Below are 57671 nucleotides of genomic sequence, written 5' to 3'. Positions count from 1 at the left end.
CCAGTTTGGGATGGCGCGTCCTTCTCAGTTCCGCCCATAATTCGTAGGGGCACATGAGGTTGAGGTGGATGTATTTCTGCTGCATGATCAATTCCATCTTATCCTCTACGTTCCCTCTGCTGTTGAACCGGGTGGCAATTGAATCGGAATAGGTACCAATATCAGTTGCGGAAGGTTTGGCAGGATGCATAAATGCGTTGCCGACAGCATAGGGGCTATTTTGGTTGAGTTTGTACCAGAAATCCGTGGAGTGGCTGATCGCGTCTTTGATATGCGCAGCGGCCGTTTTTCCGGTTGCGCCGAGATTTTTGAGGGCCACTTCCGCCAACAGCAGATCCGTTTCGGCCATCGACATCATATACACCGGATATTTCTCGTTACGGGCAAATGTTGCAAGGCTATACATGGAGCGGGCGTTCTGGTTAAGGTGCTCATTAAGGTCACCATAAGGGCCGCCGACATAATACCTTTCCCCGGCGACATAGCCAGCTTTCTGGCCATCGGCGTTCATATTTACGCCACGATAGTCCAGTACGGCCGGATTGGAAGTAAAATTGCTGAACTTGGTAGGCATTGCCAGAACGGGCAGGCGCGGGTCATCGATACCAGCCTCGTAACTGGGACTGTTCCGGTTCATTCTCCGCATGATAATGTCGGGGATGAATGTAGCGGGCCAGCCTTCGCCGATACCACGGATCCATTCACCACCGCCATTGGCCATCAGCGCATAAGGCATGGCCCATACCTGGTCGACAGCGGGTAAGTTATTTTTGGACAGCACATCCTGGATATGCGTTTTGGCAAACGCTTCTTCCACACCAGAAATCCTTACCGCAAATTTCAGCCTGATGGCATTGATATATTGCACCCATGCGTTTATATCGCCACGGAACGCAATATCCTGGGTATTGAATACTGCTTTAGCGGAAGTAGACATTTTGTCGTATTCCCCCGGAAGATCGTTGGATATTTTCTTCAGCTCATCCAGCACGCTTTTGTAGATTTCCTTCGGGTCGTCGTACTTGGGAAAAAACAGCCTGTCCTTTCCCTTAAATGCCTCCGAATAGGGAATGCCATTGTAAAAGTCAACCGCCAGCAGTGCTGCATAATCCTTCATCACGGTTGTGAGGGAGTAGTAGATCTTGTTATCATCCAGCTCGGGGCCAGATACCGCTGCGATATTGTCTTTGATAACGGCCCAGGCGTTCACGCTGCCGTAAAAGGCGCCCAACCTGTTCTGCCAAAGCTGGTTTTCAGAACCGAAAGCCGTGGTACCAGTCAGGTCGTCAAACGTAGAGAACCAGGAGTACCGGTCGGTAATATAGCGCTGACATACCTGAGAGTATCCCGCAACGCCCATTGAACCGGTGCCAGCCAGTTCCCACCACCATTCGCCATAGTCCTGTACATACAGCTTCCAGGAATAGAGGGTTTTGGTAAACATCCCGGCAAACAGGTTGCCCGTCTTGTCATAATTTTCCGGGTTGGCAAATTCTTTTTCAAGCGACTTCTTGCAAGACGAAAGCGCGATTGAAAACGCAATTATCCCTATTAATAACTTTTTCATGATTTTCCTTTTGAAGCTTTTTAGAAACTAACATTTACACCAAAACTGAAAGACCTGATAGAGGGGTAGAATGAATTCTCAATATATCCCTGTGCGCCCAATGCGCCTTCCGGATCAACGTTGGGCAAGGTCTTATATATATAACCCAGGTTTCTTGCCGAAGCAGTCAACGAAAGTTTCTGCAATTTCATCATATTCGAAACTCTCTTGGGCAGTGCGTACTCGAGGGAAAGCTCGCGCAGTTTGATGTAATCGTTTTTGAACAAGCGGTCCGGAGGCCAGGAAGTGCCCAGGTCATTGATAAACGTTTGGTAGTAAGACGGAGCGCTGATGATGCGATCGTTCTTTTCATAGGTGGTCGAACCACCGGTAGTCACTTCTTTCATGCCTTCGAGCACGATACCGTCGTGGTAAACAATACCGTCCCTTGCGTTACCGGGAGCTGTTTTATTGTGTTCCCATATTACATTGGCGCCGGTAGCATCATCTACGTAATAGGCCAAACCACCGGATGCTTCATCCCTGCCGGCAAGCGAGGCTTTGATCACACCAGTACCCATGAGGTAGTTGTTGGTGTAGGAGAAGATGGTGCCACCGAATTTGTAATCGATACCTACGTGGAAATTGAAGCCTTTAAAGGAGAAGTCGCTATACAAACCGCCAAATACTTTGGGGTTTACGTTTTTACCGGTATTGGTAACCTGGTCGCTCAGTGCATACAAACCATTTTCGCCAACGATTTTGTTGCCATCGGGCGTGCGTTTGTAGTCATATGCGCGGATTTCCCCTATGCGCTCTCCTTCTTTTGCCCAAACCTGGAACCCGGAGTTGCCATCAATATATTTCTGGGTAATGCCGGGATACAGCTTCTTGACTTTGGAGAACTGGTTAGCAGCCGTAAAAGTCAAATCCCAGCGGTATTTCGAAGTGGCCAAAGGTGCTCCTTTGATCAACAGCTCGAGGCCCCAGTTCTTCACGTTACCGGTATTGATTTTTGCCGAAGTGTAGCCAGTTGCCGGTGTAATCGGCTGTTGTACGATCTGGTCGTACACATTGTTGGTGTAAAAAGAGAAGTCGATCTCAACACGGCTTCTATCAAACCATCTTGTATTGAAGCCCATTTCAAACTCACGCTTCCGGAAGGGTTTCAAAGGCTCCAGGAAGAGGGCCGAAGGAGGCGTAACGGAGGTAGGCCCATAACCGTAGGGAAGCTGGCCCACGCTGTATGCGTCATTGGCAAAATACCTGTCGCCCACAGCAGTTGTAGGTCCACCACCTACGTCAGCCCATGCGAAGCGCAGCTTACCGTATTGCAGATGGGGAACTTTGAAATCGTTGGAGAAATTATAGGTGAGCGATACGCCCGGGTAGAAGTAAGAGTAATTGGGCGCCTGCAGCGTGGAGTTCCAGTCATTCCTCGCCTGCACTTCCAGGTAGAATGTTTCTCTCCAGGAAAGCGTTGCAGAGCCTAATGCGCTATACAGTGCATCCGATCCCCTTCTCAGGCCGGTAACTTTTCCCCTGTCGCCGGAAGTAGGCCAGAACCGCGTATCTGCGTTACCAAGCGAAAACCAGTCAGGGAATATCAGGCCCATGTCGCCCGTGGAAGAATACAAATTGTTCTCCGACACTTTCTGATAGGCGCCGCCACCGAAAGCGAAGAAATTGAAATCGCTGCTGAAGTCTTTTTCATATTTCAGCAGGGCCTGGTAATTCTGTACCGTCATATTCCGTTTGGTCCAGCTGTACTTGCCACCAACCCTTACAGGCGCCAGGCGGGTGATTTTATTTTCCGTGATGAAATCCGTGTTGGTATAATCCAATGAAGCCTGCGCAATCATGGATATATGTTTTGTAAACTGCAATGTGGATCTGATAGAGCTTACCAGGTGCAACTTGTTGTCCCGGTCTTTATTATCGTTTTGTTCCCACATGATCCCGGCAACGGCGTTTGGCCAGAATCCGGGGCTGGAACCGCTAAGCCCCCAAGGCTCCAGGTCTCTTCTAAACCCGTCCTCGTCGTGGTAGAACGATTTCATCCAGTTGTAGTCATAGTCCCTGTTCAGGCCCGTTGCCACAAATTGTTGGATATTGGGGCGGCGGTTTTTCGTTTGCACGCTGTACAGGTTATTCACGAATTCGAACGTTGCGAACTCCGACACCTTGAAATTGCCGTTAAAGCTGAAGGTGTTGTTCTTTTGCGTGAACCCGGGAATTACGTCTTCATAGGTATTGCGGGTGTAGGACGCCCTCACGCTCCCTAAAGTACCACCGCCCGAAATGGAAACGTTGGTGCGGTTCGACAGCGCGTTATTAAAGAAGTTGATAAAGTTATTGGGATACGCTTTATAGGTGCCCATGGTGCTATCGTACAGCATCACATTGCTGTTATCGAACCGGGGCCCGAAGCTGAAGCGGCTCAGCGGGAGCTTCCTGGTATTTACTCCGTTGCGCACTACGTATTGCGTATCACGTAAGGAAGCACCCGAACCGAATTCATTCTGAAAATCAATAAAGGTAAAGGGTTTGTCTACCGTAATCTGATGGGAGACCTGAATACCGAGCCCTCTGGTCTGTTTCCCGTTCTTGGTAGTGATCAGCACCACGCCGTTGAGCGCCTGGCTGCCATAAAGCACGGTAGCCTTTGCACCTTTCAGGATTTCGATCGATTCGATATCGTCCGAGTTGATGTCGTTTACGCCGGATCCGTAGTCGAAGGAGTTGAGCGGATCATACCCCCTGCTTTCCATGGAAGTTTTCTCATCGTACAGCGGCACACCGTCTACTACAAACAACGGTCTTGTGTTCGTATTCGATTCCAGACCGGCAGCGCCGCGGATGCGCACGTTTACACCGCCGGTGGGGCCCGACGAAGAAATGTTGATACCCACGCCAGCCGCCTTGCCATACAAGGCCAGGAAAGGGTTGAGGGTAGCCCCGGCTTTCGTCAGGTCTTCCCCTTTAATCGTGGAGATCGCATACCCGACAGCTTTTCTTTCCCTTTTAATGCCGAGGGCGGTTACTACCACATCGTCCAGCCCGACTGCGCTCGTTTCGACTACGACATTCACTTCGTTGCTCTGGCCGAGCGTAATCTCCTGGGTTTTGAAGCCGATAGAGCTAAAAACCAATATGGCATTGGGTTTATCAGTGGTAATGCTGTATCTCCCATTTGCATCGGTAGCACCACCGGTGGAGGTACCTTTAACGAGAATCGTGACCCCAGGCACAGCTTCTCCATTTACATCGGTAACCTTCCCCGAGATTGTTCGTTTTTGCTGAGCCATCGCAATGCCCACCCAAAAACAAAATAACAGGATCATTGAGATCCGCCGTTTTGCATCTTTCATGTTGCAGTTGTTTTAGATTTGAAAGTTTAATAGCGATTTGTCTATGTTTGGTTGATAAATACATCGAAGCCCATCCGGGCCGTTCCCTTTCAAACTGATCCTGATTGTTTCAGCTGATGCGCCATATGTTCACTGTCTGTATTTTGATTGTTGATTATTGCATAGCAGCATTCATTGGGGCCGAAATTGGTCCCCGGTTTGCGTCATGTGTGATGATGCGTACTTGTTCACTGTTGATAATAGATTGATTGATTACTAAAACAAAGAAGTTATCGGCAGGCCCTTTACATGTTCCCCGGAATGCGATAACGCCCAACGATGCCGACCGCTGATACGATCAACACGACTGTCTGTTACTGCGTTAAAATTCATTCTTCGGGATCTCCTTGTTCACTGATTCTGGTTGTATAGGGGATGCCAATATCCGCCTGTTGTCAATTGTTCATCTGTTTCTGAATTAAAGCCCGCTCCCGGGCATGCGCTGTTCACTGATTCTGGTTGTACCGGATGGCCCTCTTCTACATCAAAGCCCATACTGCGGGCGTGCTCCGTTCACTGATCCTGGTTGTATTTGGGAGGCCAACGCTGTCTGTCGTCTAATGTCCATCTGTTTTTTAGTTGCCCCTGCTTCTTCCAAGCCTTTTACGGCATTTCTCCTTTCGTCTGATTCTGGTTGTAATTAAAATTTCAATATCCGTTCACTATCTGTTATTATTCGATTGCATATTGCATTGTTAAAGTGCATTCGTCAGGTAATCCTGTTCGCTTGATGATGTTCGCGCGGGATTACACCAACACGCGGCCCACCTTATTTTTCACCGGTCGTTTGTCAAAATTTTCAATGACCAATGCTGCTGCACCGATCAGCTCTGCGCGCTGATGGAATGCAGACACCGTCAATTCCGACTTGGACGCCAGCCGTGGTATACAATAATTGTTAATTGCCTGCTGAACCGGCGCCAGCCAAAGTTTACCCGCTGAAGCCCCCCGGCCGCTCAGAACGATCAATTCGGGGTTGAGCACATGGATCAGGACGGCAATTCCCTTCCCGATGTTATAGCCGGCTTCCGAAAGCAGTTCTACAGCAAATGTGTCTCCCTGTATGGCTGCATTGATAATTGTATGGCAGGCTTCCTCAATATCTTCAGGCAAGGCTTCCATGGTGGAAACACGCCCTTTTTTCAATCCTTCGACCGCCTTTTCAATAACCACCAACATGGATGCTTCGGTCTCAAGGCAGCCACTTTTGCCGCAGGTGCACAATTTATTATTAACGAAAAGCGGTATATGGCTGAACTCCCCGGCAAACCCCGTGCACCCACGGAATAATACGCCATTCAAAACGAGCCCCAGCCCTATGCCCCAGTTAATATTGATGACCATTACATCATTCCGGCCGCGGGCCGCGCCCAGCCTGAATTCTGCGAGTGCGATCAGACTGGAGTCATTGTCTATGTGGACCGGGATCCCTACCCGCTTTTCCAAAAAATCGACGATGTTGGTCTGGGATTCAAGGAAGGAATAGTTAATCCCTTTGGAAACATCCACAAAACCAGGCATCCCAATGCCCACACCAATTATTTTATCCCGGGCGATCGCTGTATTGTCGATGAATTTGTTCAGCTGATTGGCCAATGCTTCCAGCACGTCCGGATTCTTTAACAACGGCAGACCGATCTTTTCGGTGCAGATAATATCACAATGCTGCATATCTATGACCGCCATACGGGTCACCAACTGGTCCATCGCCACCGAAACCACATACATCTTGCCCGGTTTAAGGGCATATATCTGCGGGCGCCTGCCGCCGGATGAAGGTGCATATCCTTTTTCCTCCACAAGATCCTCATTCACCAGCTCTCCTAACAGGCGGACCGTCAAGGGCATGCTTTTTTCTATCCGCGAACTGATTTCCGTGCCAGACAGGGTATTGCCGAAGCAGAGCTCCTTCAAAATCCTTTGTTTGTACAGGTCAGTTTTGCTTAACATTAACTTAAAGGTAAAAAGAAATGGAATAAATAACAATTGTTTAAAGGAAAATCACAAAAGTTAATACGACTTCCTAAAAATATCACAAAGTCTAACTAGAAAAGAATATGTCGGGAGTACTTCTGTTCTTATAATTATAAAGTATTGTTGCTGAATTGGGTAAAGCGAACGGGGAGCGACAGGCCGGCTGCACAACTGGATAACCTGGATGCCGGGGATTTGCATTACACAATATCATTATGTATCATGACAAACAAAAGGGGCTGACCCAAATTTGATGGTCAGCCCCTCTTATATCAATATTAACTGTGGCTATTTTTTATCCGTCCAAACACGTCCGGTAATGGCCTCCACCGAAGTACCGTATTCGCCGCCGGAAATCATTTCCTGTACAGCTGCATTGTAATTCGGGCGGTTCAGTTGTTGCGGAACAGGGAGTGCCCAGCGGCGCGGGGTTTCGCGGGTAGAACCATCCACCCTGAATTCCTCGCGGTTCAGGATACCGCCTACTTTGGGGTAACCCAGGCGCTTCCAGCTGGCCCATGCTTCCCAGGGTTGCTTGAAGTGGTTCAGGAATTGCTGGATACCGATCTTCTCGAGCAAAACTTCGGTAGTACCCGTAAACGCAACATCGGGCTTTGCGAGGTAAGCATCGATATCGGCGTCGTTAACGGCCGTGAAATCCACGATGTTCGCTTCGCGGCCCATTTGCTCATAAGCACGGATGGACGCCTTCACACCTTTCACATACCATTCCTGCGCGTTTTCTGTAGACATGCCGCGAACCGCCAGCTCGGATATGAGGAAACACATTTCCGCGTAAGTCGCAACCGGCTGAATGTATTTGCCCGGCCCGTCGCCGTCGGAGCTGAGGTCGAACAGGCGGTTTTGATAAGTGGAAAGCGTGTCGTAGTTCACCGTTACGGCACTGCCGTTTTCGGTGATCTGGTAGCTTTTCACACCAAACAATTTGGCGTTGGCCGGAGCCTTGGCCGCATCGGGCGATGCCGGAACGCCTACGTACTGACGGGGATTCCACGTTGCAGACGCCGGGAATGCGCCACCAGCCTTCAGGCGGTTGAATACGGCCTGGGTAAATGCATTCTTCTTGAAGAAAATGCCCAGGCGGGGATCCGCCTGATCATACATGTAATTCACGACAGCCTGACCGCCACGCGTAGCGAAACCCTGCGCATTCCAGTTACCGCCACGGGCAAAATTCTGGCCGCCGGAGATAAATTTCCATTCGTCAGCGATACCGGTGAAGATACCTGCGGGGCTTGCCAGCACTTCCGCAGCGATCTGGCGGGTCTTTTCGGGGTCCCGCTTCATGAGGCGCATCGCGATCTTGAGGCGCAGCACGTTGGCGGCTTTGGCCCATTTCGCAGCGTCGCCGCTATAAAATATATCGGCGGTACCGAAGCTGGCCTGTCCGGCGGCGGGCGTTGCCAGCGCGGCAATCGCTCCCTTCAGCTCTGCGTCGAACTGTGCGTACAACGCTGCCTGGTTATCGTACTTCGGCGTGAAATTCTGCTCGGTACGTGCGCCCATGGCCTCGGAATAGGGAATGCTGCCATTCACGTCGGTCGTGCGCCAGGCGCCCCAAACCTTATGCACGGTCGCAATGGCGGAGATATGGGCATAACGGGCCCTTTCTTCGCCCGACATGGCATTTACCTGGCGTTGGATATCAGCCAGGTTTCTGCCGAAATCCGCGTAGAATGCCGAGTAGAACCCGTTGACGTTAGACACCAGGTTAAATATGGACACGGTGTTGCCGTTCGGGTAACTCACGGTAAACTGCATCCAGGGCATGATGTATGAATAGTTGTCGTAGAACCACTCGAAATCGCGGTCTACCATTGTTTTTTGCGTCAGTGTGATGAGCTGGTCCGGTTTCATGTCCTTGCTGATTTCCGGGTTCGTGTTCATCTCTGCAAAGTCACGGGTGCATGCGGAAGCTACAGTAGCCAGCGCCAGGGCGCCCAATCCAAATTTATGCAATGCTTTCATTTTGAATTTTCATTTTTGAAGTTAGAAACCAACCTGAACAGTGAAGGCCATATTGCGAACGAAAGGTGCGCCTCCATATTCGGAGAAGGCAGACGTTGCGTTGTTTCGGATACCTTCAGGATTGATACCATCGGGCAGATTGTTGAACAGGTAACCGAGGTTCCGGCCCACGAGCATCATGCGAAGCTTGGTCAATTTCAGCTTGCTGGTGATGGAAGAAGGCATGCTGTAGCCAAGCGATACTTCGCGAAGCGCAACATAGGTGGCATCGAACACGGAAGTTTCGCGGATACCGATCCCCCAGTCGCCCAGCATGGAATAATAGTTGTACGGGCTCAGCGGTTTCACCAGGCCTTTGTCGTATGCTTCGCGGAAAGTCATACCGCCGATATCCGATCCGTCGATTTTGCTCTTGGTGCCGGCTTCGAAAATACCGTTGGGGATCATACCGTCGTTACGCTTGCGGTTGTCGTCGTCGGTCCAGGCAAGTCCGCCGCTGGCTGCATCGCGGCCAGCCAGGGTGCTTTTCAGGATACCGGTGCCGGTACCGTACTGGTGGGAAGCGGAGAAGATATCACCGCCGATGCGCGCCTGGATAAGGAATCCGAGGCTCCAGTTCTTGTAGGTAAAAGTGTTGTTCAGGCCGAGGTTGAAATCGGGCGTGATGTTACCGATGGTAGCGAATCCACGTTTAAAGGATGTACCGTCGTTGTTGATGACAGGCATTCCGGTCTTGGGATCCCTCACATACGCATAATCAGACACCAGTTCACCAAAAGACTTGCCCACTTCCGCAATGGCGCGAACGCCCTGGTCTTCGCTCAGCTGATACGTTTTGATGGCAGGGTCCAGCTCGAGGATCCTGTTGATATTGCGGCTGCCGTTGAGGTTGATATCCCAACCAAAATACTTGCCTTCGATCGGGCGGGCGTTGATAGCCACCTCGATACCGCGGTTACGGAAATGACCGGCGTTGATGATTTTACGCCTTACCCCGGATTCGGAAGGAACGTCCAGCTGGATGATCTGATCCTTGATGTCTGCCTGGTACACGGCAACATCCAGTCCCAGTCGATTGTTCAGGAATCGAACATCGGCACCGAATTCGAAGTTACCCGCCATGGAGGGCTTCAGGTTCTGGTTCGGCAGCAGGTCGGGCTGGAAGATGTTGTTGATCGGCAGGTTGGCCTGTCCCGCGCCATTCCAGATAGAACCGGTAACATAGCCGGTGTTATTCAGGAAAGGACCGAGGTCGCCACCCACATAAGCATAGCTCGCACGGAGTTTACCATAGGTAATCCAGGAGGGCATGCTTTGTTTGAAAGTTTCGGTGAATTCCCATGCTGCGCTCACGGAGGGGTACAGGTAGGAGTTGTCGCCGGAACCGTTGGGATAGGTCAGTGCGCTCGACCAGTCGTTACGCGCGGTAACGTCGAGGAAGTAGGCATTTTTGTAAGAAACGCTCGCAGCGGCAAACAGGGAATTGATCTTTTTGCGGCCGTGCACGTAATAATTGGAGCTTACCGTTCCCACGCTGTTTTTCATGTCATACAGGCCGGGGGTGCGGAGACCGTCGCGGGTGCTCATGTCCCACTTGTTGCCGATACCGGAATTCCACATTTCCGCGCCTACGTTTACGTTGGCGGTCCAGTCCGTGTTCCGGATTTTCGGGGAGATCATGGCGATACCGGTGAGGGTGTATTGCGTTTTGTTGCTGCCGGCGGTAGCGAACAAACCGTGAGACCCGCTGAAGTTGGGGCCCCAGCCGAGCTGGCGGCGGTCGTCAGACAGTTGTTCGTTGCTGAAGTTTCCGCGCAGGACGAATTTCATCCAGTCGGTGGCGGTTACGTTGAAAGCGAGGTTACCCATGAACAGGCTTTCCTTGCGTTTCCAGCTGTCTTCGTTGAGCGTCCACCAATAATCCAGGCCGGGATATTCTCCGAGCACAGCACCGAGGTCTCGGCCGCTTTGGGTGGGTACCTTGTAGCGGGAGTGCCAGTAATCCACGTCGTAGTTACGGGGGAAGATGTAGATGAATTTACGACCGATGTTCTCGTTGGTGTAATCGCCGCCCTGGCGGGTGGGATTCAGGGAAGTGGAGGTAGCGTACGATGCGCCGCCTTCAACCGAAAGATATTTCGAGATGATGGCGGAAGATTTCAGGGAGAACACATCCCGCTTGAAACCGTTGTTGGGCATTACGCTGTTGTTATCGAGGTGGGAATAGGAAGCGCGGAAATTCGCGTTTTCGTTCCCGCCTTCCACCGCAACGTTGGTATTGAAATATTTACCGGTTTGGTAAACGCTCTTCCAGTTGTTGGGCTGGGCGTTGAAAGGAACGAATTCACCGTTGGGCAGTTTTACGCGCTGGCCAAGCATTTCCGGGCCGAAGCTGAAGCCGCGCTGCCAGTCGAGCGCCTGTACGCCGCCTGCTTCTTCGCGGAAGTAGGGGTTTACGCCGGCGCCATATTTGTTCTGCAATTCGATGGGCGTTCTGTACACGCTTTCCATTTGGGCGGTCTGGCTCACGTCTACACCAATTCCTTTGCGGGAAGTTCCTTTTTTGGTGGTGATGAGCACGGCGCCGTTGATGGCGCGGGAGCCGTAGAGGGCTGTGGCGGCGGCGCCTTTCAGCACGGTAACGGTCTCGAAATCGTCCGGGTTGAAGTTTTTCAGGACGTTGCCGAAGTTCACGGCATTGTCTGACTCATCGTTCTCGAAGATGGTACCATCGATTACGAAGATCGGCTGGTCTTTGCCGTTGAGAGATTTGGCGCCACGGAGCACGATACGGTTGGCAGCCTGGGGGCCGCCTGCAGCGCCGGAGATGTCTACGCCGGCTACTTTACCCTGGAGGGCGGCAACCGGGTTGATGGCGTTCGTTTTGGCGATTTCGGCGCCTTTGAGCTCGGTAACCGCGTAACCGAGTTTACGCTGTTCGCGTTTGAAGCCCATGGCGGTTACCACAACTTCGTTGAGCGAACGTTGGTCATCTTTCAGGACGATGTTGAAAGAGGATGCGGAGGCGGGTACTTCCTGCTGGGCGTAGCCCAGGAAGGTGAAAACCAGTGTGGCGGAGGGCTCTACGCTGATTTTGAAGGAACCGTCGGCCGTGGTGACGGTACCGTTGGAAGTACCTTTTTCCAGGATGGTGACGCCGGGGAGTGGCGTTCCGGTGGCATCTTTAACCGAGCCGGATACTGCTTTTTTTTGCTGCGCCCAGGCATGCGGGGCGAGGCAGCATAACAGCAACGTGGCAAGCAGAAGAATTCTTCGCATAGCTTCCTTAGATTTTAATTTGTGATACTTGAATGAAAAACATTAAAAAATAGATATCCCTTATCGTCTTGAACGAAGCGATGCGGAGGTCATAACGGGTATGCACATCCGGCATAGCGATCATTCATGGCAATGCAATTCCATCCGGCGTGGAAGGCCGGTCTACATACGGTGAATCGGTGGCTGATAATAAATGGAGGGTGATGGTTTCCGTTAATTGGCTTTATATCCCCTGTTCACTGTTAATGTCTAATAAATCGTTTTAGCGGATCGCTCCAAATAAAACCTGTGCAGCCTTCTTCTCCCCTGCCCGGTTTCCTTATTGATAAAACGTTTTAGCGTTTCGGCAATAAAAAAAACCTGTAGCATCCAGGGGCACTTTTCATTTTCACGCACAGATTTGCATTCGAATTACGAACGGATGCAACTTAGTCAAAGTTGCGTTACCTCCAAAATAAAAAATTAACTTTTTTTTGACGTTGCGTTAAAATTCCCATAATGTTCAGGAAAATTCCAGCAAGTCCGTGAATCTTGCATCACTGACAAGATGCAGCGACCAACTTCGTGTGGACCATGAAGTGTGCACCGGCGTTGCACCGGTAACGTTACGGTCATAAAAAAAGCGCGGCCCTGCAGCCGCGCTTCCCGAATAAGTTTTCATGTATCAGTATTCAGACTACACCCGCCTTCGCGCGCTTGCGGCAGCTTTCCCGCTTCACAAGCGTTGCGGGGAGCACTACCTGGTTGATCTGGTGCTGATGCTGGTTCAGCTCGTTCATCAATACCTGCACCAGGTGCTGCGCGATTTCATGAATAGGTTGCGACACACAGGTAATGCCCGGCGTATGCAGGCGGAAGAGGTCATGATCGTCGAAACTGATAAGGGCCACATCTTCCCCGATTTTCCAGCCGAGGTTTTTGATGGACTCGATCCCGAACACACCGAGATAGTTGGTGGCGAAAAAGATGGCGTCGAGACCAGGAATGCCTTTCATGAACTCCATGATCTGCCCTACCGCTTCTTCCTTGGTGATGGAGAAGGGGATTTTTTTGATCATTTTCCGGGGGAAGTTTGCCCCATGCGCTTTCATGGCGGCCGTAAAGCCGCTCATGCGCTCCTTCATCTGGATTTGTTCGGAAGTGGTGGTCACATAAGCGATCTTGCGGTAACCGAGGTCGAGGAGGTACTCCGCCGCATCATATGCGCCCTGGAAGTTGTTCACCATCACGTAATTGGTGGGGATCTGCGGGAGATAGCGGTCCATCAGCACCATAGGCTTCCGGCTGTTCTTCAGTATCTCGATCTCCTTGTCCAGGTTCGGCGTGGGCGTGATGATATACCCGTCTACCTGCCGGTATTCCAGCACTTCCAGCAGCCCGCGCGCCTTGTTGAGGTTATCCTCCGTACTGCCGTACAAAACCTTATACCCGAACTTATCCGCTTCTTCCTCCACTATTTTAGCAACATTGGCGAAAAAATGGTTGGCGATATCTTCGACGATAAGCCCTATGGTCTTGGTTTTGCCCGTCCGGAGCCCCCTTGCGAGCTGGTTCGGCTTGTATTTAAGTTTAGCAGCCAGTTTCAGGATTTTCTTGCTCACCTGTTCACTGATCCTTTTTTCCCGGCCTTTGCCATTCAGCACGAACGACACCGTTGTAGGCGATACGCCGGCCTGTTTGGCGATATCTTTAATGGAAATCCCCTTCATGATTTGGTTGTTGCGAATGCGCTCAAACGATTTAGCACTGACAAATTACGGAAAATCCATGAAAACAAAAAAGTTCTGCGAAAATCAACTAGACTAGTATTTTTTTAACCTAATTTTCATAATTTGCCAGAATAGAAATTAAAATGGCAAAATACCTTGCCGACTTATTCACAGGACTTAATCATATAAGGAAGCAAACATGAAACCCATTCTCATCAAAGTGGGGGCCTTTGCCGACAATCAGATCACCATCATCGAGCGGTGCGATCCCTATTTCAACACCCCCTTCCACTTCCATCCGGAATGCGAACTGGTTTACGTAACCGAAAGCCAGGGGAAGCGGATCGTAGGCGATAGCATCGAGAGCTTCGACGTGGGCGATATGGTTTTCCTCGGTCCGAATATACCGCACGTATGGTATAACGACGAGGCATACCATCGCAACGACGAATCCCTCAAAGCCCGTTCCGTCGTGATCTATTTTCCCAAAGACATCTTCGGCGACAAATTCTACGGCCTTCCGGAAACCAAAGCGTTGACGGACCTCTTCCACCGTGCCCAGCGCGGCATGAAGATCATCGGTCCCACCCAGGAAAAACTGAAAGACGAGATCCTCGCCCTCCCCCGTAAAGAAGGCCTGGAACGCATCATTTCCCTGCTGGAAATCCTCAAAACGCTGTCCGAAACGAAGGATTGCTACTACCTCGCGTCTACCGGCTATTCGCATGCCTACAATGTGAAAGACAACCACAAGATCGACGAGGTTTTCAAATACGTTATGAACAACTTCTCGAAGGAAATTTCCCTGCAGGACGTTGCCAGCATCACCAACCTTTCTCCCCAGTCGTTCTGCCGCTTCTTCAAGAACCGGACAAAAAAATCGTTCGTGCAGTTCCTCAACGAGGTGCGCATCGGGCATGCCTGTAAAAGGCTCACGGAGGAAGACTGGTCTATCGCCGAAATCGCCTACAGCTGCGGATTCAAGAATCTGTCCAACTTCAACCGCTTTTTCAAGGAAATCGTCGGAAAAACACCAAAGGAATACAAGAACGAGCTTCGCCTGAAAGAAGCGCTCTAGGCGCCATATTCACTTAACACGCTATCCTTCCCTTACCTCCCTGCACACCGCCCCTCCGGGCGCGGGCACCCTTTTTTTGCCCCTGAAACCCGCCAACTAAACGTTTAAGCCCATAATAAAGCCGGCCCAAAAGGGCCGGCCGGTCATTCTTAGATGAGCTATGTCTATTATTGCTATGGCTTGTCCCACCAGAGGCGGGTGCCGCCGTTATCGGGGCCACCTAGTAAATTGATTGCTTTCTGCACGCCCTTCGGGTTCGTTTCATATTCCGTGCTCACGAAATTCACGCGGCGGATGAAGGTTCCGTTGGGGATCTTCCCTCCGCTGTTGTTGATTTTCACGGGGAAGAGCTTCGGGTAACCGGTGCGGCGGAATTCCGCCCAGGCCTCCTGCCCTTCCGGGAACCCGGCGATCCATTTCTGGGTGATGATCCGCTCGCGCTTGCGCTCCTTGGTGGCGCCGTCTTCCCAGGCCACGGTAATGGTACTGAGCAGGGGATCGCCGTTGGGAATGCTGTTGGCAGCGTTCTTCGGGTCTACGTAAGGCGCGGGCTTGTTGGTGGTATTGGCGATGTAATCGTCGTACTTCGTGGCGATGCCATGCTGGTCGAACGAGGTTTTCACGCCCATCGCATAATTGGTTTTCGCGTCGCCGGCGCCCTGCCAGCCTTCAACGGCGGCTTCGGCTTTGAGGAACCAGGCTTCCGCGGCGGTCATCAGCAGGATTTTCTTATTGGAGAAAAGCAGTTTGCTGAGGGCGGAAAAGTTCTCGTAACGTGCTTTGGTCGTCATTTCCACGCCCTGGCGGATGCCCTTGTACTGGCCCGGGTATTCTTTCGATTCCTCGAAGTACACGTTGAGCCGGGGGTCTTTCAAACCGGTCAGGTACGATTCCATGGCGGCAGACATGCGCACGTCTCCCCATCCGCTGGAAATCTCCAGCAGCGGGTGCTCAAGCGGCCGGGTGTTGATCACGAACGTTTCTTCGGCCTTCTCCAGCAACCCCAGCGGATGTTTCAGCGCCAGTTCCCCTTCCGCTTTCGCCTTGTCGGGGTCGACCTTGACGATCCGCAACGCCAGGCGCAAACGCAGGGTGTTGGCCATTTTGCACCACAGCCGGTAACTGCCGGCGTAGTCGGAAAGGTCGAACCCGGCAAAAGTGATCTCCTTCCCTTCGGTCACATATTGGGAGAATATTTTGATCGCCTCGTCCAGGTCGGCGAAGAAAGCATAATAAGCATCTTTCTGCGAATCGTAGTCCACGCTCCCGTCCGCGTTGATGACGCCGTATTTGGTGTAGATGACAGGGCCGTAAGCGTCGGAAACACGATGCATGGTGAACACCTTCAATACTTTCATCCAGGCGTAATACTGCGGATAATCGGCCTTGGTCAACTTTTCCAGGTAGCGGCAAACGGGCATCACCGATTGCTCGGGCGAGCCGGCGTAGGTGCCGTAGGCGCAGCCCCACAGCACCTGGTTCCAGCCGTCTACGAGGTTATAGGTATTGTTGTTGTTGTTAAGGTTACCGAATGGGTTGGGCACCGCGGTATATTGCGAAAACAGGTCGCCCATGAGGTTTTGCTGCACCTGTACCACCCACGATGGCGAATATACGTAAATGCTGCGCTGGATTTGCCCGAGCGGTTCGCCGATGTGCATGAAGTTCTGCTTCAGCTCTTCTTCGGAAATACCGTTGGGGTTGGTATTGAGATCTTCAAAGTTCTTGGTGCAGGCGGTGGCGAGCATTGTTGCTGCAAGGCCGGCCATAACCGTTTTCCGTTTGAAGAAGTATTGCAATGATTTCATCGTCTGTTGATTTTATTGGTTGAATCAAAACCCGACTTTCACACTGGCGCCGAACGTGCGGGTGGCGGGCATGCCGAACACGTCTACCCCCTGCAGGCGGTTGTCGCCGCCGGCGGAAACTTCCGGATCGAAGGGCGCATCGCGTTTCAGGAAGGCGAGGTTGCGGCCGATCAGCCCAACGGTAAGGTTGCGCACGGCTTTCGATTTCAGGGGAATTTTATAACTGAGCGAAATCTCGCGCAGCCGGATGCTCGTGGCATCGTACATATATACGTCTCCGTTACCATCGCGGCCGGCCACGTCAACATAATACTGGTAAGCATTGTACAACGGCTGCACGGCTTTGCCTTCGTGGTTCACCGCATCCAGCCGGATGCCGCCCTGATCGCGCAGTCTGGCGCTTTCCTCGCTCACGCCGTAGCTGTCGAGGATGGCCTGCGTCAGGCTCATCACCTTTCCACCGAAACGCCCGTCGATGAGGAAAGTCAGCGTGAAATTCCTGTAATCGAACTTGTTGTTCCATCCCAGGTTGAATTTCGGGTTGGGATTGCCGACGAAGAATGTGCCCGTGGTATCCATGAGCTTGCCGTCAGCATCCAGTTGCAATCTTCCCTGCCCGTCGCGCTTCAGGATGCGGGGCACGAAAATATCGCCCCATTGCCCTCCTTCCCGGATGCCGGAACCGTACATGTTGGAGCCGGATTCGGTGAGGCGGAAGATGGTGGCGGAAGACACGCGGTCGATGTCTGACAGCGAAACCACCCTGTTTCGGTTCGTGGAGAAATTGATGTTCGACGTCCACGTAAAGCCGCCCTTTTTCACGGGAACGAGCGTCAGCATGGCTTCCACGCCGGTGTTGCGGATATTCCCGAGGTTGAGGTAATAGGTGGCGTAACCGGAGCCCGTGGGCGCGGGGATCTCGATATACTGCTGGAAGTTGTTGTTATTGTAATAGGTAACGTCGATGCCGATTCGGTCATTGAAAAAGCGCGCTTCAACACCGGTTTCGAATGAACGGTTGTCTTCCGGCTTGATGTATTCGCCGGGATAAGGCACCCGCGAGTTAAAGCTCAGCTGTTTCGCACCACCGAGGAAACGGAGGCTGTAGGTGGAAGGCCGCGTGATGTAGGCCGGCAGGTCGTTCCCCACTTTGGCGTACGAAATGCGCAGCTTCGCGAAGCTGATGGGCTCGGCCAGTTTGAACATCTCGCTCAATACGGCCGTGAGCCCCGCGGAATAATAGAAATATCCCTTGTTCATGGTAGGCGTGAAGGCGAAGGTGCTCGACCAGTCGTTACGGCCCGTCAAATCCAGGAACAGGTAATCCTTGTAACCCAGGTTGGCGCTGGCGAAGAGGGCCTGTACCTGCTTGCGCTCCAGCCCCTGCTGCACGGTGATCGACGCGGGGTCGATGTTCGCCAGCTGGAAGATGTTGGGATACAGCAGGCCGTTGGCCGAACCGATGCCCGCATCGTTGAGGGTGCGATCGCGCAGTTTGTAATCGGTGATGCTGCCGCCCACGAGGCCGGAAAGTTTCAGGTCTTTGGTGAGGTCTTTGTTGAAATTCAGCATCAGGTCGCCGTACATCTGCGTATTGAATTCGCGCTCGAACGTATAACGGCCGCGGGCCGCGGCGATACGCGTATCGGTGGAGGCATTCGCTTTCAGCTCGAACTGGTCGTACGACCGGTCGAAGTTGCCGCGCGCCTGTACCGACAGCCAGTCTGCGATTTGATACTTGATGGCAAGGGAGGCCATTGCGCGGGTGCGCTCTTCGTCGCGCACGTTGCGATGCAGCGTCCAGTAAGGGTTCTGAACTTCCGCTTCGCCCACTTTCCCTGCGTCGGTATTGATATTCCACCAGTTCTGCGTCAGCATGTTCCGCTGTACGGAAAACACTTCGTAATTGTCTTTGTAATAGTTCCAATCCTGACCACGGGGGAAAACATACGCCGGAATGAGCGGGTTGTAGTACAAACCGCTGCCAGGCCGGTTGCGCGCGTCCTGTTTGATGAAGGTCACGTTCGCGTCGAGGCTGAGGCGGTCTTTGAGGAGCTTCAGCGTTTCGCGGAAGTTGAGGGTGTGGCGGTTGAACTTGCTGGTGGGGATAACGCCTTTGCTGTTCAGGTTGGAATAGGAAAAATAGGACTGCGCGATCTCGTTGCCGCCGCTCACGGAAATCCCGTTCGTCCAGGCGCCGCCGGTGCGGAAGAATTTATCGAGATGATCGTCGAACTGTCCTTTTTCTCCCCAGCTGGCCGGCCCGGCGTCGGGGGTTTTGGTTTGACCGTAGCGGAACTGCAGGTCGGGCGTGAGCATCACTTTCTCGAGGTTGTAATCAGACGAGAAGTCGATGCGCATCCTGCCGGCGCGGCCGCGTTTGGTGGTGATGACGATCACACCGTTGGCGGCCTGGCTGCCGTATTGCGCGGCGGCGGAGGCGCCTTTGAGGATGTTGATGGATTCGATATCGTCCGGGTTGATGTTGGAGATACCGTCGCCACCGTCGCGGCCGGGGCCGGACTGTATATCGTTCGACTGTCCGAAAGCGTTGGCCGGCTGCGAGGGGGAATAGTTGGCCATGGGCACCCCGTCGATCACGTACAGCGGCTGGTTTTCGCGGGTGGATTTGTTGCCGCGCATGATGACGCGGGCGGACCCGCCGAGGCCGGAGGCGCTGCGGTTGATGGTGACACCGGCGGCTTTGCCGGCGAGGCTGTTGATGACGTTGGCGTCTTTAACGCGGGAAAGGTCGTCGTTATTAAGCTGTTGGGTGGCGTAGGTGAGCTCTTTGGCCTTGCGCTGCACGCCGAGGGCGGTCACTACGATTTCGTTGAGTGAGCGTGTATTTTCCTGTAAAACAACATCATAGGTATCGCCGCTGCCCACGGATACTTCCTGGGCGGTGAACCCGAGGAAGCGGAAAACGAGCACATCGCCGGGGGTGGCGGAGAGGGAGAAATCTCCCTGGCCGTCGGTCTGCGTGCCTTTGTTGGTGCCTTTGATCACAACGGTGACCCCGGGCAGCGGGTTACCGTTGGCGTCCTTTACCTTTCCGCGGATCTCCTTGTCCGCACGGGCGGCATCGCCCGCTTTGTCCGTAACGGCCGTTGAGCTGCCGCCTGCGGGTGGCTCAAGGTTTACGATGATCTTATTGTTTTTTCTCGTAAATTTCAGTCCGGTTTGTTCCGTGAGCTGGGCGAGCACCTCTTCCAAAGGCAGCTTCACGCAGTTCAGGTTGATCTTCTTCCTGAGGTTCAGATCGGATTTGTCGTAATGGAAACTGAGACCTGTCTTGGCGGCAATTTCAGTAAACACCTCCTCCATGTTCTTGTTCTTGACCTGGATGGTGATACTGATGTTTCGGGGTTCCTGCGACTCGGCACGAGCACTGGCGGTGTAAGGAGCCGCCAGTGCGATGGCCATCGCAAGCCCTGCCATCAACACAAGGTGTAGGCATTTTTTCATACATCTAGTTTTTGCGGGTAAGGAAAATTGTGTCGTTCTTCAGTTCGTAGCTGATGTTTTTGATTTGACAAATTGTTTCGATAATCTCCTGCAGGCTCTCGTCCCTGAAAGAGCCGGAGTAGTTCCAGTCCATATTCCCCGATTCGTTCACCATCGTTACATTATACCTGTTCTCCAGTTCCGTGGCCACTTCGTTGTAGGAAGCGTCCCTGAAGTTGAGAATGCCGTGTTTCCAACCCACGATATCGTCTTCCTGGTGGAAGTTGGACTTGGCTACCACTAACGACTGGCAGTCGAAGCTGAGTTGCTCGCTCGGCAGCAGGATCACCGTTTCCCGGCGCTCTGCGTTGTCCACTTTCACCTTGCCCGTCAGCAACGCAACGGTGATGCGCTGCTCGCGGGAATACGCGCGGATGTTGAAGGATGTGCCCAGCGCGGTGGTGGCCAGACCACGGCTGTGCACGATGAACGGATAGCGGGGATCTTCGGCCACCTTGAAGAAAGCTTCGCCTTCTTCGAGATATATGTCGCGGTGGGCACCGCTGAAACTGACAGGATAGCGCAGCCGGGAGCCGGCGTTGAGGTTGACGGTAGACCCGTCTGCCAACACGATCTTCTCCGTTGAACCCCGTGCCGTGGTGATTTCCACATAACCGTTGCGCACTACGCGGTTGGTTTTGGCCGGGGCGTGATGCTGCGCCAGCGGCAACGGGTTTTCTGGCCGGGCGGAGGGTGCGGGTTTATAGAGGAAGGACAGGGCGATGGCGCCCGTCATGAGCGCCGCGGCGCCCGAAATAGCCCAGGTGCGCCAGCGCCGCGGGCGGAGCGGCACCACAGGCGTTTCCGACGTGGCTACATGGTCCTGGAGGCGCATCCTCACTTCCTCCAGCTGCTCCTGCAAAAACTCCTCCTGTATCATGGCCGAACGGTGCCGGTTCACACTGGCAAACCATTGCTCGATGATACGCGCCTCCTCATCGGTGCATTTCCCCTGCGTGTACCGCTCCAGGACTTTTCGGATCTGTTCAATATCCACGGCGATTGTTTTTTAGTTGGTGATACAGGGATGTCGCACCACCAAAAAAAAAGTACCATCCGGCCGGGAATTTTTTAATGTAACAAGGTAAGAACGACCGCAACGGTCAGCAGATCGGTCTGCGTGTAATGCGTACGCAGTATTTTCAGGGCTTTGGAGATTTGATTCTTAACGGTTTGCTGCGATAATTCGAGCCGCGACGCGATCTGTTCGATGCTCAGGTTTTCGAACCGGCTCAACATGAAAATTTCCTTCATCTTTTCCGGCAACCGGTTGATAGCTTCGAAAATCTCTGTGGCTTTGGCTTTGTAGTCGTACGTTTCGGAGATGTTATGGGGTTGCGCGTCGAAATGCTCGATCAGTTGCTGGAGATATTTGCGATAGGTAGCGTCTTTACGGTACAGGTCGATGATCTTGTGGCGGACGCTCTGGTAGAGATAAGACCGGAGCGAGCAGTGAATTTCCAGGGCCTGGCGCTTTTCCCATAGCGTAGTAAAGAGGTCCTGCAGCACGTCTTTGCTGGTTTCCCCCCTATCCGTCTTGCTGAGGATGTAGAGGTACAACGGCCTGCTGTACCGTTCGTAGATGGCATTGAACGCCCCTGCGTCGCCATTGCGCAACAGGGATAACAACTGCTCGTCTGTAAAGCTATGGTACATAAAAGATTGTGGTTGATAAAATGCGATCGATTTTGGCCAGTCCCTGATTTCTTAGCGTGTTCCTAACGTGACAATTCCGGTTAACGGCAAAGGCAAAATAGTAAATCCTGCACAATTTCAAACTTTTTTAACACCGTAATTTTTCCAGTCCCCCCTTCATGTTCTTTTTACACACTATGCTGGAAATGTAAAATCTTTTCCTTAGATTTGATATCAAATTGATATCATTATAAATTAACCTCGTACCATGGAAAAGATCAACAGGCCGGTCTCCGGCTACCTCGCATTCGTTGTTGCCATATTATTGCTTCTCGGTGCCATCACCATCATCGTGATCAGCGCCAATTCGGGAAACAAATCCCTGCTCATTTTTGCCGCCCTGCTCGGCATCGCGTTCATTTTCGTGTCGAAAGGCATTATGATCGTAAACCCCAACCACGCAAGGGTCCTCACGTTCTTCGGAAAGTACGTAGGCAGCGTAAAGCAGAACGGCCTGCTGTGGATCAATCCTTTCTTCCGCTCGCAACGCATTTCATTGCGCGCCAATAACCTTAACGGACAAACGCTGAAGGTAAACGACAAGATGGGCAACCCCATCGAGATCGCCGCCGTGATTGTTTGGCAGGTGAGCGATACGTATAAGGCGATGTTCGAAGTGGAAGGGTACCAGCAATACGTGCAGATACAAAGCGAAGCCGCGGTGCGCCACCTCGCTACGAGCTGCCCGTATGACCGGATGGAAGACGAAACCGCGGAAATCACCCTCCGCGACGGCGGCGAAAAAGTGAACGACCTGCTGGAAAAGGAACTGAACGAGCGCCTCTTCGCCGCAGGCATCGTTGTCCGCGAAGCACGCATCAGCCACCTCGCCTACGCCCCCGAAATCGCCGGCGCCATGCTCCAGCGCCAGCAAGCCACCGCCATCGTAGCCGCCCGCTCCAAAATCGTGGAAGGCGCCGTAGGCATGGTGGAAATGGCACTGGAAATGCTCTCCCGCAAACAGCTCGTTATGCTCGACGAAGAGCGAAAAGCCGCCATGGTATCTAATCTCATGGTAGTGCTCTGTGGCGAAAAATCCGCCACGCCCGTCCTTAACACCGGATCACTTTACGCGTAAATCATGCCTGGGAAAGAACAGAAGAAATCATTCGTCCTCCGTGTCGACGGCAACACCTACGAAGCACTCGAGCGTTGGGCCGCCGACGAATTCCGGAGCGTCAACGGCCAGCTGGAATGGATCATCGCCCGCGCCCTCCGCGATGCGGGCCGCGACAAGAAAAAACCGAAAGACAAAAAGGACGGCGCCACCTGAACAGCGCCGCCTTCCCATAAAAAAAGGCCCTCCGCACGCCGCGGCGGGCCTTTTCGTTTCCCCCAAATCCAACTTTCCTTGCAACTTTCTCCGATACCGCTCGTCTATCTGTTGAAAATCCATCCATTCCATCCTTAAAACAAATGTCAAATGAAATCGTTCCTTCCCTTACTATGCATGCTGTTGTGCGCGTCCGCCTATGGTCAGGACAAGTACAACTACAACACATTCAACAAATTAACGCCCCTTGCAGGTTCTGATTACGTGGTCGCCAGTGTGGAAAGCGTCGGCAAAATGATGGCCAGTCACGGCGACGCACTGCTGTTCATCAATACCAGAACCGGCGAGCAAAACCGGGTAGACCTCCCGGCAGACGCGTCCATCCACCGCTGGGAACATGTGAAAATGGACAGCCTGGGCATCAATCTCATACTCCTGACCGGCCGCACCGTCAATCTCGACAACAACAAAAAAGGCATCGACTGGAACGACCCCATCCAGATCATCGCCGTATCTACCGACGGGAAGCAGAAATCGCAGCTGACGGAAGACAAATTCTTCGCGGCGCAATGGATCATCCATCCCCGCACCGGGGCGATCGTGATCACGGGATATTACGATTCCAACAACAACGGCAAATACGACAAAACCGACAAAGACGATATCCTGGTATTCGATTTAAGGACGCTGAAACGTGTTAAAGTGTAACCCCATCGTTCACTGTATTTCATAAAAAAAGGTGCGGTTCCCCGCACCTTTCTCTTTGGTATCTTTCGCTGTTACTGACGCGCCTGCTGCATGGGATTGCCCCCGGTAGACGTGCCCCTGGCCGCGCGTTCCGAACGGAACAGCTCGAACCGCGAGGGTGCGGCCTGGCGGGGCCAGCTGTTGTTGTTTTCGTCGATATCCGCCGTTTCGCGCAAGGGATCGAGTTTCATGGAAACCACCTGTTTGTCTTTGGCGAAAACTTTGGTCACTTCCTGCTCGTTATGGCGCCAGATGTAGGCGGAAATGCGGTCAGTTTCCTTCGTACCGTCTGCAAACGTCCATTCCACGATGATGGGCATTACGTTGCCGCCGATGTTGCGGAAGGTTACTTCATAAAAATTCTTTTTGCTGTCGTACAGCTGCTTTTCCTCCGGCGTCAGGGATGCCTGCATTTGCTGCCACGCGGTTTGCTGGGCGGGCGTTACGGCGAAGCGGTCCCATTTGCTGTAGAAGTCCTGCAGGCTGGTATCCTGTTCCACCACGGTTTTCATCCCTTTTTCCTTATTCCGTGTTTTGGCGATGTGCGTGTCTTCCCGAAGTGCCGCTGCTTCGGCGGCTTTGTTGGTTTCGGCCGGGTCTTTCGCGTCCATCCGGTACCACTTCACATTGTCGATGGCAATATCCACGGGTTCGATACCGAAGAACCATCCGCGCCAGAACCAGTCGAGGTCCACGGCAGACGCATCTTCCATCGTACGGAAGAAATCGGTAGGGGTAGGATGTTTGAAAGCCCAGCGGCGCGCGTATTCCCGGAAAGCATAATCGAACAGCTCCCGGCCCATCACGGTTTCGCGGAGGATGTTGAGCGCCGTAGCCGGCTTGGCGTAAGCGTTGGGGCCGAACATGATGATATTTTCGGAATTGCTCATCACGGGCTCCAGTTTGTCTTTCGGCATGCTCATATATTCCACGATGTGGTGTGCGGGGCCCCTGCGCGAGGGGAAATTCGCGTCCCATTCCTGCTCTGCCATGAACTGGCAGAAAGTGTTGAGCCCTTCGTCCATCCAGGTCCATTGCCGTTCGTCGGAGTTCACGATCATGGGGAAGAAGTTGTGGCCCACTTCGTGGATGATCACGCCGATCATGCCGTTCTTCGTGGATTCGCTATAGGTGCCGTCTGCTTCGGCGCGGCCGTAGTTGAAGCAGATCATCGGGTATTCCATCCCATTGGCTGCTTCCACGGAAATAGCCACGGGATAGGGATACGGAATGGTATGATGGGAATAGGAACGCAGCGTATGCCCCACTACTTTGGTGGAATAGCGGCGGTAGAGCGGATAGGCTTCGGGGCCATAGTAGCTCATGGCCATCACGTGCTTCCCTTCGATATTCACGCCCATGGCGTCCCACACGAGGCGGCGGGAGGAAGTCCAGGCGAAATCGCGGACATTGGTGGCTTCGAATATCCAGGTTTTTTTGCGGTCGGATTTGTTTTTGATGGCATGCTGCGCTTCGGCGAGGGTCACGATCTCGACGGGCTCGGTGGATTTTTGCGCCTGCTGCCAGCGTTGGAACTGTGCGGGAGACAGCATTTCCTTATAGTTGCGGCATTCGCCGGTACCGCCCACCACATGGTCTGCGGGAACGGTCATTTTCACTTTGAAATTGCCGAAGGTGAGGGCGAATTCGCCGCGGCCGGTAAACTGTTTGTTCTGCCAGCCCTGGAAATCGGAATACACGGCGAGGCGGGGGTACCACTGCGCGATGGTGTACAGATCGTTGCCATCGGCCGCGAAATGTTCGTACCCGCCCCTGCCGCCGAGGGTCATGCGGTTGGGGACCTTGTACCACCAGTCTACCTTGAACACGATCTTTTCGCCCGGTTTGAGCGTTTGCGGCATCTCGATGCGCATCATGGTCTGGTTGATGGTATACGGGAGCGGTTTGCCGGAGGCGTCGGTCACTTTGGTGATGTTCACCCCATGGCCCTGTTCCATGCCCAGGAGCCGGCCGATCTCGCGGCTGCTCATCCGGTCTTTCATATTGCTGCCGTCGAAGCTGTTGTTGTCCGACTTCGGGTCGTGCTCGTTTTCGTCGAGCTGCAGCCAGATGTAGGTAAGCGGGTCGGGGGAATTGTTGTAATAGGTCACGGTTTCGGATCCGGTGAGGCGGCGCCGTACTTCGTCCAGTTCCGCGGTGATGTCGTAATCCGCGCGCTGCTGCCAGTATTTCGGCCCGGGCACGCCGGAAGCGGAGCGGTACATGTTGGGATCTGCCAGCAGGTACCCCAGCTGTTCGAAGCGGTTGCCGTGGTTGGACCCCGGGTTGTTTTGCGCCATCGTTGCTAGGGGCGCGGCCACGAGGAGGATTCCTATGATGGAACGTATGGTCATCTCGATTTATTTTTCCAGTATAATTCCGAATCTTTCCATGCTCATGACGAACGCCACCCCGAAGATAGCGGCGGAAAGGAACAGGGTCCAGTCGCGGCGGGAGGCCTTTCCCACTCCGATCACCAGTTGGGAAATCAAAAGCACGATGGTTACGATGATCAGTTGCCCGAATTCCAGGCCCAGGTTAAAGGCCAGGAGCGGTTGCAGGATATCGGTTTGCGAGCCGAGCATGCTGCGGAGGTAGTTGGAGAACCCCATCCCGTGGATCAACCCGAAAAACAGCGCGAAAAAGTAATTCCATTTCACGCGGCCCGGTTCCTTCCCGCCCCTGAAAACGTTCGCCAGCGCCGTTAAGACGATAGTGACGGGGATGAGGAACTCGATGAGATCGGTAGATACCCGCACGATATTGAGCACGCTCAGCGCCAATGTCACCGAATGGCCGAGCGTAAAGGCCGTCACCAGGATCAGCACCTTCTTCCAGTCTTTCAACGTATACACGGCACAAAGCGCCATGATGAACAAAATGTGGTCGTACCCTCCAAGATCTGCGATATGTTGCCAGCCCTCCTCGAAATACATGCTGAACTCCTGCATGGCATAGATTTTTGCGTAACTTCGTAATGTTAATCAGTTACCGGTAAAAATAAAAATTTTTAAGGGCCAATGGGAGTAATGCTATTTAAATGGTGCCTGCCCGCGATCATGACCGCAATGCACCCTTTCTACATGAGCGTCACGGAAATACGCTATAATTCCCCCCGCAAGTCCCTGGAAATCAGTTGCCGCATTTTTTCCGACGACCTGGAAAACGTCCTGAAAAAGGAATCGAAGCAGCCGCTGGACATTATCCATCCCAAAAACCGTCCTGCTGCGGATTCCCTCGTAGCGCAATACCTCCGCAGGCACCTATTCCTGTCGGCCGACGGCAAACCCCTCTCCCTCAAATACCTCGGCTACGAAATCTCCGAAGACGCCACCTGGTGCTACCTGGAATGTACGCCCATGGCCCCGTTCCGGAAACTCGATATCAAAAACGATATCCTGTATGCCGAGCACGCCACCCAAAGCCACATGGTCCATGCCATCGTGAACGATCGCCGGCAAAGCACGAAGCTGGACAATCCCTCGTCCAACGCGACTTTCAGCTTCTAATACTATTTCCTGTTATCGATGAATTTAACCGGTTTGCGGCTGCTTTCCGGGAACTGCATTTTGAGGATTTCCGGCAGGGCGCAATAACGCACCTGCGGGATGACGCGCAGCTTGGCCTGGAGGTACGATTTGATGCGCCGGTCCATGTCTTCCGACTCCTCGCGTGGATGGAGGTGCAGCAGAATTTCGTCGGTCCCGATCTCGTTGGAGAACACTTCCACCACGAATTCCTTCACGTCTTCCATATCGCTCAGCAGGTCGTATAACGCCGGCGGATAGAGCGTAGTGCCCTTGTACTTGATCATCTGCTTGCGCCGGCCGATCACGGGAGAAAGGCGGAGCGTCTGGCGGCCGCAGCTGCAGGGCGTTGCGTCGTACTGGCAAATGTCGCCGGTCTTGTAACGCAGCAGGGGCATGGCTTCCACGCCCAGCGTAGTGATGGTCACCTCGCCCGGCGCTCCCGGCGGAACGGGGCGGTCCTGCTCGTCGAGCAGCTCCACGATGAGCAGTTCGGGATGATGATGCCCCCCTTTGCCCTGGCGGCATTCGGTGAAGGCGGTCTGCATCTCGGTGGATGCGTAGGTGGAGAACAGATCGATGTTCCATTTGTCCGTAATCTTTTTCCCCAGCACGTTATACGAGAAATCGGTGTTGCGGATGTTCTCGCCGATGCAGACGGCTTTTTTCACGGAAGAAGCGTTGATGTCGATCCCATGTTCCTCCGCGAAGGCGATCAGTTTGAGGATGAAGGAAGGTACGGCAACGATGACGGTAGGCTGGATGCGCTGGATATTCTCCCATTGGAGCGACGGCACGCCCGGCCCCACGCGCAGCACGCCCGCGCCCAGCTTGCGGATGCCGTTGTAGTAGGCCATCCCGGCCATGAACTGGCGGTCGAGGGTGAGCATAAGCTGGTAAATGTCTTCGTCTGTTCCGCCGGCGCAGCTGAACGAGATGAATTCGTTGTAACTGAGGCGGTCGAGGTCTTTTTCCGTGAGCGGGATCACCACGGGGCGGCCCAAAGTGCCGGAAGTGGAAGTATATTCGGCGATCTTGCTTTTGTCGACGCAGAGAAAATCCCAGTTCCGCTGCTGCAGGTCTTCCTTGGTGACCGTGGGCAGGCGCTGCAGGTCGTCGAGCGAGCGGATGTTGTCCGTATCGATGTTGTTCGCGGCGAACCATTCGCGGTAAAAGGGCGAAAACTGGCGAAGATAGCCCACCAGGTGCTGGAGCTCCTTGTTCTGGAACTGGCGGATGGCGGCGGGATGTTGAAGTTCTATATCCGGGATATACATAATTCCTTGGTTAAAAAATGACCACGGTAGCCATGGCTACGGTTTTCACGTGCGACAGCGACAGCAGTACCTCCGTGCCTTCGGGCAGGGGCGCCGCGTTGCCGATGAGAAAAATCCCGGGTTTACCGGAAGCGTTGTTCCGCACTTCGATTTCGTTGAATTGCATGCCGCTGCCGGCCCACCCGGTGCCGAGGGCTTTGAGGAAAGCTTCCTTGGCGGCGAAACGGGCGGCGTAACTTTCGTACTTGTTGACCTGCTTTTCGCAATAGGCGATCTCGAGCGGCGAAAACACCAGCTCGCGGAAGCCCTGGTTTTTGCCGATCTTCTCCGCGATGCGGTCTACTTCCACGATATCTGTTCCGAGCCCTTTCATTGTTGATTATCGCATTTTTCGATTTGACGGAGGATGTGTTCCTTTTCCGGGACCGTTGCGATCTCTTTCGTCAACGCCTGTTGATAATATTGCTTCGCTTCGGCGAACCGTTTCCGTTTGAACAGGTAATCACCGGCGATCACCCAGGCATGGTAATACGCCGGGTTGTCGGCCGTGATCTGCTTTACGTCGATCTCCTCCCCGTCCATCACGGCTTGCTTGAGCCGGCGGAAGTCCATGAATTTACGATAGTTGCCGGTAAGCAGGAAGGAATCTTTCGGGACGGTGAGGCTGCTGTCGCAGATCTCGCGGTCGGAAGCAAGGCCTTTCATGGCGAACACCCTGTTCAGATCGTAGGCCACGAATTCGCCCAGTTGCCAGGGCGCGGCAGACACCCACACGATTTTTTCCTTGGGTTTGAAGACGATGGCGTGATGGGCGATCAGCTGGTTGAGGGCTTTTTCGTTCCCCATCCCGATGTCGGCATCGTTGAGCCCTTTTTGATCGCGGAGGATGGCGATGGTTTTGGCGACGCTGTTCTTCCCGTTCCGTTCCAGCAATTGCTGCAACCGCGCGTACCGGTAGGGAGACGCACTTCCCGCCAGCTGTTCGCGGTTGGCCTGGGAAGCGCCCAGCTGCTGGCTCTGGAAATGGTTGGCGCAGGATATCTCGTTGCCGCGGGGATCGTACAAGGCAATACTGTCGGGCGTTTTCTCGATGATGGCGGCGCGATTGTCGGCCGCAGACCCGATAAGGAACGATTCGCTCACGAACATTTTCCGCTTCGCCGCAATGGCGTAAGCTTCCTGGATGTTCCCCGCGTATTGCAGTATTTCCCGCGCCACGAGCGATACCGGCGTGGCCGATCCCGAAGGGATTTCGCTTTTGGCCGCGTTGATGGTCACCGTCAAACCCTGCATGTTCATCCCCGATACCACGCCCGTAAATCCGCCCCAGGTGATCATCATGAACGGATGCCCCTTGTCTGGCCGGTAGAACGCCACGATCTTGTCTTCCGCGAACTTATCGCCCACATAAAAATCGAAATTCCGGCCGATGATGAGGGAACTGTCTTCCGACCGGTCGTTCCACGTCCCGAAAGACGTGCAGCCCACCAGCGCCAGGTTCTGCAGCGCATGGCCGATGTCGTGCGCGGCATGATAGTTCATGATGCGCTGGTAGTTGGTGCCGATGTAGCCGTAATCCGGCGACGCGGAAAACGATACGCCGTAGATTTCTTCCTTATATTCTTCCGGCACATTTTTGTCCATGTTCCGGTTGAACCAACCGATGAGGTATTTGAGGAAATGCTGGTATGTTTTCGAAGGGATCATTTTGCCGATCTGTTCGGTGAAATGATCTTCCTGGCGCTGTACCAGTTCTTCGGCGAGCTTCCCGTACACGACGCCCCTTTCGAAAGGTTTCCCTTCCACGTACATTTCGTACAAACCGCTTTTGCTCTTCCGGAACCAGCTGTTCCCCAGGGTGTACGCCGTGGAATCCAGTGCCTTGCGCTGCCATTGGAGGGAGCTTTTGTCGGCAATGTCTGGCGGTTGCATCCGCGCCACGGTCCAGAGGTAAATAAACAGCCCCAATATCAGCAGCACAATGGATCCTACTATATATAGCAGGACCTTCCCTATTTTCCTCCAGATGCTCTTTTTCTTTACCATTTTATGATGCAGTTATCTCGTGCAAAAGTTTTTCCATGTCCAGTAATTCCCCACAGGTGAGCAGGGCCGTCATCGTAACGCCCAGGATGCCGTGCAGGTTGAGGTTTTGCCCGGTAAGGAACAGGTTGTTCAGTTTGGTGCGGGCGCTGATGAAGGTGCGCAGCGGATCGTTACAGTCTTTGAGGATGCCGTACATCGACCCGTCGTTCGTGCCGATATAGTCGCGGAAGGAAAGCGGCGTGGCTACGGAGTAGCTTTGGATGCACTGGCGCATCACGGGAAAGCGGCGCTCCACGATATCGAGCAGTTTTTCGGCTTTCCGTTTTTTGAACGCTTCATAGTCTTCGCCGCGCGGCCCTTCGTTGGAAACGGTGTTGAAGGTATGTTTCCAGGGCTCCAGTTCCCTGATGTTCATGTACGCGAGGATGGAGCAGCTGTTGGCGAACCGGTGGTCCTTGGGATCTGGGGTGATGAACATGGAGTAATTCAGCGGCCAGGCGTCTTCCGAATAATCGTGCCCGCTCCATACATCTTCCACGTCGTGATAATAGAAATTGTAATTCATGTGGGGGAACAGCCCGGGTTTGAGCACGGCGTTCAGCATGAGGCAGCCGTTCCCGTTTTCCAGGGTGCTGATGCGGCTGCGGTAGGCCTGGCGGATGACGTCGCTTTCCAGCATGTCCAGCGTATTGGCCGGGTGGATGTTGGAAATGAAGTATTTCCCGTGATAGCGCTCCCCGTCGGCCGTTTCCACGTATTCCACATCGCGCCCTCCAGCCACGATCCTTTTCACTTCCTTATGTTTCAGCAGGGTGCCGTTGTTCTCGAGGATCACGCGGGTGAGCCATTTTCCGATCTGCGATCCCCCGTTCAGGCATTTCCATGAACTTTCGATGTAACTGTTCAGCACGAGCGCATGCACGTACATGGGCGTTTTCCCGCGGACGCCGGCATACAGCGAACTGTTGGCGCCCAGCACCGCCGTGAGCTTTTTATTGCCGCTCAGCCCCTCGATAAAAGTAGCCGCATCCATCCCCAATACCGATTCCTTTTCCCCGTAATCTCCCATGCGCAGGTTGTACAGCGGGAATTTACCGCAGATGTGCTTGAGCATGTCGCAATACTCGCGCAAGGCCTTTTCTTCGCCGGGGAAATCGTGGAGCAGGTTTTCGATGAAACCCTCGTACCCCTGGGCCATTTTGTATTCCCGGGGATCGTCGCGGAAAGCGATGCGGTCGAAACAATCCATGTCCAGCCGCTTCAGCTTCAGTTTGTCCATGATCCCGAGGTATTTGAACACCTGGTACAGGTTCTGCCCCGGCGCCAGGCCGCCCACGTAATGCACGCCCGAATCGAAGATGGTCTTATCGCGGCTGAACGTTTGCAGGCATCCGCCGATCTGTTTGTTTTTTTCGAGCACGAGCACGCGGTAGCCGTTCTTGCTGAGGATCGCTCCGCAAACCAGGCCGCCGAGGCCGCTGCCGGCTATGACTACGTCGTACTTATGCATGTTCGTCCGTATCTGGTTTTCTGATGATGAAAACAACATTGGATGTATATTTCGTCTGATCGATCCGCTCCATGGTGCCGCCGTGGCTTTCCACGGTCTGGCGCAGGGTGGCGGACGAAAAGAAGGACAAGGGATGTTCGGATGTTTTGTTGAAACCGAGCAGTTTGGTACTGAACAGTTCCGTGAGCCTGGTGCCGCGGTGTTTCTTTTCCATGGCCGCATCGCCGTCGCGGACGATGATGATGCCGCCGGGCCGGAGCTTGTCCATACACCGGCGAATGAGGCTGGCCTGCTGTTCCGGCTGCAGGTAATGCAGCACGTCGAGCATCACGTAAGCGTCTTTTTCCGGGATGTCGAAGGTGGTGATATCCGCCGCGCGGAACTGCACCTGCTCGTTGCGGATGTAGCAATGCTGCGCCACCGCGATCTTTTCTTCGTCATGGTCCACACCTAATATATTCCTTCCCGGCGATACGAAATGCAGCATATAGCTCATAAACCCGTATCCGCAGCCGATGTCCATGATATCGCCTTTTTCCGGCAGCATCCGGTGGAAATCTTCGTAATTGCGCTCCATTTTCGTTTTGATGCGCATGTACCATTCCAGCACCGGGCCTTTGTAAATATACTGATACATCAGCTGTTCGCGGTAATAAGCCGGCGTTTCGAGCGTTTCGCTCAACTTTCTGTATTCTTCCTTGAAGTACCGGCTGATGGATTTGGTGCGGGCCGCATAGCCTTTGCCCCAGGCGGCGTCGCCGGCATTGATGCGGGGGAGGATCTTCATGGTCATCGTCCCGTCTTTCAGCAGGAAATCGCCCTTGGACATGCAGTACGCCGTACCGTGGATCACCGCTGGCACGATGTCGAGCCCCAGTTCTTCGGCCAGAAAAAACGCGCCTTTGTGGAACCGTTTGATATGCTTATCCTGCGAGCGTGTGCCTTCCGGGTATACCACTACCGAATAGCCCTGGGCTACGCGGTCGCGCAGATGATCGATGGCCGTTTCGGCGCCCTCGGCCACGGGGTAATAGTCCGCCATCTTCACCACTTTCCCGAAAACGGGGGAATTGTACACCCAGTTGTTCGTCAGCAACACCACGTTGGGGTGCATGCTGGTAGACATGAGGATGTCGAGGAAAGACTGGTGGTTGCTGATGATGACCGCCGGTTTTTTGAAATCTTCCCGGCTTTCGTTGATCGTCACTTTTTTGGTGTTGCCCATGATGTGGAGCACGCTCCAGGTGCATTTCGACAACAGCCGATGGTAGATTTTCTTGCCTTTTTCCTTGTTGAAAGGGTTCAGCCGGATGATGATAAAACCGACGCCCGTGAGCACCAGCGCACCAAAGGCGAAGTAGATGAACGAGAACATCGATTTCGACCAGCTCCAGAGCGTCCAGGGCGGGCGACTGTTCTTCCCCACCCGGTTGGCGATGAGGAAATTGAAGAAGAAAGGAATTAATACCTGCGAAGTGATGACCACGCATAAGATACCGATTACCGCGATCGCCGCGATGGATTTCAGGGAAGGATGCTGCGCGAAGATGAGCGCGCCCAGTCCCAAAACCGTTGTGATGGCGGAAAAGAAGATCGATGATTTGAAGGATGGCAGATGTTTGCTGCCGTTCTTGTATTCCTGCAGGAGCCCGTCCATCGTGAAAATGCTGTAATCATCCCCCAACCCGAAAATGAACGTGGAAAGGATGATGTTGACGATGTTGAACGGAATGCCCAGCCATCCCATAATTCCCAGGATCCACACCCAGCTGATGGCCATGGGGATGAAGGTGATGAGCGCCAGTTCGATGCGGCCGTAGGTAAGCAGCAGCGCAAAGAATACGAGGGCAGACGTCATCCAGGCGATGGTGCTGAATTCATCGCGGATCACGACGGCCAGGCGGTTGGCCGTGTATTGTTTATCGATCACGACCGTGCCGGGCAATGCGTCCAGCGCGGCGTAGACTTCGTTCTTCCTGGCCGGGTCTACCTTCAGAATCCCCGACAGCGAAGCGTTCCCGGGCTTCAGCGTCACAAAGTCGCTGATGGCCGGCAAATCCATCAAAGGTGAATTTTCCGGCTTCGTGACGGAATAGTTTTGGGTGATGAGGCCCTGGAATTTATCGAACGCTTCCGGCTTGAAACCGTATTTGGCCCCTTCCTGCCGTAAAGCCGCCATTACAGCCGCTGTTCGCTCCGGCGACCAGTAATGCTTCCACCGTTCGATCCGGATACGCTGTTCCTGTTCGGACAGGAGCAAATGCCCAGGCCCGCCAGACTTCTTCAGCGCTCCCGCCGCCAGGAGGCGTTGCAAAGCGGGATCCGCCCCCGCCCTGCGTTCCAGCGCTTCGTTGAGGTTGGCGCCTTCAGACAGCATGTAAACGGTTTGGGCGGTATAATCATTGAGGCGGTTGAGTTTGGCTTCGGCGTCGCGGAGTTTTTGGGGCATGTAGTTCATGCGCATCATGTCGCTTTCGAAACGCACCTTTCCGGCGGTGAAGAAAAACACGACGGTAAGCGCCAGGATGCCGTACACGAGCCATTTATTGCGTTCCGGCCTCCAGTGGGAGAACCGGTCGATGATATTATGTTTAACGGGTGCGTCTTTGGCCGGCGCATCGCCCATGGCGATGAAATGCGGGAGCACGATAAGCGAAAACAGCGAAGCCCCCACGAGACTGAACCCGGCAAAGCGCCCCATGTCCTGCAACATGGGCGATTTCACGAATTGCAGGCAGAAGAAGCCGCCTACCGTCGTGAAGCTGCCCACGGTCATGGGCATGGCGAGGTCGCGGAGCACCTGGCGGATGTCGGGCAAATGGCGGTAATGGTTGAAAACGTGCAGCGAATAGTTCACCGCCACGCCCAGTACCACGCATCCCGCGCCCATGGCGATCACGGAAATGCCTCCCTGCACGAGGTACACCATGGCCAGGGAAAACAGCGCACCGAACACCACGGGCAGCATCACGAGCAATGGCGCGCGTTTGCGGCGGAAAAACAGGGCGATCAGGACGATGAGCAGCAGCACGGTGATGCCCTGCGTCAGCATCGTATCCTGCCGCAGCTGCACCGCGTTCCCCACCGCCACGGCCGTTGCGCCGAAATAGGTGACCTCCGCCGCGGGAGCCGCCATCGCCACGGTATCGATCAGGCGATCGAGGTGCGAAAGGAAAGTTTTGTTATCAGCCGTTTTACCCGGCGCGAATTTCGGGGTAACGAGCACCAGCAGGTTGCGTTCGTCCTTGCTCATGAGGTAGCCGTCGTACAAGGTCCAGGCATCGTCTGCCTGGAGCTGCCGGAGCTTATTCATCCCGATCCACGTGATCCCGAGCGGGTCTGCGGCGATGGATTTTTTGAGGACCATGCCCGCCGGGGAAACGAGCGTATTGTAATTCCCTTCCATGGCGCCGGCCACGCGGTCGGGCGATGTGAGGGTATCGAGCGTTTTGTAGTCTTTTTCTTCGAGGAACAGGGGAAGGTTGGCCTGCACACGGTCCAGCAAACTGAACAGCAGCGTGTCTTCCATTTTACCGGTGATGGCAGATACGTAGGGCGCCACGGGGTTTGCCTGCAGGCCGGCGGTGAGCTGTTCGGCGGCGAGGATGAGACTGTCTGGCGCTGCGGGGGCCGAACTGTCTTTCTGCGAAACGATGACCGCCAGTTTATCCGTGAACTTGGAATTCTGGAGGAACTGGTTGAGCCGGTCGATCTTGGGATCCTGCGGCAGTACGCGCGTGATGTCTTCCTCCAGCTTCACTTTGGAGGCGAAGAAGGCGGCGGATAAAAAAAGGAAAGCCGTAAACAGCCACAGCAGCCATTTACGGGCGTTAAAAAAATTGTAGATCGATATGAAGAATGTGCCCATGAATCGGTTTTAAGTTTGCACCGCGGCCCGCTTTCGCCGGAAAACCGACAGCGCCAGCCACGTAACGAGGCCCGCCACGAGCCCCGCCGCTACGGCCAGCGTAATACTGCCCGTGATATACTGGAAAAAGTTTTGCTTGACGTCGTCCAGCGTCAAAGACTTGCTGAAAATAAGCCAGGTCGCGTCTTCGGCCACATACATCCTTCCCATGAGAAAACTCCCGTACACGATGAGCGGGATCATGGGCGGAATGCTGATGTTGGACGCGATGAGCACCAAAGCCTTGTTGAGCTTCAGCAATTGCGCGATCACCACGGCGATGAGCATCTGGAACCCCCACACCGGGAAGATACCCATGAACACGCCGAACCCGACAGACGCGGCTTTCGTTCCATTGCTCTCCCCCGCCGCCAGCAACTGCTCGCGCCAGATGTACCGCAACCCGTCTTTCGAAAATATGAACCGCAACAGGTTCCGCGGATGGATGTACAGGAATGCGATGGTCACCAAAACAGTATTGAGCACGCTGATCCGCGAAAAATCCCGGAACGGCCGGAAGTGCGATACCCTTTCCTCCGCCGGCGGATAATACACGCCCACGGGCTCCCATCCGATGCGGATCCCTTTCCAGCTGCAGCGCACCAACACTTCGATCTCGAATTCGTACTTGGTGCAGGCGAACCGCATCCCCTTCATGGCAAACAGCGGGTACAACCGGTAGCCAGACTGCGTGTCCGGCCCTTTCAGCCCCGTTTCCACGTAAAACCAGAAGTTGGAGAACTTGTTGGCGAACGTGTTTTTGCCGGGCATGTTCTCCTGGTGCAGGTTCCGCGCGCCGATGAGGATCGCGGGATCGCTTTTATCGGCTTTGCCGAGGAACGCCAGCAGATCGCTGGCATAGTGTTGCCCGTCCGCATCCATCGTAATGGCGAAATCGTACCCCTGCTCCAATGCATACCTGAACCCCCTGCGCAAGGCGATGCCCTTGCCGCGGTTGGGCTGGTAAGCCAGCACATTGATCTGCGGGAACCGATCCAGTACGGCCATGGTATCGTCCGTTGCGCCGTCGTTCACCACGATCACGTGCTGCGTATACGCCAACACCTGCTCCAGCACGGCACCAAGGGTGCCTGCGTTGTTGTAGGTCGGGATCAGCACGCAAACCTTGCGCTCGCCGAACTGTGCGTCGTATGTGCCCTGTTGCTCCATAGTCATTTGAAACGGCCCTGGAACTTCAGGAACGTGGTGGCTTCATGTTTGATGACGGCATGGGTCCTGTATCCCCCTTCCTCTTCAGTAAATGCGATCTCCACGGTCACCTGCGGGCTTACGCGGGGATCGATCATATTGAGGAATTTCATGTTCGCTACTTTTTCCACGAGCAAGGTTTTGCCCACGGCGGCCGACAGCAGCTCCTGGATGGTTTGCATCATGCAAACGCCGGGAACAACGGGCTGCCCGGGAAAATGCCCTTCGAAAATAGGATGCGCGCCGTTCCAGTCGATCGTAAAGTGGACCGAATTTTCAGCCGGTTGCTGTTGGGATACGACGGTAAAGAATTTTCCTGCTAACATTATTTTTCTACGCGTTGTAATGAAATATTGAATTTGACGGTATGATGGCGGATGTCGATACTATCCGGCACACCATTCCTGTATTGCTTCAACCACACGTCTACCACGGGTTTTCGGCGCGAGCCGTTCTCCACGCGCACCAGTTCGCTGCAAGCCGTGTCGGTGATATAATAGATCTTCCCTTTCGGCAGATCGAAGGCGGTGTAGCGCAGGCCGTTTCCCGTAAAGGTTTGGGCAGTGGAAGGATCGCGGCGCATGAGCACCATGTCGAAATCCTTCCGCAGCGTTTTCACCACCGCTTTTTTGTCCATTTTCGGGAGCAAGTAATGTTTGATGAAGGAACCGTCTTTCGTAAACTCGAAATCGAAAAACTTCATCCCCATTTCGCTCATGAATAATACACGCATGCTGCCGTTGTCCATGGGCCGGAAATACAGCAGGCCCGACAAATGATGCTGCAAAATATCGACCTGCGTGCTGTACAGCGCGGGCGAATCGATCTTCGGCCGGAACTTCTCCAGGCACGAAGCCGCATCGGCATCGGTGCGCTGCAGGCCTTTGTAGGCCGATCCGCAGGAAGCGAGCCCCAGCAGCAATACGCTATTTAACAGCAAACATCTCATCCGGAATGGCGGCGTTCAGCTCTTTCTTGGTGAAAATCATTTCGGTACGGTCGCCCGATGCTTCGTGCATGACGATCTTGGCCACGCCCAGGTCTTTCTTGTCGACCAGCAGCTCGATCGAGGAGAAGAAATCCTTCATCCCCTTCGCCACCGGCGTCAACTGTAAAAGATACTGTTTATCGTTTTCCTGCACCTTGGCGGTAAAGTCTTTGTTGTGGAGCACGTTCCCCTGCACACAATCGGCCGTGATCCGGCTGATCTGTTCGAACAGTTTATTGCCGCCGGTGGAAATGCTCCTGTCTGTCCGCGAATCCTTGATGCGAACATTCTTCCCGTTGATGATCATGAGGTAATACGTGGGCGACGCATATTCCATCCGTACCCGGTTTTCCTTCTTGAACCAGAATTTCCCCTTGCTGGTGATTTTATCGGCCAGCAGGCTGAGGTGCTTTTCCTGGACGAAGTCGCTCTTGATCGACTGCGTCTGCTGCGCCGTGCGGGCAAATTCCTGTTTAAACCGATCGAGGTTGGAAACGGGCCTGAACCCGCTCTGGGCGGCAACTTGCAGCGTAATGAAAGTCGCTGCCAACATCATGGTCCATCTACGCATAAGCCGGAATATTTAAAAGTTCATCCAATCTTTTGATGGCGAAGCCATCGCGTTTAAGCTGCTTGATGAGCGCGGGCAAAATCCTGACGGTGGCCGCGGCGGTATCGTGAAAGAGGAAGATGTCTCCCGCTTCAATTTTCTTCGTTACGCGCTCGAACAGTTTGTCTTCGTCTTTGATGACGGTGTCGAACGAGCGGACGCTCCATCCCACGGCGATGAATTTCCCTTTCCGGATCGCACGGGCGAGCATGGGATTGGTGACGCCGTATGGCGGGCGGAACAGTTTGGGTTGCAGTCCTGTAGCGGATTTGATGACTTCGTTCGCCTTGGCGAGGTCTGCCTTCATGGCCGCGGTGGTTTGCAGGTCGAAAGTGGGGCTATGGGAAAAGCTATGGTTGCCGACGAGGTGTCCTTCGCCCACGATCCTTTTCATGAGCGCCGGTTCCTGCTCCACGCGGTGGCCGATGCAGAAAAACGCCGCGCGCACGTTGAACTGCGCAAGGATGTCGAGGATCTGCGGGGTGAATTCGGTCAGCGGCCCGTCGTCGAACGACAGTGCTACCGATTTATCGGAGCGTTTGCCTTTGCTGTGGGTGCGCACGAAATAGTTGGACCGTACGTTGATGGCGCCCCAGGTCGCGAATCCGGAAGCTACGAGCAAAGGTATGAGCAACTTCCAGGCAGGCGTGGCGGCCCATCCGCCGTGCAGGAGGAGGATGATGCCTGCGGCTGCCGCCGCCGCTGCTATGACGAATGCTCTCAGCATTTCTCCAGCAAAATGAATGAGTGATGGGTGCCTTGATGGTGGTTCCAGACGAGGATGCGCGCCGGTGCTGCCGGGGCATCGCCTTTTACCATGGCTTCCTGCGGGACCGCCCCACGGTGCAGGCATCCCGCGGCCATCCACACGGCGAAGGCCGATGCGGTGGGATATTCTCCGCAGAAATGTTTGAATGCCGCTACCGGCGTGGATTCGAAGAGCCGGCTTTCTACGGTTCCGTAGTACCGGTCGCTGGTAACATCGCCGTTACGGCCGCTGAGCAAGAGCGAAATATCTTTCGGTTCCAGGCCGTTTCGGCGGAGGAAATCCAGCAAGCGGTCTGCCGTCTCCTGTTCGGATGCAGGGCGGTACAGCATGTCCACGGCGGTTAATTGCGCGAGGGATTTGTCGTCCTTCCCTGAAGCCAATACAAAAAATGCGGCGCCCTCCCCTGCCATGGTGCCCGGTGTCCCGGAACGCTGTAACGCAGCGGTGGAGGCGTTCTTATACAATCCGAAGCGGCGCAGGATGGTATGCGAATATTCGGTGATTTCGTCGGTGGCACCGGCGAGGATTTTGCGCGAAGGATCTTCCGCCAGCATCAACAGGCTGTCCTGCAACGCGTTTTCCAATGAAAATGCCCTGTGGACGAAGGTGTTGTTGTACGCGTGGCATCCCAGCAGCAGGGCGATCTGGCCGGCTACGGTGTTGTGCGTGCTCTGGATGAATGCGGTGGGCGTGAGCATGTCTTCGTGCTGGCTCACCAGTTTCTGGAGGAACACGCCCGTATCGGCGAGGCATCCGTAAGCCGTGCCCATGATGATGGCGTCGGGGGATTTGATGCCCGCGGCTTCCAGGCTCATGTGCGAGGCGGCAACGCCCATTTTGATGGCGCGGCCCATCCGGCGGATCTGCTTGATATCGATCCACTGTTTGTAATCCGGGTCGGCCACGGGCAGGCGGTCGCCATCGTAATGCCGGATTTCCCCCGGAAAAACCTGGCTGTCCTGCGCGGATACGCATCCTGTTCCTTGTATGAATGCTTGCATGTGTTATTCCTTTGAAAAGACCAGGCTGGAACAGTTGCCGCCGAACCCGAAGGAGTTCGACATCACGTTCCGCAGGCCGTTGCCCCGTGAAAAAGCGGTGACCGGCGAAAAGGCCAATTCCTTCATCTGCACGGAGAAGTTGGCGTTGGGATAAACGATCCCTTCGCGCAGCGCCCACGCGGAAAATACCGCTTCGATGCCGCCGCTGGCGCCCAGCGTGTGCCCCGTGAAGCTCTTGGTGGAGCTGGCGGGCGGCACGCCATTTCCGAACAGCCGGGAAATGGCCAGGCCTTCCGAGCTGTCGTTGTTCTGGGTACCGGTGCCATGCAGGTTGATGTAACCGATGTCTTCCGGCTGCAATCCCCCCATTTCCAGGGCGCCTTTCATCGCCAAGAAATTCCCGATGCCATCGGGCGACGAAGCCGTCTGGTGATAGGCGTCGTTGGCATTGGCGAACCCCGCGAGCCGGCACCATGGCTGGGTTTTCTCCGCCACGGCGTCAGACACGAGCACTACGTACCCCGCGCCTTCGCCGAGGTTCAGGCCGGTCCGGGTATCGTCGAACGGGCGGCAGTGTTGCTGATCGAGGATCATGAGGGTGTTGAAGCCGTTGAGCGTGAAGCGCGTCAACGCGTCGGTCCCCCCGGCGATCACCACGTCCAGCATACCTGCGCGGATCATGCGGGCGCCGTACATCAGGGCGTTGGCGCCCGAAGAGCAGGCGGTGCTGATCGTGGAAACGTGGTGGCGTATGCCCATGGCGTCGGCCACCAGCTCCGTCACCGCGCCGCATTCGTGGTGTGCCACCTTGCGGAGTTTCCCTTTGGAAGGGTTTGCCAGGAAGGCTTCCATGAAATCTTCCGTTTTATCCATCCCGCCAACGGTGTTTGCCGATACGAAGCCGGCGCGGTAGTCGGCGATATTGCCCAGGCCGGAGCGTTCCCAGGCTTCCTGTGCGGCGATGCGGCTCAGGAGGGCGGTGCGGCTCCAGTGGGCGGGCATTCCCGCAATTGCGGCCAGTTCTTCGTTGCCTGCTTTTACTTCCACGACAGGGAAGGTTTGGGCGTGTGCGGACCGCAGGTGCTGCATGTACGCCATGCCCGGGCGCATCGCTTCAAACGAAGCCATGCACTCGCCAAGGTCCCGGCCAATGCCGGAAATGACGCCGCCTCCCGCTATCCATACATTCCCTTTCATCATGCCTGCTTCGCTTTTTCTGCGGTGATGTATTCGGCCATGGTGCGAACGGAATAAAAAATGTTCGGGCCATCTTCCGGTTTGGCGATGCGGATGTTATGATGCTGCTGCAGCAACACGATCAGCTCCAGGGCATCGATGCTGTCGAGCCCAAGCCCTTCCTTGAAAAGCGGCTGGTCGTCACCGATGTCTTCAGGTTTCACTTCCTGCAAATTCAATTGTTGAATGATCTGTTCTTTCAGATCCTGCATCAACTTTTCCATATTATCTATACAATTTTTCCGCGGTTTCCGCGCTGAACGGCAAAGCCATGCCGCGCGGGGTTGTTTCCAAAAGGTAAAAAGCCGCTTCGTGCCCGGCGTGGTATTGCTCCACCCATCCGCACACCACGGCTTTCACGGCGCCGCTTTCCAGCAGTTGCGCCGCGTAACCTGTTATAAATGCCGTATCGAAACGTTCCTGCACGAAGAAGGCGTTTTCGCCCTTGAACTTGTGCCGGATGCTGATCTCCCCGATCACGATGTTGGGGAGGGTGTACACGAACAGCGCCGGACTGGCGATGTCATGCACGGTCTCGAAATATTTTTCGTCCGTATCCAGGCTGCTGCTCGCGTTGGCGAGGATAACGCCGGTATCTTCCGGGGCATACATATCCATCGGCATATCCTGCAGCAAAATCTCCGTGGCGGCCCATCCCAGCTTCGAGAGCAAATCCATTTTGTGGAACTTGGGATATTGCCCGTTGAAGCGGTCGTACAGCGCGCGGAGGAAATCCGGCAGGTCTGCATGCCGCTCCTCGTAAACGGGCTGGCCGTTTTTCACCGCCGAATGGTGGCGGATGATGCAGGATGCGTTGATATAGATGCCTGTTTTTATCATGATAGGCTACCCAGTTTTTCCGTCAGTTCGATTTTGCGCGCGAGCCTTTTCAGTTCGGTGGCGTGCAGTTCCACGTACGGGTTGCTCTGATCCCACACATATCCTGCCAAAACGGAGCAGATCTGTGCTTTAACGACGGGATCGGGATTTTTGGAGAAGAAGATGGTGTCGAGCGTGCCCTCGTACCAGGCCATCACGTAGGAGCGGAAAACGTTCACGCCCTGCATGGTGGGTTCCATGTATTCTTTTTCCCAGTCGATGTTTTCGCCCTGGAGCTTGCGGATCACGAGTTTGGCCGCGGTTTGTGCGGAAACGGTGGCCAGCGTTACGCCGGAGGAGAAGATGGGGTCGAGGAATTCGGTCACGTTGCCGGTGAGCACGAACCCTTCGCCATAGAATTTATCGGTGGTGGCGCTCCAGGCTTCCAGTTTGCGCGGCTCGAAGATGAGCTCCACGTCTTTGAAACGCTCGGCCGTGTATGGTTCGGAGGCCAGCATGGCGCGGAACATTTCTTCGGGGCTGCCGGAGAATTTGTCGTGAAAGGTGTGATCGCCTACGAAACCGACGGAGGTGATGCCGGTCGAGAACGGGATGATCCAGATCCATACGCCTTTGTCGTGCACAACGGCAGTGATGCGGTTGGGCTCGTCGGCCATGGAACGGCGAACGTCGTTCGTGTGGGCGAATAATGCTTTGCGGGGTTGTAAAACGGATTCTTTTTCGAGGTTGAACAGTTTGGGGATCACGCGGCCATAACCGCTGCCGTCTACGATGAACCGGGCTTCGATCTGTTTTTTGTTGCCGTGGATATCTTCCACTGTGGTTACGGAGTCGGAACCGTTGAAGACGATCCCTGTCACGGTGGTTTCATATTCCACCGGCACGCCCATTTTTTCGACGGTTTGCGCGAGGGTATGATCGAAGTCGGCACGGGTTACCTGCCAAGTCCATTGCCAGCCCGGGGTGTACTGCTCGGCAAAGGTAAAGTCGCAAATCTTGCCCTGTTTGACGAATTTTGCGCCGGATTTCTGCTGGAAGCCTTTTTCGGAGATGGCATCGATGAAGCCAGCTTCGGTGAGCGCGTCCATGCATCGGGGTAACAGGCTCTCGCCGATCACGAATCGGGGGAACTTCAGCTTTTCAACGATCTTCACTGAATAGCCGGCCTTGTTGATTATGGATGCGGCTACCGTGCCTGAGGGGCCGGCGCCAATCACTAATACATCCACCTTTTCAGTTATCATATGGAAGGGTTTTTTAATTGCTCCTAAGCTTTCACGCAGCGCAACAGCGTATAGCTGAGGCCGACTTTATGATTTTCCATCTCCACTTTCAGCCCGGCGGCACGGATGCAGTCGTAAAACTCATCGGTGTGGTACATCTGGCTGTTGCCGTTGGCGATGGCGGTAAAATACAGCGAAGTCTGCTGCAGGCAGAACGCGGCCGATTTAAATTGTTGCTTATCCCAGAACGGTTCGAGGATGAACACGCTGCCGCCATCGTTGAGGGCTTCGCGGCAACGGCGGAGAATGCTGATGATCTGCTCTTCGGAGAAGCAATCCAGGAACTGGCTCATCCAGATCACGTCGAAGCCCTGTGCAAACGGCAGGCTTTCATCGAGGATGTTCGTCTCGAAGAAGGAAACCCGGTCCTGCAGGCCCGCTTCGTTGATGTTCTGGCGCGCAACGTTGATCTGTACGGGAAGGTCCATGATCGTCACATGCACGTCTTTATCATATCCTGCGCAAGCCATCGACCATTTCCCGGTATTGCCGCCGATGTCCAGCAGTTTTTTGGGTTTGTGCTCGAACACGATGGGCAGTACGCCGGGAAAGGCGAGGTCGGAATAGTAATGGTCGAAATTGAACCAGCTGGTGCGGGCCGGTTCGGGAAGGATGGAAAGGCCCTGGTAGATGGTTTCCCACGGCCCGAGCTCCTGCAGCCCCGCCGGACGGTTCTCCGTCAGGCTGTCCTGCAAATGGTACATGGCCTTGTAGCATACATCGTGCGAAAAGTCCATATTGATGCGGGTGAGCTCGTCATTCAGGATGAAATAACCGGTTTTGGAAAGGGTGTAGCGTTTTTCGTTCACCAGCAGCATATCCATGCCCAGGCCTGCTTCCAGCAGCACGCGCAGCGAATACCGGGAGAGGTTTACTTTCGGAAGTATCTCGTCGATGGTGGCGCCTTGCATGCCCGCGTCAGACACGGCTTTGAGGACGCCCATGTCTCTCAGCGCCTTGGAAGCCTGGAAAGCAATGGGTGCAAAAGCCAGCCAGAGGGCCTGTTCTTTCGCCTGTAACGCGGTTTTCGTTTCCTTCGTGAAAAAGTTCATGGGTGATCTGCTTTTTTTAATTTTTTACAATGTCACACTGCTAAACACCATCGCGGCATTGCACCCTCCAAAACCGGATGTGGTTTTGAGGAAATGACGGATGGTGCGTTTCTCGAGTTGACTGCTCACCATCAATGGATGGCTGATTCCGGATGATACAAAGCCGGCGGTCGGCAATACCACACCGTGTTTCATGGCATATATCCCGGCTACCGTCTCTATCAGCCCCGCCGCGCCAAGGGTATGGCCGTAGTTGCCTTTGAGACTGTTGACCGGAACATCCTGCAAACCCGACAAATGGAAAGCCTTCGCCTCCATTTCGTCGTTGTACAGCGTGGCGGTACCGTGCGCCGATACGAACCCGATATCCGCGGGCCCCAGGCGGCTCCGGTGCATTGCGGAAACAAGCGCGGAAGAAAGTTCGGCGCCCGTTCTCGACGGACCGGAAATATGATTGGCATCGTTGCTGGAAGCGCCTTCCCCGAGGAGGATGGCTTCGCCGGCCGGCAACAATGTCGTGTCCTTCGTTAAAACGACCGTAGCGGCTCCTTCCCCCAGGGTCACCCCTTTGCGGGCCGCGTCGAACGGGCGGCAGGGCTCGTCGGAAACGGCCAGGAAAGACTGGAAGCCGGACAGGACGAACCTGGTCAGTTCGTCGGCCCCGCAAACCACGGCATGGTCGTATTGCCCGGCGCGGATGAGGCGCTGGGCGATGAGGATGGCGAGGAGGCCTGAAATGCAGGCGTTGCTCACCACGATGGGCTGTGCGGCCGCGCCTACGGTTTTGGCAACCTGTGCGGCGGTGGCGTGCAGCAGCATGGAGGCGCCGGGCTGGCCGGCTTTCCCCTGTTCCAGCAAGGCGATGTTGCCTTTGGTGGTAGACAGGACGAAGGCGGTGCGCGGATCGCCGATGGGCACTTTCGTGCGGGAAAGCACGTCTTTGATGCTGAGTACGATCAGTTGCTCGAAACGGGTGTTCTCCGCCAGGCCGGCCGCTGCTGCGGCGGGGCGCAGCAATTCTTCGGGAAGGGCGGAAGCGAAAAAGCCGCCGGGTTGCCGGCGGATACCGCTTTCTCCGGCGATAAGCCGGTCAAAGTTGGCCTGGGCCGTGAACCCCAGGGGCGACACGATGTTTTCCGCAGCTACGTACACGTTCGTCATGACAACCCCCACTGTTTTTTCCATTCCGCGAAAAACGCCGGAACGGTCAGTTGCAGGATGTCGGCTTCCTTGTCGAGGAACACCTGCACGGAGGCGCCCGTGCAAACCACTTCGCGGGTTTCGGCGTTGTACAGGGTGTACTCGAAACGGATCTTGGCGGCTTCCGTAGGGATGTAGCGAGTTTCCACCCGTACTTTATCGCCATACCGCAAAGGCCGCTTGTAATGGCATTCCACATTCACGACGGGCACCGTGTACCCATGCGCGAAAATGTCGAGATAACGCAACCTGTATTTCGCGCCGAAGGCTTCCCTGCCGTCTTCGAAATACCGGATATAATTGCCGTGCCACACTATGCCCAGCGGATCTGCTTCATTAAACCGGACCAGCACTTCCGCCTCTTCGCTCAATACAGGTTGCATGAATGATGTTGATGTTTTCAATTAAAATTATCCTCCGTAAGTGGATTTCCACTCTTTGTACTTGTCTTTCTCGATGTCGTCGAGGATGGATTTAACGCCAGTCAGGTACATGTTGGCATACCCGAAGGCCACGCCGAACTTGCCGCCCATCTTTCCGACCATGCGCTCGGTAAACAGCACTTTTTTGGCCTTCATGTCTACCAGCGTCACGTAAGCAGAAATTTCCTTTTTGGTTTTGTTGATGCCTTCCACGAACCAAACGATGCCGATACCGGTTTTGCCGTTGAAATCGAACCCTTTCACGAGGGTGGTGATGTCTTCAGGCTTGAGGTGCTGGTAATCGTCGGAGTTGTCTGACAGCAGGTTGTCCGGATCGATCTTGGCGGTCCTTTTGTTAACCGGCCCGATGTCGGTGCTCACTTCGCTGCGGCGGAAAGCCTTGGCTACGTCGAACTTCTTGTATTCGTTCACCACTTTCTGGTTTACTTCCACGAAGTTTTTTTCTACGATCTGATCGGCTTTGGCGGCGGCGTCGCCGATGAGGCGGGTTTTGGTCCAGTCGAGGCCGATCCAGGTCAGCTTGGTTTCCTTGTCGAATACGTCTTTGGCGGACTGTGCGTTTGCGGCGGATGCGCTAAGGGCGAAAGCGATCAGGGGCAAAACGAGATTTTTCAGTTTCATGGTGACTCTTGTTTTATGGTTTTTGGGCGATGAAAATTTTCATGTCGCATTGCGCCAGCGTCCGGCCGTTCAGCTGAACGGAGCCTTTGACCACGGTGGCGTTGAAGAGTTCGTGGGTGATAAGGATTTCTGTCTGGAGGGTGGAACCTGCGGGAGGTAGCTCCAGTACTTCGAGGTTTTGAATGGCGCCGATGAAGCCGAGGGGCACGGGCACGTTGTCGCGCCGGGCGAGAAACCCGACCCTGGCCGCAGCCGTCTGCGCGATATTCTCCACGAGCCCCGGGGCCATGAGCGTGCCGTTTTCGACGAACACGTTGTCGGCCGCCACGTCGAGCTCGGTGCGGATGTTCTTCTCCCCCGCTTCGATGAGCCTGCTGATCATGACGACCGGCGGGCGCTGGGGGATATATTCGGTAATGTCTTCGTGATGCATATGATGCGTATTGTCAGTCTTTCGACCAGAAATCATAATAATTGAACCATTGCAGCGGATATTTCCGCACTTTTTCTTCCATTACGCTTACAAAATCGTCCATCGACTGGTCTAAACCACCCTGTTTGGCGCCGGGGTACACTTTGGGATCGGTGGCATAGAGGTGATAATGCGTAGCGGTTTCCTTAAAAGCAAAAACGAACGATACGGGCACCCTGAACGTGGAAGCCAGCAGGAAAGGCCCTACGGGAAAGCGCGCCGGCTCTCCCAGGAACATTCTCTCCGCCGTCTTGTTGCCGGTCAGGAACCGGTCGGCGTGCATGCATACCAGTTCCTGCTTGCCCAGCGCATCGTTGATGGCGTAAATATGCGAAAGATCGTCTTTCAGTACAATGACATTCACATTCCTTCCGCCCGTTACCCCTTCGAGGTAACTTTTTATTCTTTCGTGTTCCCCGTCGAACATCACGATGTTGATCCGGGTATTGAGCCGGGTGAACAGGTGGCCGGCCACTTCCCAGTTGCCCAGATGCGCACTGAGCAGGATGCCGCCCTTGCCGCTGCTGACCATCGCGTGGAGCCGTTCTTCACCATCGAAAACGAAGCTGAAACGATTGGGGATCCCGGCCATCACCACCACTTTGTCTATCAACGTCTGGCCGAATATATAGATATTCCGGTAAACGGACGCCATGGCGCGCCACCGGGGGTATTGTACCTTATAACGAAAAAACCGGTACATAGACCGGGCAGTGTTCCAGGAGAACAGGCAATAATAAACCGAAACGAATACCAGCAGGAAATAAGCCGGACGAATGCCTCCGTAACGCAATACACCAATGAAGATCCGGTAACCGAGCTTATTTCCTTTGGATTTACCCTGCCACGACGGCATTATACCAGTTCTTTTTGTTTAACACGTTCGATGACATAATTATAGAAGTCCTGGAAGGTAACGATGCCCTGGAAGTCTTCCGGTTTCACCTTGAATCCGAAATTGTTCTCGATGGCCACTACCAGGTCAATATAGTCCAGGCTGTCCAGTTCCAACGTGGCCTTCAGGTCGGCCTCGGGGGTAATGCTTTCGGGGGAAACTTCGAATTCGTCCGCCAGAAAAGCATTGGTTTTTTGAATGATCTCCTTGATTTCCATAAACTTTAAGTGTTCCAGATATAGGTTAGATAGCTTTCACTTTGCACCCCATTGGTTCGCATGCGGGCTACGGGGCAAAATTATAGAAAAACAACCCATAACCGGCCTCATGTCCGAATTATTCCCATTTCCTGACAATAAGGGAGGAGTTAGTTCCCCCAAAGCCAAAGGAATTAGACAAAAATATATTAAAATTTTTATTAATTGCATTCGTAACGATGTTCAATTTGGCCGAATCATCGTCGGGGTTCTCGAAATTGATGTTGGGCGCCAGGAACCCATGCTGCATCATGAGCATGGAATAGACGATCTCGCTGGCGCCGGCCATCCAGCATTCGTGCCCTGTCATCCCTTTGGTGGAGCTGACAGGCGTGTGGCATTCGCCGAACACGGAATGGATGGCTTTGGCCTCGCTGGCGTCTCCCGCCGGGGTCGACGTGGCGTGGGCGTTGATGTAGCCGATGTCTTTTGGGGACAGGCCCGCATCGCGCAAGGCCATTTGCAGGCTGCGGGTGGGCCCTTCCACGCTGGGGTTGCTGATATGCGCCCCATTGCTGGAGAAACCGTACCCCAGCACTTCTCCCAGGATGGGCGCGCCGCGGCGTTGCGCCGATTCCAGGCTTTCCAGGATCACCGTAGCCGCCCCGCCGGATGGCACGAGGCCGTCGCGGTCGCGGTCGAACGGGCGGGAAGCGCGCGTGGGGTCGTTCTCGCGAACGGAAAATGCCGCGATCGCGTCGAAATTGCCCATGGCGTACAGGTTGATTTCCTGTGCGCCGCCGCAGATCACCGCGTCCTGCATGCCGGAGCGGATAAAGCTATACCCCACCCCGATGGCATGCGAGCCGCTGGCACAAGCCGCGCTGATGCTGAAATTCACGCCTTTCAGGCGGAAAATGGTGGCAAGGTTCATGTTGACCGTGGAGTTCATGGTCTGGAACACAGACCCCGAGCCCACGAGCATCGTATCTTTCTTTTCGCGGATAATATCGGTAGCCTCCACAACGGGCTTGGCGGAACTGTCGTTCCCGAACAGCAGCCCAACTTCGTTCGCTTCGAGGTAATCGGGATCCATTTTAGCCAGGGCCAGGGCTTCGCGGGTGCTCATATAGGCATATTCCGCCTGTTCGGGCATCATGAGCCGGGAGCGCCGGTCCAGCAAGCCTTTCAGCTCCGGACGGTCAACCCATCCGGTCAGTCCCGATCGGTAACCGAACGCTTTGCGACCGGCATCCAGCACGATGCCGGAACGCCCCTGGAAAAGGGATTCCTTCACCGTCTCCAGGTCTTTCCCGAGACAGGAATATATACCTATGCCTGTGATCACTACTCTGTTCATGCGCTGTGTTAATTATCATCGCGGGGCCATGGCCCCGTATTTTTCGTTACTGTTTGATATGCTGCGGAAATGGCTGCCGGGTCAGGAATAAAGACCGCCGTTGATGTTGAGTACTTCTCCCGTGATGTAGGACGCGCCTTTGGACGACAGGAATGCCACGGCTTCCGCTACTTCTTCGGCCGTTCCGAAGCGTTGCATGGGCACCATGGCGGAGAGCTCTTTTTCGGGCAGTCCGTCCGTCATGTCCGTCCGGATGAAACCGGGGGCCACGGCGTTGACGGTCACATTGCGCTTGGCGACTTCCTGGGCGAGGGCTTTGGTGGCGCCGATGAGGCCGGCCTTGGCGGCGCTGTAGTTTACCTGGCCGGGGGTTCCCTTCAATCCGGACAGCGAAACCATGTTCACGATCCGGCCGTAGCGTTTTAGCAGCATGCCCGTGAGCACGAGCTTGGTGACGTAGAAAAACCCGTCGAGGCTCGCGTCCAGGACGCTTTTCCATTTTTCGGTCGACATCTGGAAAAGCATCATGTCTTCCCGGATGCCGGCGTTATTGACCAGCACTTCGATCTGCTTGTCTTTATTGGCTTCGAGCCAGGCGCCGAGCACTTCGTTCACTTCGCTTTCGTTCCCTACGTCGAATTTGAGCAGGGTGCCATCGGTACCTTTCTGGCGCACGGCTTCGAGGGTTGCTTCCGCCGCGGCCGTATTGCCTTTATAATTGATCAGGATATGGTAGCCCTGTTCCGCCAGTTTGATGCAAACTGCCCTGCCGATGCCGCGGGAACCACCTGTTATCAATGCGCATTTCATCCGTGTAATTGTTTCTTATGCTGTTGTTTCGTATAAAATATGGCTACTGAACGGAAGATTTCTTCCGCTTCTCCACGGTCGGCTCCGCCACCACGGGCTCGTGCCGCATGAGGTAAGCCTTGATGCGCTGCACGTCTGCGTAACGGGGCGCGTCGTCGATAAATTTAGGGAAAATAGCCCTGATGTCCTGATAGATCTTGTGGGTAAATGCGCCCAGGCGGTCCTGGCAGTTGAGGAAATCCACTGCCTGGAGGAGCGTCATCACCTGAACGGTCAGCACTTCGAAGGTATTTTCGATCACTTTGTACGTCAGTTGCGCCGCGTTGCAGCCCATGCTCACGATATCCTGGTTGTCGTTGTTGTTCGGGATGCTGTGCAGGTACATCGGATAGCTGAGGGTCTGGTTTTCCGCAACGGTAGAGGTGGCGGTGAACTGGACGCCCTGCATGCCGAAGTTGAAGCCCAGCTTGCCGAGGTTCATGAACGGCGGGAACTTGTGGTTCAGCTTGTCGTTCATGAGATAGTTGAGCTGGCGCTCGCTGAGCATGGAAAGTTTCGTCATGGCGATTTTCAGCTTGTCCATCTCCAGTGAGATATAATCGCCGTGGAAGTTGCCGCCATGGAACACGTTCTGTTGCCGGTGGTCTACCACGGGGTTGTCGCTCACGGAATTGAGCTCGCCGACGATGATGGTTTCGGCCTGCACGAGGATGTCGTAAATGGGGCCGAGTATCTGCGGGACGCAGCGCAGGGAGTAATATTCCTGCACTTTGTCCTTGAAAATCTCTTCTTCCAGTTCTTTGTAGAAGTGATCGGGCCGGTGGCGGATCATTTTGGACCCGGTGAGCATGCCGCGCATCATTTCCGCTACTTTATTCTGGCCGGTATGGCGTTTCACGACGTTGAGCTCGTAACTGAGGTGATCGTCGAACGCTTCTACCACTTCGTTGATCATGGCGCTGAGGGCGCAGCTCCAGAGGAGGAGTTTGCGCGCTTCGATGAGGTTCACGAGGGCGATGCCCGTCATGGCGGAAGTGCCGTTGATGAGGGCGAGCCCTTCGCGGACGCGTACCGTGAGCGGCTGGAGGCCCAGCTGCTCGAAAACTTCCGCCGCGGGGCGGATCTCGTCTTCATACAACACGTTCCCCTCCCCGATCAGCGCGTGGGCCAGGTGGGCCAGCTGAACGAGGTCGCCGCTGGCGCCAACGCCACCGTGCTCGTAAATGCAGGGATATACGTTATGGTTGATAAGGTCGCGGAGGAGGTACACCAGCTCGGTATGAACACCGGAAAAGCCCTGCATGAAACTGCTGAGCCGGGCTATCATCAAAGCTTTGGTGTGGATGGGCGCCAGGCATTTGCCTGCTCCCGAACTGTGGCTGCGGATAAGGTTATATTGCAGCTGCAGCGTATCTTTTTCCGGGATCCGGTATTGCGCCATGGGGCCGAAGCCGGTGTTGATCCCGTAAATAAGCTTTTTGGCGGAAAATATCTTGAGAAACTCGAAGTTGTCATTCACTTGCTGTACGGCTGTTTCATCGAGTACCAACTCTTCCCCTTCAAACAATACCCTGTGTACTTCTTCCAAAGAAAGCACCTTACTTCCTAGTACAACCATTATTTTAAATTATATTATTTGTTTATGTAAAAAAGCGCTCAAAATTAGTATAAAGATGTTTTTTTCCTAATATCCTTACTTCCTATTTTTAACGGACGGTCAGGGGTTACCATACTCCTTTGGCATTCAACTAGTTAGATCTTGCAGTGATAGCAGGTGGCTTCCTGTCGCGTTCAATTCCGGTCTGGCAATACATCCCGAAGTGCCATTATGCCGGTCATTTCGGGATGTAAATTTATTACTCTTCTTCAATATTCGCAGGGGGCGTTACCAGAATTTTGTCGATCCGGTGTGCGTCCATGTCCACGATCTCGAAGGTAAAGCGGCGCCATTCCAGCTTTTCGCCGGTTTGGGGGATATGTTCCAGGTGGTGAAGAATGAATCCGGCCAGGGTATCGAACTCCTGTTCGAACTCGGCCATCTGGTCTTCCATATCGAATTCGGAGAGAAAATCGTAGAAAGGTATCTGTGCGTCAACGAGATAGCTTCCATCCTCCCGTTTGATCATGTTATAATCATCCTGCCCGGTTTCCGGCATATCGCCCACGATCGCTTCGAGAATATCGTTCAGGGTGATCATCCCAAGAAAAGTGCCATATTCGTCAACGATGAACGCGGCGTGGATCTGCGTTTCCTTGAACTTTTCCAGCACCTGGTAAGCGGAGTTGTTTTCGGGGATGAAGAGGGGCTTCTTCATGATATCTTTCAGCACGGCCACGTTGCCGGCGGTATAGAGGTCCTTGATCGTAAGGATGCCCCGGATATTGTCGATCTGCCCTTCGCAAACGGGGTAAACAGAGTGGGGCGCCTGTTTGATCTTGCGCTTGTAGCTTTCCACTTCCTCGTTCACGTCCAGCCAAACGATATCGGTACGGTGGGTCATGAGGGAGGTGATATTGCGGTCGCCCAGGTGGAACACCCGTTCGATGATTTCCTGTTCGGTTTCCTCGATGGCGCCGGAAGAGGTGCCCTCGGAAATGATCGCCTTGATCTCTTCTTCCGTCACATTGTTATCCGACGAGCGTTTCAGCCCGAAAAGGCTCACCAGCGCCGCGGTGGAGCGGCTCAGCAACCAAACGAACGGGAAAGTGAGGCGGGAAAGGAAGGTCATGGGCGCGGCCACGTTCTTCGCGATAAGCTCCGGATTGGTCAGGCCGATCCTTTTGGGGAACAACTCGCCGAGCACGAGGGTGAAATACGTTACGCAGATGACGATGATAGCGGTGGCGATGGCATTGGCGTAAGGCACAAGGGCCGGCATTTGCATCACGAAGCCCTTTACGTCTTCCTTCAATTGTTCGCCGGAATATAAACCGGTCAAAATGCCGATCAGCGTAATGCCGATCTGGACGGTGGACAAAAACGTGTCCGGGTTGTTAGACAGCTTCAGGGCTGCCCTGGCTTTTTCGTCCCCCTGCTTGGCTGCGCCTTCGAGACGCGCTTTCCTTGCGGAAACCAGGGCAATCTCCGCCATTGAGAAGATGCCGTTGAGCAATATGAGGACGAGGATAATGACGACTTCCATAATATATAAAGCCTAAAAATAATTAATTATTCAAATATCAGGGTAACAAAAGCCATACCGAGGCCAATCGCGATGGCCAGTACCTTTCTGCGGCTCAGTTCATGATGTTTGGTGCCCGACTCGTAGAAAATGGTGGTAGAAATATGGAGGAAAGCGCCGATAACGAGCGCCACGATGTAGATCAGCGAATGGGTGACGGCTTCGGACTTGTCTCCCAGCCATCCTGCCAGCATCGCCGAAAAAGGCGTGACGAGGGAGAAGATGACGAGGATGCGCCAGAGCCTGGCGCGGGATTGCCCGGCGTGGACCATCACGGTGATGAGCGTGAGGGATTCCGGGATCTTGTGGGCCATCACGCCGAGCATGAGCGATGGTAATGCGGATTTGTCTTCATAATGGAACCCCAGCGGGATGCCTTCCATGAACGCGTGGATGGAGAGCCCTATCAGCAGCGGCGTCACCGCAATGTGATGATGGTGCCCGCCGGCAGCCGGCAGATGGGTATGCCCATGCTCCATGCCGTGGCTCAGCTGCTGGAGGAACACCTGCAGGAAGAACCCGATCACGATGTAAATACCGGCGGGATGCCCCAGCTCGTGGTACACTTCCGGCAGCAGGTGCATGATCGTGACGCCGAACAGGAACGCCCCGGTGAACGCCAGCAGGTAAATGGGCAGGCCAGGACTGATCCTTTTGAATATCATGGGGATCATGCCGCCAAAGATCGTGGCGGCCAGGATGAGTATGAGGTAAGCTATGTTCATGTTGTTTTTTCAGGTAATGGCTCCAGCCCGATACGCCTGGTAAAGAACCCTCCGCTCAGCGAGCCCGCCAGGCAGCCCAGCAGCGCCCCGCCCAGGATATCGGTCGGGTAATGCACGCCCACATACACCTGTGCGTAGCAAATAACCGCCGCCCACACGAAAAAGAACCAGGCCCAGCCGCGGATGTACCGCCGCAGGGTTATAAATGAAAACATGGCCAGTCCGAAATGGTTGGCCGCGTGAGAAGATGTAAAACTGCCGCTTTGGGGGTAATATCCCACCATGATCCGCACGTACTGGGCAATATTGGGATCGTTGCCCGGGCGCAGCCTGCCTACGGCGCCTTTGAGGAAACCGCTGGCCTGGTCGCACAGGGCGAAGGTCAGGATGAAGAAAACGATCCACCAGAAACCTTTCCAGCCCCAGTTCCAGGTCACGAAAACCATGAGGAACAGGTACAGGGGCGCCCAGAGATAGGGTTCCCGCATCCAGGGCAGCCAGCTGTCCAGGAAAGAGGTCGCCCATTTGCTGTTGATATTGAAAAACAGGATCAGGTCCCACGTGAGCAAGGTTCCCATCAGGATGTCGGTTTTTGGGCGATGAGGATCAGCCGCGGGGAATGCGCCTCATCGAAGGTGTTAAAATGATAATCCCCGAAAACATCGGTGATCTCGAGCTTCTGCAGTGCGAACATCTCCCTGAAATCGGCCAGGCCAAGGGCAGACACCCGCTCGGCGAAACTCGTCCTGAACAGCTTCTTCCTGTCGAGAATACGGATTTCCTTCATAAACTTCCCCCCTTCCACCTCGCGATGGATGTCGAACACCACATCGTCGATCTCCCTGATCTCGTTCGGCACCAGGTGCGCCGCCGCAAAAGGGCTGTTCAGGTAATCCAGCACCAGCCTTCCGCCCGGCTTCAGGCTGTTGGTCAGCGTGCGCAGGGCGTTATCGTTCTCGTGCCGCGTCTCGAAATACCCGAAACTGGTGAAAAAATTGAATACGATATCGAAATAATTGATGCGGAAAGGCAGCCGCATATCGTGCTGGAAAAAGCTCAGCCGCTCGTTTTCCAGCTTCCGCGCAGCCGCGATGCTTTCTTCCGACAGATCGATGCCGGTAACGTTGAACCCTTTGTCTGCCAGGTACCGGGCATGCCTTCCGCGGCCGCAGGCCACGTCGAGCATCAGCGCGCCGGCTTCCGGGCGCAGGTAATCTACCAGCTTGTCTATGAAGGCAGACGCTTCCCGCTCATCCCTGTTGTTGTACAGCAGGTGATAATACGGTGAATTGAACCAGTCTTTGAACCATTGTTTCGGCACTTCCATTTCGTGTCGGTCGAAAATTACTTCGGTTTTTTATTGTTAAACATCAAATATCGGGATGATTCGTAAAATCCGCGGGTTAATTTCTCCAGTTCCCCGGCAATTTGCGGCTGCGCGGCGCTCACGTCTTTCAAGGGATCGCCCTCCAGGTCGTACAAACGCATCTTGCCGCTATCCACCCCGATCTCGAAAAAATATTTTTTCCCCATGAGCCCGTAATAGTTTTCGCCGCGGTTATAGACAATGAAAGCGTACCGTTCCCCGGCGAAGGTGGTATCGAGCATATCCACCCCCATCGTGTAATTGGTAAAATCCACCCCGGCCATTTTCGCCACGGTGGGGTACACGTCCAGCAAACTGCTCATCCGGCTGATCCGCTGCGGTTTTGCCAATTTCGGCGCCCAGATGATGCAGGGCACGTGGTCTACGAACGTTCCCATCTCGTATTCGGGCAGGGGCATGTGCCTGAACGGGCTCAACCGGGCGGAATGATCGCCGAAAAATACGAAAATCGTATTGTCGAGGTATCCGGATTTTGCCGCCAGCTCCATGAGGTAACCCACGTTGTAATCGAGGTAGCGCATGGCGTTGAACTGGTCGATCGACAGCCAGCCGGCGGATTTGAAAGCTTTCATATCCACCTCTTTTTCGGTCACTTTCTTAAAATCGCCCTTTCCGGCGGTGGTGGTGTAAGGTTCGTGGTTGTCGGCCGTTTGCAGGAATGCCACGAAGGGTTTGCCGGCCTGGTGGGCTTTCCGGAAAATTTCGTCGGACTCCGATATGAGGTCGAAGTCCGAAACGCCCCACACATCTGCCTTCGGCGCCTTGAAGTAGCCTTCCTCGAAGATCCGGATGCTGTCCACGTTATTGGTAAAAACGGCGCGGATGTTGGCCCAGTTGGTGTTTCCGCCGAGGAGGTAATATTTTTCGTATCCCCTGAACTGGTCCATCACCACCCGCTGGTCCACGATGCCGGGGTGGCGCGAGGCGGTTTTGAACTTACAGATATCGGGGAGGCCGGTGGTAACGCCGAAAACGGTTCTGGCGGTGCTCATGGCCGGTACGTAGAAATGGTCGAAAAACAAGCCTTCATCTGCGAGCTTTTGCAGGTTGGGCGTGGCTTTCATGGGATTGTTGAACATGGACGTCATGGCCGCTCCGCCCGATTCGAG

General features: G+C 54.4%; 47 protein-coding genes (2 of these 47 cut by a window edge). 5 read left to right on the top strand and 42 right to left on the bottom strand.

The genetic code is table 11. The annotated features are described in order from the left end of the window. From EJ361_RS17645 to EJ361_RS17620, 6 genes are all read right to left on the bottom strand, one after another. Positions 1 to 1567: the 5' portion of a SusD/RagB family nutrient-binding outer membrane lipoprotein gene (locus EJ361_RS17645; protein ID WP_126246958.1), read on the bottom strand. 194 nt of this gene lie to the left of the window's left edge; the window shows 1567 of its 1761 coding nt (coding positions 1-1567); the start codon lies at positions 1565 to 1567; its stop codon lies beyond the left edge, outside the window. Positions 1568 to 1587: 20 nt separating this feature from the next. Continuing rightward, positions 1588 to 4854, bottom strand: a complete 3267-nt coding sequence (locus tag EJ361_RS17640; protein WP_394344732.1) for a SusC/RagA family TonB-linked outer membrane protein — start codon at positions 4852 to 4854, stop codon at positions 1588 to 1590. A gap of 849 nt (positions 4855 to 5703) precedes the next feature. Further along, a complete protein-coding gene (locus tag EJ361_RS17635; RefSeq protein ID WP_240646661.1) occupies positions 5704 to 6870 on the bottom strand; it encodes an ROK family protein in 1167 nt (388 codons plus the stop codon). Positions 6871 to 7218: 348 nt separating this feature from the next. Further along, positions 7219 to 8919 (bottom strand): SusD/RagB family nutrient-binding outer membrane lipoprotein, encoded by a 1701-nt coding sequence (locus EJ361_RS17630; protein WP_126246955.1) that lies wholly within the window; start codon positions 8917 to 8919, stop codon positions 7219 to 7221. A 21-nt stretch (positions 8920 to 8940) separates the two neighbouring features. After that, complete coding sequence (locus EJ361_RS17625) at positions 8941 to 12198, bottom strand: SusC/RagA family TonB-linked outer membrane protein (protein ID WP_126246954.1); 3258 nt, start codon at positions 12196 to 12198, stop codon at positions 8941 to 8943. A gap of 671 nt (positions 12199 to 12869) precedes the next feature. Then, positions 12870 to 13907: a LacI family DNA-binding transcriptional regulator gene (locus EJ361_RS17620; protein ID WP_126246953.1), complete on the bottom strand. Its 1038-nt coding sequence runs from the start codon at positions 13905 to 13907 to the stop codon at positions 12870 to 12872. A gap of 199 nt (positions 13908 to 14106) precedes the next feature. Here EJ361_RS17620 and EJ361_RS17615 point away from each other — a divergent pair, with 199 nt between their 5' ends. Further along, positions 14107 to 14985 carry an AraC family transcriptional regulator gene (locus tag EJ361_RS17615; protein WP_126246952.1) on the top strand — a complete coding sequence of 293 codons (879 nt, stop codon included), beginning with the start codon at positions 14107 to 14109 and terminating at the stop codon, positions 14983 to 14985. A gap of 173 nt (positions 14986 to 15158) precedes the next feature. Here the strand turns inward: EJ361_RS17615 and EJ361_RS17610 are convergent, their stop codons facing one another. The 4 genes from EJ361_RS17610 to EJ361_RS17595 form a co-directional block, all read right to left on the bottom strand. Continuing rightward, the gene (locus EJ361_RS17610) at positions 15159 to 16793 is read right to left on the bottom strand and encodes a SusD/RagB family nutrient-binding outer membrane lipoprotein (RefSeq protein WP_240646660.1); all 1635 of its coding nucleotides are present in this window, start codon (positions 16791 to 16793) and stop codon (positions 15159 to 15161) included. Between the two features lie 24 nt (positions 16794 to 16817). Then, the gene (locus tag EJ361_RS17605; RefSeq protein WP_126246951.1) at positions 16818 to 20261 is read right to left on the bottom strand and encodes a SusC/RagA family TonB-linked outer membrane protein; all 3444 of its coding nucleotides are present in this window, start codon (positions 20259 to 20261) and stop codon (positions 16818 to 16820) included. 4 nt (positions 20262 to 20265) lie between these two features. Beyond that, a complete protein-coding gene (locus EJ361_RS17600; RefSeq protein WP_126246950.1) occupies positions 20266 to 21297 on the bottom strand; it encodes a FecR family protein in 1032 nt (343 codons plus the stop codon). Positions 21298 to 21371: 74 nt separating this feature from the next. After that, positions 21372 to 21956, bottom strand: coding sequence for an RNA polymerase sigma factor (locus EJ361_RS17595; protein WP_126246949.1), 585 nt, complete (start codon positions 21954 to 21956; stop codon positions 21372 to 21374). 247 nt (positions 21957 to 22203) lie between these two features. On the opposite strand from EJ361_RS17595, the gene EJ361_RS17590 reads away from it, so the two are divergent. From EJ361_RS17590 to EJ361_RS17580, 3 genes are all read left to right on the top strand, one after another. Further along, positions 22204 to 23073 (top strand): SPFH domain-containing protein, encoded by an 870-nt coding sequence (locus tag EJ361_RS17590; protein WP_126246948.1) that lies wholly within the window; start codon positions 22204 to 22206, stop codon positions 23071 to 23073. 3 nt (positions 23074 to 23076) lie between these two features. Beyond that, the gene (locus EJ361_RS17585; RefSeq protein WP_126246947.1) at positions 23077 to 23268 is read left to right on the top strand and encodes a hypothetical protein; all 192 of its coding nucleotides are present in this window, start codon (positions 23077 to 23079) and stop codon (positions 23266 to 23268) included. A 150-nt stretch (positions 23269 to 23418) separates the two neighbouring features. Further along, the gene (locus EJ361_RS17580; protein ID WP_126246946.1) at positions 23419 to 23976 is read left to right on the top strand and encodes a hypothetical protein; all 558 of its coding nucleotides are present in this window, start codon (positions 23419 to 23421) and stop codon (positions 23974 to 23976) included. A 71-nt stretch (positions 23977 to 24047) separates the two neighbouring features. Here the strand turns inward: EJ361_RS17580 and EJ361_RS17575 are convergent, their stop codons facing one another. Both EJ361_RS17575 and EJ361_RS17570 read right to left on the bottom strand, forming a co-directional pair. Then, positions 24048 to 26369, bottom strand: a complete 2322-nt coding sequence (locus tag EJ361_RS17575; protein WP_164714304.1) for a M1 family metallopeptidase — start codon at positions 26367 to 26369, stop codon at positions 24048 to 24050. A gap of 6 nt (positions 26370 to 26375) precedes the next feature. Next, entirely contained in the window at positions 26376 to 26966 is a 591-nt protein-coding gene (locus EJ361_RS17570) for a HupE/UreJ family protein (protein WP_126246945.1), read from the bottom strand. Between the two features lie 69 nt (positions 26967 to 27035). Here EJ361_RS17570 and EJ361_RS17565 point away from each other — a divergent pair, with 69 nt between their 5' ends. Continuing rightward, positions 27036 to 27524: a DUF6702 family protein gene (locus EJ361_RS17565; protein ID WP_126246944.1), complete on the top strand. Its 489-nt coding sequence runs from the start codon at positions 27036 to 27038 to the stop codon at positions 27522 to 27524. Positions 27525 to 27526: 2 nt separating this feature from the next. Here the strand turns inward: EJ361_RS17565 and EJ361_RS17560 are convergent, their stop codons facing one another. The 30 genes from EJ361_RS17560 to EJ361_RS17415 all read right to left on the bottom strand — a co-directional run. Then, positions 27527 to 28819, bottom strand: a complete 1293-nt coding sequence (locus tag EJ361_RS17560) for a phenylacetate--CoA ligase family protein (protein ID WP_126246943.1) — start codon at positions 28817 to 28819, stop codon at positions 27527 to 27529. 10 nt (positions 28820 to 28829) lie between these two features. Beyond that, a complete protein-coding gene (acpS, locus tag EJ361_RS17555) occupies positions 28830 to 29192 on the bottom strand; it encodes a holo-ACP synthase (RefSeq protein ID WP_126246942.1) in 363 nt (120 codons plus the stop codon). Next, positions 29189 to 30865 carry a C45 family autoproteolytic acyltransferase/hydolase gene (locus EJ361_RS17550; RefSeq protein WP_126246941.1) on the bottom strand — a complete coding sequence of 559 codons (1677 nt, stop codon included), beginning with the start codon at positions 30863 to 30865 and terminating at the stop codon, positions 29189 to 29191. Before EJ361_RS17550 ends, acpS begins: the two co-directional genes overlap by 4 nt. A gap of 1 nt (position 30866) precedes the next feature. Beyond that, positions 30867 to 32375 (bottom strand): phytoene desaturase family protein, encoded by a 1509-nt coding sequence (locus tag EJ361_RS17545; RefSeq protein WP_126246940.1) that lies wholly within the window; start codon positions 32373 to 32375, stop codon positions 30867 to 30869. Beyond that, a complete protein-coding gene (locus EJ361_RS17540; RefSeq protein WP_126246939.1) occupies positions 32368 to 36243 on the bottom strand; it encodes a trifunctional MMPL family transporter/lysophospholipid acyltransferase/class I SAM-dependent methyltransferase in 3876 nt (1291 codons plus the stop codon). Before EJ361_RS17540 ends, EJ361_RS17545 begins: the two co-directional genes overlap by 8 nt. Positions 36244 to 36252: 9 nt before the next feature. Next, on the bottom strand, positions 36253 to 37452 hold the full coding sequence (locus tag EJ361_RS17535; RefSeq protein ID WP_126246938.1) for a DUF2062 domain-containing protein: 1200 nt from the start codon (positions 37450 to 37452) through the stop codon (positions 36253 to 36255). Positions 37453 to 37454: 2 nt separating this feature from the next. Continuing rightward, positions 37455 to 37817 (bottom strand): 3-hydroxyacyl-ACP dehydratase, encoded by a 363-nt coding sequence (locus EJ361_RS17530; protein ID WP_126246937.1) that lies wholly within the window; start codon positions 37815 to 37817, stop codon positions 37455 to 37457. Next, positions 37817 to 38431 (bottom strand): hypothetical protein, encoded by a 615-nt coding sequence (locus EJ361_RS17525; protein ID WP_126246936.1) that lies wholly within the window; start codon positions 38429 to 38431, stop codon positions 37817 to 37819. Before EJ361_RS17525 ends, EJ361_RS17530 begins: the two co-directional genes overlap by 1 nt. After that, positions 38418 to 39050 (bottom strand): outer membrane lipoprotein carrier protein LolA, encoded by a 633-nt coding sequence (locus EJ361_RS17520; protein WP_126246935.1) that lies wholly within the window; start codon positions 39048 to 39050, stop codon positions 38418 to 38420. Before EJ361_RS17520 ends, EJ361_RS17525 begins: the two co-directional genes overlap by 14 nt. Beyond that, positions 39043 to 39816 carry a polysaccharide deacetylase family protein gene (locus EJ361_RS17515; RefSeq protein ID WP_126246934.1) on the bottom strand — a complete coding sequence of 258 codons (774 nt, stop codon included), beginning with the start codon at positions 39814 to 39816 and terminating at the stop codon, positions 39043 to 39045. The genes EJ361_RS17520 and EJ361_RS17515 overlap by 8 nt, the downstream gene beginning before the upstream one ends. Further along, a complete protein-coding gene (locus tag EJ361_RS17510; protein WP_126246933.1) occupies positions 39810 to 40859 on the bottom strand; it encodes a beta-ketoacyl synthase N-terminal-like domain-containing protein in 1050 nt (349 codons plus the stop codon). The genes EJ361_RS17515 and EJ361_RS17510 overlap by 7 nt, the downstream gene beginning before the upstream one ends. Before the next feature lie 3 nt (positions 40860 to 40862). Next, entirely contained in the window at positions 40863 to 42059 is a 1197-nt protein-coding gene (locus EJ361_RS17505) for a beta-ketoacyl-[acyl-carrier-protein] synthase family protein (RefSeq protein ID WP_240646659.1), read from the bottom strand. Then, positions 42056 to 42319, bottom strand: coding sequence for a phosphopantetheine-binding protein (locus tag EJ361_RS17500; RefSeq protein ID WP_240646658.1), 264 nt, complete (start codon positions 42317 to 42319; stop codon positions 42056 to 42058). The genes EJ361_RS17505 and EJ361_RS17500 overlap by 4 nt, the downstream gene beginning before the upstream one ends. Before the next feature lies 1 nt (position 42320). Further along, positions 42321 to 42935, bottom strand: a complete 615-nt coding sequence (locus tag EJ361_RS17495) for a beta-ketoacyl synthase N-terminal-like domain-containing protein (RefSeq protein ID WP_126246931.1) — start codon at positions 42933 to 42935, stop codon at positions 42321 to 42323. After that, positions 42932 to 44179, bottom strand: a complete 1248-nt coding sequence (locus EJ361_RS17490; RefSeq protein WP_126246930.1) for an NAD(P)/FAD-dependent oxidoreductase — start codon at positions 44177 to 44179, stop codon at positions 42932 to 42934. The genes EJ361_RS17495 and EJ361_RS17490 overlap by 4 nt, the downstream gene beginning before the upstream one ends. 23 nt (positions 44180 to 44202) lie before the next feature. Continuing rightward, positions 44203 to 45270, bottom strand: a complete 1068-nt coding sequence (locus EJ361_RS17485; RefSeq protein WP_126246929.1) for a class I SAM-dependent methyltransferase — start codon at positions 45268 to 45270, stop codon at positions 44203 to 44205. 24 nt (positions 45271 to 45294) lie between these two features. Further along, positions 45295 to 46431, bottom strand: a complete 1137-nt coding sequence (locus tag EJ361_RS17480) for a beta-ketoacyl-[acyl-carrier-protein] synthase family protein (protein ID WP_126246928.1) — start codon at positions 46429 to 46431, stop codon at positions 45295 to 45297. Further along, the gene (locus EJ361_RS17475; RefSeq protein ID WP_126246927.1) at positions 46428 to 46853 is read right to left on the bottom strand and encodes an acyl-CoA thioesterase; all 426 of its coding nucleotides are present in this window, start codon (positions 46851 to 46853) and stop codon (positions 46428 to 46430) included. The genes EJ361_RS17480 and EJ361_RS17475 overlap by 4 nt, the downstream gene beginning before the upstream one ends. A 27-nt stretch (positions 46854 to 46880) precedes the next feature. Continuing rightward, complete coding sequence (locus EJ361_RS17470) at positions 46881 to 47534, bottom strand: hypothetical protein (RefSeq protein ID WP_126246926.1); 654 nt, start codon at positions 47532 to 47534, stop codon at positions 46881 to 46883. 13 nt (positions 47535 to 47547) lie between these two features. Then, positions 47548 to 47967 (bottom strand): 3-hydroxyacyl-ACP dehydratase, encoded by a 420-nt coding sequence (locus tag EJ361_RS17465; protein ID WP_126246925.1) that lies wholly within the window; start codon positions 47965 to 47967, stop codon positions 47548 to 47550. 13 nt (positions 47968 to 47980) lie between these two features. Beyond that, positions 47981 to 48862: an LpxL/LpxP family acyltransferase gene (locus EJ361_RS17460; RefSeq protein ID WP_126246924.1), complete on the bottom strand. Its 882-nt coding sequence runs from the start codon at positions 48860 to 48862 to the stop codon at positions 47981 to 47983. Beyond that, positions 48862 to 49119: an acyl carrier protein gene (locus EJ361_RS17455; RefSeq protein WP_126246923.1), complete on the bottom strand. Its 258-nt coding sequence runs from the start codon at positions 49117 to 49119 to the stop codon at positions 48862 to 48864. Before EJ361_RS17455 ends, EJ361_RS17460 begins: the two co-directional genes overlap by 1 nt. Before the next feature lie 118 nt (positions 49120 to 49237). Then, complete coding sequence (locus tag EJ361_RS17450; RefSeq protein WP_126246922.1) at positions 49238 to 50458, bottom strand: beta-ketoacyl-[acyl-carrier-protein] synthase family protein; 1221 nt, start codon at positions 50456 to 50458, stop codon at positions 49238 to 49240. Between the two features lie 81 nt (positions 50459 to 50539). Beyond that, positions 50540 to 51268, bottom strand: coding sequence for a 3-oxoacyl-ACP reductase FabG (gene fabG / locus EJ361_RS17445; RefSeq protein WP_126246921.1), 729 nt, complete (start codon positions 51266 to 51268; stop codon positions 50540 to 50542). A 43-nt stretch (positions 51269 to 51311) separates the two neighbouring features. Then, positions 51312 to 52886 (bottom strand): HAL/PAL/TAL family ammonia-lyase, encoded by a 1575-nt coding sequence (locus EJ361_RS17440; protein ID WP_126246920.1) that lies wholly within the window; start codon positions 52884 to 52886, stop codon positions 51312 to 51314. 238 nt (positions 52887 to 53124) lie between these two features. After that, positions 53125 to 54411 carry a hemolysin family protein gene (locus tag EJ361_RS17435; RefSeq protein ID WP_126246919.1) on the bottom strand — a complete coding sequence of 429 codons (1287 nt, stop codon included), beginning with the start codon at positions 54409 to 54411 and terminating at the stop codon, positions 53125 to 53127. Between the two features lie 26 nt (positions 54412 to 54437). Then, positions 54438 to 55175, bottom strand: a complete 738-nt coding sequence (locus EJ361_RS17430) for a ZIP family metal transporter (protein ID WP_126246918.1) — start codon at positions 55173 to 55175, stop codon at positions 54438 to 54440. Then, the gene (locus tag EJ361_RS17425) at positions 55172 to 55753 is read right to left on the bottom strand and encodes a phosphatase PAP2 family protein (protein WP_126246917.1); all 582 of its coding nucleotides are present in this window, start codon (positions 55751 to 55753) and stop codon (positions 55172 to 55174) included. The genes EJ361_RS17430 and EJ361_RS17425 overlap by 4 nt, the downstream gene beginning before the upstream one ends. Next, on the bottom strand, positions 55753 to 56502 hold the full coding sequence (locus tag EJ361_RS17420) for a class I SAM-dependent methyltransferase (RefSeq protein ID WP_126246916.1): 750 nt from the start codon (positions 56500 to 56502) through the stop codon (positions 55753 to 55755). Before EJ361_RS17420 ends, EJ361_RS17425 begins: the two co-directional genes overlap by 1 nt. Positions 56503 to 56519: 17 nt before the next feature. Beyond that, on the bottom strand, positions 56520 to 57671 hold the 3' portion of the coding sequence (locus EJ361_RS17415) for an LTA synthase family protein (protein WP_126246915.1). It continues 870 nt past the right edge of the window; the window shows 1152 of its 2022 coding nt (coding positions 871-2022); its start codon lies off the right edge, out of view; its stop codon occupies positions 56520 to 56522.

The organism is Chitinophaga rhizosphaerae, assembly GCF_003958645.1.
GTDB lineage: Bacteria > Bacteroidota > Bacteroidia > Chitinophagales > Chitinophagaceae > Chitinophaga > Chitinophaga rhizosphaerae.
This window is presented reverse-complemented; position numbering and strand designations above follow the sequence as displayed.

Excerpts from the sequence above, each read along its gene's own strand:
- EJ361_RS17640 (WP_394344732.1), bottom strand. The coding sequence starts at position 4,854 with ATGGCTCAGCAAAAACGAACAATCTCGGGGAAGGTTACCGATGTAAAT.
- EJ361_RS17630 (WP_126246955.1), bottom strand. The coding sequence starts at position 8,919 with ATGAAAGCATTGCATAAATTTGGATTGGGCGCCCTGGCGCTGGCTACT.
- EJ361_RS17625 (WP_126246954.1), bottom strand. The coding sequence starts at position 12,198 with ATGCGAAGAATTCTTCTGCTTGCCACGTTGCTGTTATGCTGCCTCGCC.
- EJ361_RS17620 (WP_126246953.1), bottom strand. The coding sequence starts at position 13,907 with ATGAAGGGGATTTCCATTAAAGATATCGCCAAACAGGCCGGCGTATCG.
- EJ361_RS17615 (WP_126246952.1), top strand. The coding sequence starts at position 14,107 with ATGAAACCCATTCTCATCAAAGTGGGGGCCTTTGCCGACAATCAGATC.
- EJ361_RS17610 (WP_240646660.1), bottom strand. The coding sequence starts at position 16,793 with ATGAAATCATTGCAATACTTCTTCAAACGGAAAACGGTTATGGCCGGC.
- EJ361_RS17605 (WP_126246951.1), bottom strand. The coding sequence starts at position 20,261 with ATGAAAAAATGCCTACACCTTGTGTTGATGGCAGGGCTTGCGATGGCC.
- EJ361_RS17595 (WP_126246949.1), bottom strand. The coding sequence starts at position 21,956 with ATGTACCATAGCTTTACAGACGAGCAGTTGTTATCCCTGTTGCGCAAT.
- EJ361_RS17590 (WP_126246948.1), top strand. The coding sequence starts at position 22,204 with ATGGAAAAGATCAACAGGCCGGTCTCCGGCTACCTCGCATTCGTTGTT.
- EJ361_RS17585 (WP_126246947.1), top strand. The coding sequence starts at position 23,077 with ATGCCTGGGAAAGAACAGAAGAAATCATTCGTCCTCCGTGTCGACGGC.
- EJ361_RS17580 (WP_126246946.1), top strand. The coding sequence starts at position 23,419 with ATGAAATCGTTCCTTCCCTTACTATGCATGCTGTTGTGCGCGTCCGCC.
- EJ361_RS17575 (WP_164714304.1), bottom strand. The coding sequence starts at position 26,369 with ATGACCATACGTTCCATCATAGGAATCCTCCTCGTGGCCGCGCCCCTA.
- EJ361_RS17570 (WP_126246945.1), bottom strand. The coding sequence starts at position 26,966 with ATGCAGGAGTTCAGCATGTATTTCGAGGAGGGCTGGCAACATATCGCA.
- EJ361_RS17565 (WP_126246944.1), top strand. The coding sequence starts at position 27,036 with ATGGGAGTAATGCTATTTAAATGGTGCCTGCCCGCGATCATGACCGCA.
- EJ361_RS17560 (WP_126246943.1), bottom strand. The coding sequence starts at position 28,819 with ATGTATATCCCGGATATAGAACTTCAACATCCCGCCGCCATCCGCCAG.
- acpS (WP_126246942.1), bottom strand. The coding sequence starts at position 29,192 with ATGAAAGGGCTCGGAACAGATATCGTGGAAGTAGACCGCATCGCGGAG.
- EJ361_RS17550 (WP_126246941.1), bottom strand. The coding sequence starts at position 30,865 with ATGGTAAAGAAAAAGAGCATCTGGAGGAAAATAGGGAAGGTCCTGCTA.
- EJ361_RS17545 (WP_126246940.1), bottom strand. The coding sequence starts at position 32,375 with ATGCATAAGTACGACGTAGTCATAGCCGGCAGCGGCCTCGGCGGCCTG.
- EJ361_RS17540 (WP_126246939.1), bottom strand. The coding sequence starts at position 36,243 with ATGGGCACATTCTTCATATCGATCTACAATTTTTTTAACGCCCGTAAA.
- EJ361_RS17535 (WP_126246938.1), bottom strand. The coding sequence starts at position 37,452 with ATGGAGCAACAGGGCACATACGACGCACAGTTCGGCGAGCGCAAGGTT.
- EJ361_RS17530 (WP_126246937.1), bottom strand. The coding sequence starts at position 37,817 with ATGTTAGCAGGAAAATTCTTTACCGTCGTATCCCAACAGCAACCGGCT.
- EJ361_RS17520 (WP_126246935.1), bottom strand. The coding sequence starts at position 39,050 with ATGCGTAGATGGACCATGATGTTGGCAGCGACTTTCATTACGCTGCAA.
- EJ361_RS17515 (WP_126246934.1), bottom strand. The coding sequence starts at position 39,816 with ATGCTGAGAGCATTCGTCATAGCAGCGGCGGCGGCAGCCGCAGGCATC.
- EJ361_RS17510 (WP_126246933.1), bottom strand. The coding sequence starts at position 40,859 with ATGCAAGCATTCATACAAGGAACAGGATGCGTATCCGCGCAGGACAGC.
- EJ361_RS17505 (WP_240646659.1), bottom strand. The coding sequence starts at position 42,059 with ATGATGAAAGGGAATGTATGGATAGCGGGAGGCGGCGTCATTTCCGGC.
- EJ361_RS17500 (WP_240646658.1), bottom strand. The coding sequence starts at position 42,319 with ATGGAAAAGTTGATGCAGGATCTGAAAGAACAGATCATTCAACAATTG.
- EJ361_RS17495 (WP_126246931.1), bottom strand. The coding sequence starts at position 42,935 with ATGATAAAAACAGGCATCTATATCAACGCATCCTGCATCATCCGCCAC.
- EJ361_RS17490 (WP_126246930.1), bottom strand. The coding sequence starts at position 44,179 with ATGATAACTGAAAAGGTGGATGTATTAGTGATTGGCGCCGGCCCCTCA.
- EJ361_RS17485 (WP_126246929.1), bottom strand. The coding sequence starts at position 45,270 with ATGAACTTTTTCACGAAGGAAACGAAAACCGCGTTACAGGCGAAAGAA.
- EJ361_RS17480 (WP_126246928.1), bottom strand. The coding sequence starts at position 46,431 with ATGACGAACGTGTACGTAGCTGCGGAAAACATCGTGTCGCCCCTGGGG.
- EJ361_RS17475 (WP_126246927.1), bottom strand. The coding sequence starts at position 46,853 with ATGCAACCTGTATTGAGCGAAGAGGCGGAAGTGCTGGTCCGGTTTAAT.
- EJ361_RS17470 (WP_126246926.1), bottom strand. The coding sequence starts at position 47,534 with ATGAAACTGAAAAATCTCGTTTTGCCCCTGATCGCTTTCGCCCTTAGC.
- EJ361_RS17465 (WP_126246925.1), bottom strand. The coding sequence starts at position 47,967 with ATGCATCACGAAGACATTACCGAATATATCCCCCAGCGCCCGCCGGTC.
- EJ361_RS17460 (WP_126246924.1), bottom strand. The coding sequence starts at position 48,862 with ATGCCGTCGTGGCAGGGTAAATCCAAAGGAAATAAGCTCGGTTACCGG.
- EJ361_RS17455 (WP_126246923.1), bottom strand. The coding sequence starts at position 49,119 with ATGGAAATCAAGGAGATCATTCAAAAAACCAATGCTTTTCTGGCGGAC.
- EJ361_RS17450 (WP_126246922.1), bottom strand. The coding sequence starts at position 50,458 with ATGAACAGAGTAGTGATCACAGGCATAGGTATATATTCCTGTCTCGGG.
- fabG (WP_126246921.1), bottom strand. The coding sequence starts at position 51,268 with ATGAAATGCGCATTGATAACAGGTGGTTCCCGCGGCATCGGCAGGGCA.
- EJ361_RS17440 (WP_126246920.1), bottom strand. The coding sequence starts at position 52,886 with ATGGTTGTACTAGGAAGTAAGGTGCTTTCTTTGGAAGAAGTACACAGG.
- EJ361_RS17435 (WP_126246919.1), bottom strand. The coding sequence starts at position 54,411 with ATGGAAGTCGTCATTATCCTCGTCCTCATATTGCTCAACGGCATCTTC.
- EJ361_RS17430 (WP_126246918.1), bottom strand. The coding sequence starts at position 55,175 with ATGAACATAGCTTACCTCATACTCATCCTGGCCGCCACGATCTTTGGC.
- EJ361_RS17425 (WP_126246917.1), bottom strand. The coding sequence starts at position 55,753 with ATGGGAACCTTGCTCACGTGGGACCTGATCCTGTTTTTCAATATCAAC.
- EJ361_RS17420 (WP_126246916.1), bottom strand. The coding sequence starts at position 56,502 with ATGGAAGTGCCGAAACAATGGTTCAAAGACTGGTTCAATTCACCGTAT.